This window comes from Bacteroides cellulolyticus (genome assembly GCF_025567135.1).
GTDB lineage: Bacteria > Bacteroidota > Bacteroidia > Bacteroidales > Bacteroidaceae > Phocaeicola > Phocaeicola cellulolyticus.
On the sequence record NZ_JAOQJJ010000019.1, the window covers coordinates 1 to 57,423 of the forward strand.

Here is a 57,423-nt window from a genome sequence, read left to right on the forward strand (position 1 = left end):
CTTCTGCCATAACTGATACATTTAGGGTTACACTATACAAAGGTAACTTCAGCTTGACTATTTACATTCTCTTTGGCGTGATTTTTTTATCTCATGGGAATTTCATTGTATATTATAATCAATGTAATTATTTAAGACTAGGCATCTTATCTCTCGTTATAACATTTTCATTCTGCATTGCTGTTCTCCACCAATCAGCATTTGCATGTTCATGCTCATCTTTATTAAACTCAGAAGACGTAGGATCATTAGTCCTATTATAATCATACCAAGTGACAAACCATGACCATTTTGCTCCAGCACTCCATTGACTACCTATATCAGGAATATTTCCACACTCACTTAAAGTTATAAGTTTGTTTGGCCATTCATTTGTCAACTGCTGAAAGATATCATTAGTTTTAGCGATGTCACTTACGTTATACATATCATAACCGATTATATCAACATAATCATCACCAGGATACCATGAGAAACCATCAGGTATTTCTTCATTATACTTTATAGCTAATGTCCATACCCATATAAGATTATTCAATCCTTTCTCTTTAAATCTATTGTACATTATCTGCCATAACTTTATGCAAGCCTGTCTGTCCGTTCCCCACCAAAACCAACTACCACCAGCCTCATGTAACGGTCGCCATATCACAGGGATATTCTTATTTTTTAAAAGAAGAAGATAATCTGCTACTTTATCTATATCTCTCATCATTATCGCATATTCCTCTGATGATTCATCATTTATCTTTGATACATCAAAGGATGTTTCCTTTGCGCCTTGCCCTGGAGTACAAGAATAGTCAACACCATTATTAGCCAACATATTCCAATGCCACATAGCAGCTACTATTCCATTATTATTCCACCAATTCTCCAAGAAGTCGATTTGCGAATAATCAATCCAGCTACCAGTAGATGAAGCATAGAGGTGAATATAATCTATACAGTTTATTGCAGGATATTTCCCTGTTTTGCTATAAACCCATTGTGCCTCATTTTGATTTAAAGAAACATTTGCCATAGTACCGGAAAGCACTTTTTTACCATAATTTTCTTTAAGGAAATTATATAAGTTAGTAGCTTCTTTGCTTAAAGCTAAGGCTTCATGTTCTACACATTTAAAATTAACAGTATAATCTTCTCTGGACACAAATCCATCATGTGTTTTAATTGCACCGGCAGCAAGCATTATCTCATAATCAGTATTAGAAACTGTATTTAAGCTAATAACAATCTCTTTATTTGTTGCTTTCAAATTGTTGGTTGTTTCACCATTTACAGTTATCTTGTTTTTGTCCAAAATCCAAACATCTGTATTAAAACTAAAAGTTACAACCATATTTCCTGGATATACAGTTTCATTATCCTGAGGTGAAATATTTAAAAGTTGTAACTCCGTTCCTGTAAAACTATCATCTGTATTATTTTTGCAGGAACCCGTTAACAGGGTTCCTACAATTAAAATAATATAACTAATTACCATTCTCATCATATTCAAATTATTCTATAGGGTCCAATCGTAAATTATCTATGTTAATACCTGCCGGAATACCACTACCATACATTCCCGTTGTTTTAGTTCCGAATGTAAAATCACCAGTAAGATCGGCATTAAGATCTGAGACCTTGTATGAAACAGTTATCCACTTACCATTAGTGGTTTCAGGGAAGAAACCTTGTCCAACCCACAACCAATTATCTGCCAGAATCAATTGCATAGCAGCCTGTGAAGCACCTGTTACACCTTCCTCAATCATCAAATCAAACTTAACTACATAATTCTCAATATTATTTACAGTACCTCTATCAACATGATTACAATTTAGCAGCCATATTTCACCTTCTACCGTTGTCTTCAGTCTTGCATATATATTTCCATTATTTTCTGTAGGAAATTCAAGTTCAACACCTGTAGTCCAGCTATTATCCCAACTTGCGTTATGCTCCTCTGTTGTTTCAAAGTCCATAAGTATAATTGTCTTGTCAGTAATAGGCTCTCTAGCATCATCAGTATCTTCAACAAATACAGAAGTAAATACACTAACTTTATTTATAGTATAATTCTGACCTGAAACGATCAAATCATTTCCGCTCAAATTAGCTATTGCATTTTCTGTTAATGTACACATATAATATCCTGCATCAATATCCTGTTGCGTAATCTCAAAGTATTCGAAATCAGTATCAATTCCAGGCCATCCTGCTGCCGTACATTTTAATGATCCCTGTGCTCCACTTTGAACATCGGAAATATATACCCTAATAACATCACCAGCTTTTAGTTCTGGCAATTTTGCATTTGCAATCTGAGCTGAAGCCGCCCAACCACCGGTCACAACAGGTTCACCTTCATACAACACAACCTCCTGCTCAACCCATGTACCTCCACCTGAGCCTTCAATGATATTAACATTCGGGAGACTCAAGGAAGAGCCATTTTTAAATACAAGAGCAACATTTACATTTTCACCAATAGGTGAATCTTCCGGCAACGTGAATTTGATAGCATCATTTGATTTGCGAATCATCTCTATAGATGAAATTTCAATTGTTTTATTTTCATCAAAGATTCTAATTTTATCAACTAATAGAAGATCTGAACCAGAAACTGTTAATTCAGTGCCTGTTACAGCGCCCTCATTATCCGAATACACATAAGATGTAAATAATGGATTTGCCTTTTTTATTGTTTGACGACTTGACACCTCACTGTCTGTTGTTCTTAAAACAAGAGGAGCAGCAGTTTCGCTGACATCTGTAGGAGCAATCACCTTCAATAATTTATCATCAACAACAGTTATATCCGTTGATGATTTCCCATCAGGGAATACCACCTCTGTTACATTATTAAGCGAAGTACCTGTTACTGTTACTTCAGTTCCATCCATTACTATAGTTGGGTAAAAAGATGAAATAGACAACTCCGAAGAAAGCATATCTTCATTCTCGTCAGAACATGATAAGAAATTGAAGCATGCGAATAATGCTACAAAATAATATATTTTCCTTTTCATTATTTCATCATTTAATTAGTTAATATTGTTTTCCCATCCTGGATTCTGTACCAAATTATGGTTCTTATTAATTTCCGAGAAAGAAATCGGGAAGAAATAATATTTATCGTCCCATATACGTTCTTTCTGATTTCTAGTTAAAATGATATCACCATTTGAATCCTTTGTAATATTTACAATCTTAATTGTCTTTAATTTGTCGCCTTGTTTCCAGCGCCTAATATCCCAGAAACGATGGTCTTCAAAAGCCAATTCTACAAATCTTTCACGCTCATACCTTTCCAACCAATTATCAGGAGTTCCACTCCAATGAGGCATCTGAACATCTTGGCGATCTCTAAGTATATTAATTGCGCCATTAGCTGTAAGATCAAATTCTCCAGGAGTATCCGCATTGTTATAATAATTATACATAGCTTCTGCATAATTCAAATAGAACTCACCTAAACGCATTATAATCCAGGCGTGAGATGTAGTTGTTGCATCATTTGTAGATATATTTACATTACCATCACAATACTTTTTCAGATAATATCCTGTTTCTGTAGCATTCAGTAACGGGCTTGCATTAATACCTCCCTCAAAAGTTTCTATAGGAGTAGGATTGTAATTCGGCCACAGGTCACCGTTTTTAACAACCGTCATACCGAATCTAGGATCAAGATTGGCATAAGGATTTACCTGGGTAACATTAATGGTCTGTTCTGAATATTTTTCTCCAAATGAAAGACCACTTCCATCATTAATTTCATATGCGTCAACAAGAGTCTGGGTAGGACACATTCCACCTTGACCATTTTCTACTCCAATCGGATAATTATACTGTTCCCATATACTCATCATTCCTTGTTTTGAAGCCATTATAACCTCAGAACCGTCACCATTCTCAGCGCCCCAAATATTAGCGTAATTACCTAAAGTTATTCCCCACTCTGCCGCATATTTAATAACATCATGATTTGCTCTGGCTGCGTCTAACCACCACTGAGTGTTATTTTCTGTATTAAACAGAGGTGAAGCTTTATAAAGTAAAACTCGAGCTTTCAATGCCAGACACATTGGACGTGTTGCTCTACCTATATCTTGATTAAGTTCATTCTTATAAGTAATAGGCAGATATTCAGCAATGCCATCAAGTTCTTCCACAATCCAGTCCATGATTTCAATCTTAGATTTCTGTTTCATTTGATTAGCTTCTGTCTCTGATAAAGTCTTTAATGTAAAAGGAACATCACCATATGCACGGACTAATTCAAAATAGAAGAATGCTCTAAGATATCTCACCTCATATTCAAATAATTCAAACTTAGTCTTCATTGCCTCATAATCATTATTATTCTCATATGCGCTGAGATCAATCTTATCTAATTTTTCAAGAAAATTATTTGCCTCAGCAATTGCCTTGTATGAGTTATCCCAAGTAAAGGAAAATGGATTCTGAGGATTCCATCCACCATTATAAAATATACGTACACTGGATGTTGATATTGAGCAATCAGCTTCATCTGATGCAGCAGCCAATGTAGAGCCGCTTGTTCCTTCATAATTTTTATCAAACCCATTAGGTACACGTGCATATACACTTGTAACAAGCTGCTGGATACCATAAACAGGGCTTTGATAAATCCATTCTTCATCGTTAGTAGTAACCTCTGTATAATTAAGGTCAACACAACTAATATTACTTACAGATAGTAATGCTAAAACCGAAATATATTTTGTTAGTTTCATGTTACATCTATTTTTAATGTTAAAATTTCACAGAGAATCCAACATTCACTCCCATTAAAGTAGGATAATTTGTTCCAATATTCTCAGGATCCATAACTTTTAAATTAGACAAAGTCATAAGATTTTCACCTTTAACAAAGAGTTTACACTGTGACATTTTTATTTTAGATATAAGATTCTCCGGCAAATAATAATAAATCTCACAATTCCTTAATTTAAAGAAGTTTATATTCTGATACCAAACATCGTTTGCACGATAATTATTATTATTTGTTCTTGATGTCAATCTAGGATATTTAGGGTTTTCACTATTGTCCCAGCAATTATCATAATATTCTTGAGACAAGTTGGCACCTCCAACCAAAGGTTGCCAAACGCCTGTAGTTCCTAGATAAGCAGTGTATAATGCCGCCCCCTGGAATAATGCGTTAAATCCAAAATCTTTAAATCTGAAACCTAAATTCAAAGAATAGTTCAATTCAGGAACACTAGTATCATATCCCAATTTAACGACATCGTTCTCATTTATAATTTTATCGCCATTTTGATCTTTATATTTAAAATCACCAGGTCTTACTATATCAAAATTCTGAGAAGGTGATGATGAAATCTCATTCTCATCTTTAAAGAAGCCATCAACTTCTAGCCCCCAAGCCTGATTAACACGACCACCTACAGCAGACATATAGTCATAAGCGACATTTTCTATAGTTCTCAATATTTTATTTCTTCCATAAGTAAAGTCAGCACCCACATTAAATGACAAGTCATTATTTACCTTCTTCACCCAATTGACACCAAATTCAGCGCCATAATTCGCGACTCTACCATAATTAATGTAAGAAGCTGGAATACCCATTACACTTGAAATCAATCCATCACCTGATAACAAGATATTATCCCTGTAATTATAATATGCATCAAGTGTAATATCCAATTGCTTTGCCAAACGCAAATCAGCTCCAATATTAAACTTATAAGCAGTTTCAAGCTTAAAGTCTTTGGTAGGCAAATATCCTATAAATGTACCCCAATTTTGAGAACCTGTTCCAGAACCAAAATAATAATCACCACCGCCGCCATTATAGTTCTCAAGCCATAGACCATTAACCGGAACATAATCAATATGTTGAATTCCAGCCGACAATCTCAGTTTTGCCAAGTTCATAAACGAAGCGTTTTCATCGTTCTTTATAATATAACCTAATGATAAAACAGGTGAGAACGACCATTTCTGAGGATATGATCTATTGGATCCATTCATTGCTAAAACTAAATCAGCAATATATTTCTGCTTCAAATCATAATGTAAATAAGCCATCACATTCATACGGTTATACGTCAAATACCTGTCTGTAACACCAACAGGTTTTGTGGTTGAATGTTTCTGATGCCAAATTAATGAAGCGTTAAAATTATCATCATCAGTAAAAGAAGTCTTATAATCGGCAGACAATGATAAATATGAAGAACTGTTATGCTGGTTAATATAGTAATTATAGTCCAAATTACTTGTTTTATTTCCTGCAGAATATGTAGTCAAACCAGAAGGAATACCATTTGCATCAAATGTATATCTCTGATATCCATACATATATCCCAAAGAGTTTGACTCATAAATTTCTGAGAAATTATTATATCCTACCCTACCGTTCACACTAAGTCCTTCTAACAACATTCCTAAATCCTGTGTCAAAGAAACATCCCCCTGAAACATTCTTGCATGCGACTTAAGAAAACCTGATGCTTGAATTTGAGCCACCGGATTGTTCATTCCGTATGTAGTATTACCTCCCCATACGTCAGCCAATGTACCCTCCGGATCGTTTTTTACAGGAAATGCAGAAGCTGGTGTCTGATAAAGCATCCAAGTTATACCAGCAGCATCAGCTCCATTAGGACGATTTGTTTCTATAAATGTTCCCAATGCATTTACTGACATCTTTGTTGTGGAAGTAAGTTGCATATCAAGATTGGCACGTACATTAGCCTTGGAAAACTTAAGCTGAGAAGAATACATTTCCTGATCTGTTCCTTCAAGCAAACCGCGGCTGTCAGTATAATCCAACATTGCAAAGAACTGCAGTTTTTCATTACCACCTTTCATAGATAGGTTTAACTGATCCTCAGAACCCATGTTTTTAAAGACCTCATCTTTCCAATCCACATTAGGGTAATAATATGGTGAAAGGTTTGTAGCGAAAGCATTCAATTCATAATCATTATACATAGGTGATAAGCCATCATTGATTCTACCTTTATTTATGGCCTGAGCATATGTATATGCATCTACAAAATCCGCGACTTTAGGATTAAAAGTAAATTTGTGATCATATCCTACCGAAATGTGCAATTTACCATCCTTTGTACCTCTTTTAGTCTTAACGAGCAAAGCACCGTTAACACCCTGGTAACCATATAATGCTGTAGCAGCAGCATCCTTAAGTATAGTTACGGACTCTACTTCATCTACAGTCAGATAATCTATAGAACGTTCAATACCATCTACAAGAATCAATAAATTATTCTCACTAGTTGTTTGATTTCCGCGTATATTCATCGTAGCACCATATCCAGACTCACCTGCGAATTTTCCATTTTTTAAAGCAGTTAATCCTAAAAGTCTTCCATATAGTGCATCTTTCAAAGATATAGCCGCAGTTTTTTCTAATTCTTCAGCGTATATCGTCTCTGTTGAAGCTGTTGATAATAATTGGCTTTGCTCAATATTCATTCCCAAATCAACCTTACCGTCTTTATAATCAATTAATGAACTTTGAGCATTAATATTATTAGCTACGGCCGCACATACTGCAGCAAGCCAAATTTTTGAGTTTATATAGTTTTTTTTCATTGTCTTCGAAATTATAAAAGATTAATACCAACCAGGATTTTGTGTCAGCCCATAATTCTTATTAATTTCATCAGGTGGAAGTGGAGCAAGTATCCATTTATTTGACCATCTTTCAGGGTTACTCCATACAAATCTTGGATTAGCGCCTTGTATCTCGAAAGGCACATACTCAAATTTTGTAGGGAAAGGTTCACCACTATCAGCCGACCATGGTTTTTCAACACGTTCGTTATTATCGTTCAAACGATAAATATTCATTCCTCTTAAATGTTTCTTAAAATCATTGACAAGAAGACGACGATTCATATCATGGAAACGACTTTCACATTCAAATCCCAATTCACATGCTCTTTCACGCATGATTTCGTTTATAAGATTTTCCTTGTTAGATATAAGATTAAGTTCAGGATTTTTTACTTCTATATCACCCAATCCAACACGACGTCTTACAATATTAATCTGTTCAATAGCTTCTCTATTTCTTCCACATTCCGCAAGAGCTTCAGCATAAATCAAGTATATTTCAGACAATCGCAAATAAGCTATCTGCATTGGTTCATTATCAATTATACCTTGACCACCCTGATCGTCTGAACCTAAATCAAGCACATATTTATAAGTCGGGAATCCCCAAGGCTTACAAGCCCAATCGCTACCGCAAACCTTAAACTCACCACCGACCCACATCTGTACAGGATTATCCGATCCATAATACTGATATTGGTAATCACGTTTTTGTACTACCATTGTTTCATATAAGCGAGGATCTCTATTTGCAAAAATATCCACTTCTGCAGGTGCCTGATTATAATATTTCTGACCATCAAAATTCTTTCCATCACTCCATGGGAACATTTCCATCCAATCCAAAGTCGCGGCACAGGCTCCAGTATGCCAAACATTTCCTGGGCATTGATCCCAGTCTGTAAGATATACTCTATCGTGAACTTCTATAATAGTCTCCTTATTTCCTCTTGCACGATAAGCTTTACGATACGCTTCTCTATAACCTTGTTCGGTTTGTGACGTAGCTTCAACTAATTTAAAGTAATTTCCATTCTCAGCATTCATTCTGAAAAACTCCTCACAAGCATCTACCACATCTTTCCAACGCTGTTGGTCGTAGTTTCCATACCATACCTGCAAAGCTTCTACAGCATCCTGAGGTTCTTCTGTACAATATGGAGTGTCACTATTAAAAATAGGACTAGCTACAAAACATAGCAATTTTGCTTTTAAACCAACAGCAGAAGCTTTTGTCATTCTACCTGCCCAAGTAGCCAAATCAGAGTCCGGTAAATTCCAAGGTAAATTAGGCTCTGCAATTGCTTCTTCAAGCAAACCTAATGCAAACTTTACTGTTTTATCAATTGACGAACGTCCTTCTTCCATTTGATCTTCACCTTTGAAAGCATGATCTACTATTGGAAGTCCTCCGAAATGACGTATTCCGTCAAAATATTTACATGCCAATATTATTTTTGCTTCAGCTGTATAACGTGCTTTCTCAGCATCAGTCATATCCGGAACTCTGTGTATATTATCTATAAGCAGTTCACAATCTCTGACACAATTCCATATAGATCTTTTACTCTGATTGGACATATTTTGGATGCCTCCTTGTGATATAAAGGCAAAACGACTTTGTACCCATCCCGGATTTGCATTTGCTGCAGTAAGATTTCCTGTATAAAACATACGACCAAGCTCATCCCAACCTAGCTCTGAATGCATTATATCAGACAAAGCTTCCATTACACCCGAGTTTAATGTATAACAACCCTTAAAAGGAGAATATAATCCTTCATAACATTGCCATAATAGATATTCAGTATAGACTTTTTTTGAGAATATAAGATCTTCATTAACATCTTCGCCTTCAGCCTTCTCAAGAAAAGAGTCACCAACTCTTATTTGATCAACACACGATGTCATTCCACAAAAGGTAGAAATCGTAAATGCAGTTCCTAATATATATTTTATTATTTTCATCTTTATTTCATTTAAAAGTTTACTTTCAAACCTAAATTAAACACTCTCATCAAAGGATACTTAATAAAGCTTCCATATCCACCACCAGTATTTTCAGGGTCATTTGCATCAAGTGGAGTAAATGTCAATAAGTTTGTTCCATTTGCAAAGACACGCAAATTTGTACCTTTAGGCAGCCAAGAGACATTATTAATGTTATATCCTATCTCAACGTTCTTTAATCTCAAATATTTTGAATCATAATACCAAATATTAGAATTAGCCTGATTCTGTTTTTCATTAGCAAAAGTAATACGTGGTATTTTTGCATTCTCCGCATTTTCTTCAGTCCAAGCGTTATCTACTACCCATTGCAACAAAGCTGAATTATATTGCTGACCAAATGGTTGTCTATAGACTCCATCTAAGTTTCTGGAAACATGTGCAGCACCAGACCATAGCATTGAGAAGTCAAAGTTCTTATACTGCAAACTGAAATTTAAAGCAAATGTAAATTCCGGATTGTCTGTATATCCCATATACATTTGGTCATACTCTTCAGTGATTACTCCATCACCATCCAAATCAACATATACAGCATCACCATTCATCAAATTAGATACCAACTGTTGTGGTATATCTTGACCAAATTTTTCTCTATAACGTTCTTCTGTGACTCCCTTTTCATAAAACTCAAAGAATAAGTATCCTTTTCTTGCACCTATTGAATGTCCTGTTGCATATGTCCAATCTGGAGAAACTTCTGTATCTTCGGTCAATCCAAGTTTCTTACCCATATAACTATTTGCTTTAACCAACTTATCAGGCCTTGTAATTTCAGCTTGTTCAATTATCTTATTTTTTGCATAAGATACTGTTGGAGAAATTGTAAATGAGAAATCCTTTCCTATTTTATCAGAATAACTCAAGGTTATTTCATAACCATGATTTTTCACTCTACCATAATTTATATATGAAGGTCTCAACGCAGTAGGAGCCTGTATCATATTTTCATTATTTATCAATATATTCTTACGATCTTCTGTAAAATAATCAAACCCTAAACTGATTTTATCATTCCAGAATTTTGCATCAAAACCGTAATTATACTTAACAGCAGTTTCCCAAGTTACATCTGGAGAAGCTGATGAATATTCACGTGCCACATTTAGGAATGTTGTATTAGTCGTTCCGAAGTTATAACCGGCGTAGTCACCAATGTTATTATAATAACCATTTGTGATAGTCCAGGCAGCAGGCAAATACAAGAATCTGTATCCCTGGCAGTTATCATTACCTACAGTACCTACAGATGCACGTAATTTCAAATATGAGAACACAGGCTTAATTGGTTTCCAGAAGTTTTCTTCTGATACAGTCCAACCAACTGACGCTGACGGGAAAATACCATAACGATGTCCTTTTGCAAAGTTTTCAGAACCGTTGTATCCCATATTAACATCAATCATATAACGATGATTATAATCATAAGTAACACGACCTACAAGACCTACATATCCTTTAGGAACTGATATATAAGCACTATTATTGGCATCCCATGAATAATATGATTTAGATTGGTTATACAACAACAATCCTGAGAAGTTATGATTTCCGAAGCTTCTAGAATAGTTAAAACTTGCCTCCGCATACCAGTTACGTTCAGGCCAAGAACTATCTGCATAACCAAGATTCCAATAATCACCTGTGCGCTGATAAACTATATTTCCGCTTTCATCTAGATAAGGCATATATTTTGCTGGCTGTCCACAAGTACGGTCTTTAACATTATAGTATGTAGAGTTATAAGAACCTTTCAACCTAAAATCCAAACCTTTTGTTATAAAGTCCAATTTCAGCTTATATATCAAGTCTAGATTTAAAACATTTGTAATTGTTTTTTTGTAACCCTGTCCATAAAATGTATCCAATCCGTCTCTTTGGCTTACTGCACTTTCATTACTTATCAATGCAGGGTTGGTTTTTATCCATTTACCATCAACTATTCCAGCACCAGAGAAAGGCTGCGCATCCATCAAATAACGGAATATATACTCTTCTCCGTTATCACCGCCATTATTACCGATACTATTTTTATTTTCAACTCGTCCTCCCAGGTTTATTGACAACTCTTGAAGTTTTCCTAAATTCAAATCCAAGTTTGCACGATAATTATATCTACGATATGAAAAGTTAGAATTCGGATCTTCTCCAAATGTCTTAAACATACCATCCTGATCAAGCATACCTAATGAAACGAAATACCTTGCTACCTGATTACCACCATTTATAGATATATTATGCTGACTTTGTAATGCCATATCATTCATTGCATAATCAACCCAATCAATATCAGGATACAATATAGGTTGGTCATGAGTTCTAAAATGCTCTATTACATCTTCAGAGAATCGTAATGTATTATTTCCATCAGACAATCTTGCGTTATTAAATGTAGTTGCATATGTATATGAGTCTGCCATATCCAAGAACTGTGTAACAGTTTGTATTCCCCATGATGTTGAAGCAGATATCTGAGTTTTTCCGGATGTACCGCGCTTAGTTGTAACCAAAATAACTCCATTAGCACCTCTCACACCATAAACGGCTGTAGCCGAAGCATCCTTCAATATTGTTATATCAGCAACTTCATTTGGATCTATCTGTGTAAATGAACGTTCGACACCATCAACCAATACCAATGGATTTGAACCATTTAGAGAAGCTTGACCACGAATAAATATTGTTGGATCATCTGCACCAGGGACACCAGAATATTGTACAGTAGAAAGGCCAGGCAATTTACCCGATATAGCGTTACCCAAAGATGCAGAAGGTGATTTCAACAACTCTTTACTACTTACATTAGAAACAGAACCTGTTACTGTTACTTTTTTCTGAGAACCATAAGCAATAACCACCACTTCCTCCAAAGCTTGAGTATCTGGAATCATTGTAATCCTCAAAGGCTTATCATTCTTTACGATAATCTGCTGTTCCTTATAACCAACATACGAAATTACCAATGTACTGTTTTTAGAGGTGTTTAAAATAAAATTACCATCAAAATCCGAAACAGTACCGGTACCAGTTCCTTGAACCAACACAGAGACACCGATTAATGGCTCGCCATTTTCATCGATGATGTTCCCTTGCACTTGTATTTCTTGTGCAAATGCCAACAATGGTATAAATGATATCACTAACATCATATACCATTTTCTAAAATCGATTAGCTTCTTCATTTCTATATAACTTGTTTATTATTAATGAATTATAATCTTATTCTTGTAATTTTACATTCGTATCTCTTACTAAGGACAAAGTACTTACATCAGAAGCGAACACAGAATTAAGTCCCTGCTGTTCTTGCGCCGGATCTCCTGTATAATCATCTCCTGGTTTCCAATACTCATATTCCGTAGAAGGATTGGCAAGACCTCCCCACCCCCAGAAGTTACATCCGGCAAACAATGTCTTTGCTTGAGCATTCTCATTTACCATATCAAATATAAAATTATAATATGCATCTCTGGCATTCACGGAAGAAGATTTAATGAACTGGAATCCGTCTCTAGGATAACCGAATTCCTCAAGCACCAAAGGCTTTTTATATTTTTCAGCTATAGCCAAATGTTCTTCAATATAAGATTTAGAATACTGTTTTGCTCTTTCAAGATTTTCCTGCAGACTATCTTTCTTAGCCCAGCCCCAATTGTAAGGCCAAATATGTATATTCATATAATCAACATTAGAATCGGAATGAATTTTTTCAAACAAATCCATATCACCCTCACATCCCCACTTGCCTTCACTTCCTGTAGAAACAAGATGATTTGGATCAAGTGATTTAATAAGCGCTGCGGCTTCGCTCATCCATTCAGCAAAATAATCTTTATTCTCCTGAAGAAAAGCACGAGGCTCATTACCAATCTGCCATGACATAATAGTAGGATCATCAATGTAACGGACTCCTGTATAACGATTAGTACGTGAAACAACATCTTTCACATAATTGGCATAAAGAGCCTGAGCGCTGTCTGAGCGAACAAACTCTCCAACGTAATTCATATATGCAGGATATCCATCTACAGCAGGAACAGGAGCTTTTCCATATCCTGCCCATTCTAGATACTGACCATATCCACCACTCCATTCCCATGAATTGTTCAAATACAACACTGCAAGCATATCTCTCTTACCCATCTCTTGCAAAAGAAAATCAAGTCCGGCAAATATTGTATCATTATATACACCTGGAGAAACTTGTAAAGTAGGCTCCACTTTTGCCGGAACCCCTCTTTTACCATCAGAACCAACCAAAATACGCAAGTTGTCTATACCAATATTTCTTAAAGAATCCAATTCACGACAAAGACGTTCACGATTTCCACCTTCACCTTCAGACGCCAAGATGGCACCATACCAGAAATTAGTACCTACATAATAATAAGGTCTGCCATTGCGAATAAACTGACCTTGTTCAACTCTAACAAAACTTTGTTTTTTTTGATTCTTAGAACCGGTAGTACAAGAAACTAAAACAGTCAAAACCAATAATAAAATTAAATTACGTTTCTGCATATCTATTAGATTTTATTTACATTGCAAATGTATTACAAACAGTAAAATAATTATAATATTATTTTATCCAAGAATTATCACTATAATAATTACTTTACTTTTTTAAAAATAAGACTACGTTATAAATCATACATATACACAAGTAAGGCAGCTTCACAAACTTAAAGCTGTACATAATTACAATATCATCTATCTATTCAAACACCTATTTCAGTTAACATCCTAGAATAAGCATCCACTATAAAAGCATTAATAGCCATGAAAAACAATTGATTTACAGTCCATTATAGCAAACAGTCAAAAAAACAATCATCAGTCATTATCCATATATCTTGATTTAGATAGAATATTGACAATAACAATTACATTACAACTTATGTAATTAAGTGTTTAAACTACGACACAATTCCCTATAAATAAAAAAAGTATTATAATATTCTTTATATGATAAAAATCTACTTAATATTTAAACTTGCATAAAATAATTAGAACATCTTGTTTAATATTTTACAGTCAATACATTCTTATTATGGAAAACATCAACAATATGGCTGGAATGATTCTGCTCATACAATAAATCGCCCCAACCCATAAATAATGCCCATGGAGCATCTTGCAAAAAACATTTATCAGGGTCAGGTAACGGCCCGTTTTCTGTCATTGCTATAATTTTTTTACCTCCTGTAAGATTATATAATTCATTAAACATATAATTCTGAACTCCGACATTAAAATCTCCAGGATACGAATCATATCCAACAATATCAACTTTATCATTGCCAGGATACCATTCTTCCTCATTAGACGACCATACCCAAATCAAATTATTAATTTCATGTACATTGGTTAAACGGTCATATAATAAATTCCATAGTTTCTTGCATGGTTCTGCTCCTTTTGCTCCCCACCAAAACCAACCGCCGCCGGCTTCATGTAGCGGACGGAACAATACCGGTACACCAGCCTCCTGCAATTTCTTCAATTTAGAAGCTACAGCATCAATATCCCTTAATATTAATTTATTTTCTTCTGTTCCATCCTCAACAGCTTTTGAAACGTCGAAATCAGTAAATTCAGTATAAAACGTATTTGTACCCGGTTTACCACCAGTAGGAGAACACCAATGCCAATGCAAAGTAACAATGCCCTGACTTTGTGTGGTTTTATACCATTCCAAAGCAGATTCAATAACTTTACTATCTACCGACCCAAAGACATGACCTCCCTGACCATTATTTGCCTCATTAGACCAATTATAAGGATAGCCTTCTGTATATGATGTCAGATCCCAACCATAAAGCATTGGCCTACAATCAGTAACATTAGCGACTGTTCTGCCTTCCAAATATCCTGATATAATCTTTTTACCGAAATTATTCAATAAATAAGCATACAGACTACGGGCGGATTCATCTGCATTTGGGTTTACCAATGTTTCTGATATACTATACTCATTCCTTAATGCTGTATATATTATGAACTTATCAATATATACGTCACCCCATCCTGCCTTAAAAGTTATAGAGTTTTCTCCTTTTTCAAGAATATATTTTCCCATATCACGCAGTTCAAAGCCTTCAGATACAGGAAAAGCCAACTGACATAATTCTGACAGTTGATCATTTACAATAAGATTATGAGAATTTCCTCCAACTGTAGAATATCTTATATACAAACGATACAAAGCTCTTTCAGGAACATTGAACTTCACTGTTATTGAAGCTTCTGAATTCCATAATCCAGCTACATATCCGGTTCCTGAATAACCATTAATAGATTTCTCTGATATTGCATTCTGCAGAAGACCATCTTCAGCCTCAAGTTCAGTCACTAATTTTTCATTATCCCATTCATGCAAAGTATCTTCCTGGTCATCAGCATCCGGTGGTGTAACAACTTCCTCTTCCTCCTCTTTACTATCATCAGGGAAACTCTCAAATGGAGTTTCAGCACATGATGCAATAAAAAACATACTGCATAAAACCATAACCAACAAATAATGTCTCTTCATATTTATATCACTTAATAAAGGGTTAATCAGATAAATTACATTAAATAGAAATTGAATGAAAAATTAGCTCATTCAAAAGAGTAGTGATTTTAGTAAAAAACAACACTACCACAAGGTATGTACATAACCATACGCATTAATAATACACACAAAATTTATACCTTATTTCTGAACATAAAACTTATAAGTCTTTGATTTTAAGCCTTTAGCCTTTACTTCCAACTTAGCTTCTCCTTCATCATAAGTACTCTGCAGTAAAATCTGGGCTAATCCATTAAATGCCTTTACACTAAAAGAACGTGCCCCAATTTCTGTCGGACGTTCTATATCTTGCCATGCCGGATCTCCATTTCCTACACCCAAAATTCGCACCGGACCTGTTACAGTGAACTCAAGACTATCACAGGCAGTAGGAACAAAACGTTTTTTACAATCCTGAAGCTCTACACGAAATACCATTACATCACGATTATCAGCCTTGAGATTTGTTCTATCGGCTGTCAATTCTATACGGTCAGGATTTCCTGTTGTTTCCAATTTCTCTTCCATTACGCGCTTACCTTTTTTGTATCCTATCGCCTTTACATATCCCGGATTATAAACAGTACGCCATGATAAATATCCATTTTCCGGCATTTTCTTGCGTCCCTGACTTTTACCATTTACTATTAATTCCACTTCATCACAATTACTATAAGCCCAAACATCAACACTATCACCCTCATGACCAGAAAGATTCCAATGAGGGAAAATATGCAATACAGGCTTATCTGTCCACCAGGATTTTAAATAATATGCCTCATCTTTGGGAAAACCGCAATAATCAAGAATACCAAATTGAGAACCGGTTGCAGGAAAAGACAAAGGATTTGGTTCACCTCTATAATCAAATCCAGTCCAATAAAATAGTCCGGCCAGATAAGGACGGGCCGAATAGAATTTCCACCCACGCTCAATACAATTCAGAAGACTATCCGGACCATTCGGCTTCCGGTTCAACGACATCATGTGACCTCTTTCCACGTCATCAAAATATATTCCTCTTGTGCCACAACCAGATGTCTCTTCCGAACCTAAAGCACGACGTTTTGGATAATCTTTACGGTGTTTTTCTACCGGATTCTGTAGTATATAATTATACCCGGCAACATCTGCTGGAATTAAAATAGCAGGTCCGCTACTAGAAGCCACAGTCATGTTTCGAGTCGGATCAAAAAGATGACAAAAATCACGCATAGTAGCCGCTATACGGGTACCACTTTCTTTCCATTCTATACCCCATTCCTCATTGCCGACACTCCAAAGTATTATAGACGGATGATTGCGGTCACGTTCTATCATACGACGCAATAAATCGATATGTTCTTTATTTATTCCAGTAAGTCGGTTTTCCTCTATTACAAGTATTCCTTCCCTATCACAGACATCAAGCATCTCCGGAGTCATAGGATTATGTGAAGCACGATAAGCATTGCAACCTAATTTTTTTAATTCTCTTATTCTATAAACCTGCAAAGCATCAGGAATTGCTGTTCCAACTCCCGGATGATCCTGGTGCATATTAACACCTTTAATTTTTATTTGTTTACCATTAAGTATAAATCCTTTATTCTCATCAAACTCTATGTGACGGATACCCATATTTGTGATATATGAATCAACCAACATCCCATCATTATATACTTCTGTCTCTACTTTATATATATAAGGATTATCTGTACTCCACAAATTCGGATTATTAATGCTTATCTTGCCGATAGAATGTCCATTTTCGCGTGGCAACAAAGTTTCTTTATCTGTTTTACATTCAGCAATCTGATTACCATCAGAATCTCGCAACACATGACGTAAAGTGTAAGAAACCGAATGTTGATAAAAATTCTCGACATCGGCTTCGATAGTAATTTCCGCTTTATCAAATGGAGCTTCAAGCTTGCTGTGAACAAATGTTCCGAATGGTGCGACATGTAACTTATCCATCTTATTTAACCATACATGCCTGTATATACCCGCACCTTCATAAAACCAGCCTTCCTCAAGTGTCGCATCTACACGAACACAAATCAAATTCTCTCCACCATAATTCAGATAATCGGTGATATCATACTCTTGTGTCGCATAGCCGCTTGGCTCATGCCCTAAATAAAAACCGTTCACCCATATTCGGGCATCACGGAATATACCGTCGAAACGAACGGATATGTGTCGTCCCAAATCTTCTTCTGATATAGAAAATGTCTTACGATACCAACCTACACTTGTTTCCGGATAACGATAGCCCACTGTCTTATATCCATGACTATGACTGGCCTTCTTATCAAAAGGCAAATCAACCACCCAATCGTGCGGCAAATCAACAGGCTTCCATCCATAAGCATCAAATTTTTCACTATAAGGACCTTTATTATGTATTGAAGCTGCCTTAGTCAAATAATTAAAATACTCTGTTCCGCAGCCAAAATCTTTCTCTGGGGAAGAAGCATTTCCAAATGCGAAATACCAGTTTTCATCAAAAAGAATACGTTCACGCTGTAAAGCCTGTGCCTTAAACGATAAAGTACAGACAAATGATAACAACAAAAACAAATAAGCCCTCTTCATAATTTTAAATTATAATGATTAAAGAAAAAAATAGTATCACATCACAACCATTTACCACAAAATAATAATATTATTAATATAAGACAAGCACTACAAAGCTCTACTTATCCATATATAAACACAAACAAAATGATACAATAAAACAAGAATACGATCACTAATAAAATCAAAAGACGTGTTAACATATCTATTAGATTTTACTTCAATTACAAATTTATTATAAATGAAAGCACAAACATAATATTATTTTATCCAAGAATTATCATTCTAAAAAAATAATACCACATATTAATACCATCATAAACAATAAAAGCTGCCCTTCAATATCAAGGACAGCTTTATACATACTAATTCTTGTATTTATTCTAATACCTATTTATAATCATTTTCTTAACAGTTCATCCCGAACTATAATTCCCCATTCTTTTATATCTTTATCCTTCCAGTCATAGTCAGGAGCCGACGGATAAAACATTGAACATGTTTCATCCTTATCTGATACTGACCAGGCCGCCCAACTGATTTTGTTCTTTTTCATCCACGACTGCCATTTATTCCATTCAACAATATCTATAGGCCCGTCTCCACTGGCTTCCATGCCTGCACACTCTGAAACAAATATCGGAAGTCCTTTCTTCAATGCATAATCGGCACGCTCGCGCAGTGACTCACGATGGGTTGCGGCATAAAAGTGTAATGTGTACATAATATTGTCAACATTTCTTATAGGATTGTCTGTAGCCAGATGTACATCCTGGTCCCAATGTGGAGTACCTACAAGAATTAAAGCTTCCTTATCCACTTCTCTTATAACCTTTATGACCTCTTCAGCGTATTTTTTCACATCATCCCAAGAGTCTTCTACCGGTTCATTGAAAATTTCGTATATTACATTTGGAACTCCTTTATAACGGAGTGCTATATCATGGAAAAACGATTTTGCCTCATCTGTATGTATTCCATGACTATGCCAGTCTATGATGACATACATATTGTTTTCTATAGCGGCATCGGCTACTTCTGTTATACATCTTACAGCTTTTTCAGATTCTGACATATAGGCCCCTTCAGGTTCTACTCCCATTGCGGCACGAACCAGAGTACAATTCCATTCGTTCTTTAAAGTTTTTATGGCAGAGGTATTATAAAAACGAGGCCACCAATTATGCCAACCCAAGCTTACCCCTCTTAACACCACATTCTCTCCACTCTTATTTACCAGAGAAGTACCTTTGACCATGAGTCGTTCAACTTTATCACCAGAAACGGCAGGAATAACACTGCATAAGGCCAAACAAATAAAAGCTATAATACGCAATCTAAAATCTAATCTAATCATGTCATTACCTATGTATAAGTCTTAATCAAAAAAAATTATTTTACTTCCTCCAGATAAAGGACTCTACTTGAATAGTCATTCTGCTTATGATAGTCAACCTTATGATTATAAGGTATTTCCAAGCCGTTGGCCATCAGATATGCACCACTGAATATTTTTCCTTCGAATTCCAACGGAACATTGTCTATACGGTTAAGTTCCATAACCTTGTATTTCTTTTCAGGATCAAGTCCTGCCATTGTGACTCTAGGCAAATGCTGATTTACAAAGTGCTCGGTTTTCCACCAATAGAACACAGCCTTATCTTTTACGTGACTAACATACATCAAAGATGCCACTCCAAGTTTATCGTACGGAGACATCAAACGATATATATCACCAAACTGTACAACAGGACGTATCCTCTTATAGTCGGCTATTGCCTTACGGCACAAATTCTTTTCTTCGTCAGTCATATTCTTAGGCTGGATTTCCATTCCCAATCTTCCGCTCATGGCAACATCTATACGATATTTCAATGGAATAGTACGGAATGTCTGGTGATTTGGAGCCGCACTTATATGAGACGCCATAGCGATGGCAGGGAAGAAATATGATGTACCCCACTGCATGTATATTCTCTGCAAGGCATCTGTATTGTCGCTCACCCAAAACTCGTCAAAATACGGGAGATAGCCATAATTTGCACGTCCGCCACCACTTGCACAGGCCTGGATAACCAAATCCGGATATTTTTCTCTGATTCTCTGGCATATTTTTTCAAATCCCCTGTGATATTCTATATACATGTGGCTCTGATTGTCCTTTGTCAGATAATTTGAGCCATGATTCATTATAGCCATATTGGCATCCCATTTAATATATGCTATCTTAGGGTGCTCTATCATCAGATTGTCAACTATATCAAACGCGAAGTCCTGTACCTCAGGATTGGCCAGATCAAGCACTACCTGTGTTCCTCCACGTCCCAACACCGGGTCACGCTGTGGGGATTTAATAATCCATTCGGGATGTTTTTCATAAAGTTCGCTTGTGGTATTTGCCATTTCTGGTTCTATCCATATACCAAACTTTATGCCGTGCTTCTTGGCATCACGGATAAGCCCATCTATTCCTTCAGGAAGTTTTTTCTCATCAACCACCCAGTCGCCAAGCGAGGAGCTGTCGTTGTTACGAGGATATTTGTCGCCGAACCATCCGTCATCCATCACGAAAAGCTCGCCTCCCATTGAAGATATATCTTCCATCATCTGGTCCATTCCTTTCTGGTTTATATCGAAATATACACCTTCCCAGCTGTTCAGAAGGATATCGCGTTCCTTGTCTCCATGAGCCAGTTTATATATTCTTCCCCACTTATGGAAGTTTCTGCTTGCTCCACTTAATCCCTCATTACTATATGTAAGAGCCAGCACAGGAGTTCTGAATACCTCTTTCTTATCCAGGCTATACGATGAATTCTCTTCGTTGATACCGGCATAGAACTGATGATAATCGCTGTCGTCTGTATCTATTCTTAATTTATAGTTACCTGTATAACAAAGGGCTGCTCCGATAACTCTCCCCTCGTTTTCCTGCGGTTTACCGTCGAGCGAAAACATAACTTCCGCATGCGATGTATGTGAATTTCTTACTCCGTCCTTATTCTTTATTACAGTCATACCCGGTTCCAGAGGTTCCTGCACCAGCTGACCTTCGTTAGCCCATGAGCCGCTGAGATGAGAAAGCCATACATTTCCTCTACGTATAGGAAGATATGCTGATGAATATTGAGTAAGCAAAACAGGTTTCTTTTCCGTATGACTTATTTCGGTCCATGTTTCTATCATATCCACATCCGAATAGGCCTTATAATACACATCAACATAGAACGGATAGACATTATCCTTCAATTTCACACTGGTAACTGTAGTCTGTTCATCCTTATATGTGTCAACATCCACAACACTCATTTGTGTTGACATATTTCCATCGGCATGTTTGACAGACAGTGCCACTTCTCCCGGACAATACATACCATATACCGGATATGCATTATGATTGCAGTTACTGCCTTGCTCTATATTCTCCAGATCTGTTCCACTAAGTTTATTTCCATAATAAAGGTATTTCAATTCTCCACCTTTTTGCGCTTTCAGAACTAAAGATGTATTAGGAGTGGAAATACAAATATTTTGTGCAAATAACGTGTTTGTTGCAAGTATAGATGCACCCGCCAAAAGAAGAAATTGTTTCATTTTCATGCTTTTCATCGTTTTTTAGTAACAAAATTATTTTATTTACCGCAAAAATAAGCCTTACTTTTGATTTTGAATAATACTGTTTTATCATATTTTGATAGAAAACTTATTTCAAGTTTTGTTATTATATTTTATTACGTATATTTGTACGGACTGAAAAAATTAAATATTATGGAGAAACAAAACAGCGAAAGTTTTATACGCGAAATAACACCACTATCCGATAAAGACTGCTTTTATATAGCAGACCGCCACAAAGAAGGATTCACATATCCGATGCATTCACATAAGGAGTTCGAACTGAACTTTGTGGAACATGCTCCGGGAGTACGTCGTATTGTTGGAGATTCCTCCGAAGAGATTGGAGATTATGATTTGGTCTTGATAACAAATCCCGATCTGGAGCATGTGTGGGAACAGGGCAAATGCACATCAAAGAATATCAGGGAAATAACAATCCAGTTTGTCCCTACCTTTATCAATGGTCTTATAGACAAGAACCAGTTTGACTCCATTCATAAAATGCTGGAGAAAGCCAAGAACGGAATAAGCTTTCCTATTGATGCCATAATGAAAACTTACTCATTAATAGACAAGCTTCCAGAGATGAAAGGTTTTTATGCGGTTATTAACTTTCTGACCCTGCTATACGAACTGTCTCAGTTTACGGAGCAGGCCCGCACATTATCAAGTTCCTCGTTCGCAAGAATAGAGGTACATTCGGACAGCAGAAGAGTACAGAAAGTCCAGAGTTATATAAACAAACATTATCGTGAAGAAATCAGGCTGGAACAACTGGCAGATATGGTAGGAATGACAGAAGTTTCTTTCAGCCGCTTTTTCAAACTTCGTACCGGCAAAAACCTGTCTGAATATATAATAGACTTACGTTTGGGACATGCCACACGTCTTCTGGTGGATTCAACCATGAATATAGCTGAGATTTGCTATGAATGCGGTTTCAATAATTTATCAAACTTCAACCGTATATTCAAGAAGAAAAAGAATTGCTCTCCTAAAGAATTCAGAGACAATTATCGCAAAAAACGTACTGTAATCTAAGCGTGCGCACATTCGATTCAAAGCGTGCGTCCATTCGATTCAAAACGTGCGTACGTTTCAAGTAAAATGTGCGCACATTTTTTTCGGACAATAAAAATGCTTAAATACTGACATAAACGGTCATTCCAAGTTCGGAATTAAGCTAATAGACTTTTGTTTACCAGTTCATAAGTTTTCTCAAATATTCCGTCAATTCGGAAGCCATCTTCTGATGTTGCCTCATCGAAGGATAAATCAATATTCAAACGTGATACCAATGGTAGGAAGCAGGGTTCCACTTTCCATCTTGATATTTTTCATTATATAGTGTCCTGGACGCTCTGGATCCTCTACTCCCGTACTCATAAGAGCATCAGGCTGACGTAATTTGCTTGCAGTGATGTTCTGTATGTCGAGATAAAAGCCTAGCATACATTTCTTCAGATAGAATGTCTTGTCAACTCTGACATCAAGCTGACCGAAAGCCGGAAGACGCTCCATGTTATAACGGCTGTAGTCATAGTAAGCACGTCCCTGCACATTCCATGCTTCTATAAGAGAAGATTTTTCCTTATCGTATGGGGTATAAGGAGAACCGCCTATGGCACATACACGCATACCTACACTCCAGTTCTTAGGCAAATTGTATGTACCGCTCATATTGAAGATAAACCTATTGTCCCATGCCGATGCTACATATTTATCATCTGCACCCGATTTGAACTCACTTCTGAAAAGTGTCAATGATGAAGAAAGATTAAGTTTCTTTGCCAACAGCCATTTGAACATTATTTCGACACCATAAGAACGTCCTTCCGCTTCAGACACAAGTGGTTCATTACCGATAACGCCGTAATCGTTTCCTTTGCACGACAAAGGTATATTGTCGGCAACAGAAAGAGGCATGTTGTTATATTTCTTGTAGAAACCTTCTGCCGATACTTCCATTGTTTCGGTAGGATTCCATGTCAGTCCCAAACTTTCCTGAGTGACAGATGTATAGTCCAGGTCCTTATTCACATATACGTCTTCATTATTCTTATATCCCAAGGCTGTATATGCAGGCAGCTGATAATAAAGCCCCATGTGACCGCTCAGGTAAAGACCGTCTATAAGACGATAAGATACGGAAAGACGTGGCGACAGCTGTCTCCAGAGTTCCTTCATCTTGTCGCTATAGTTATTTCCGTCGGTACGTACTCCTAAAGAAGCTGTAAACCTGTCATCGAATGAGGTATAATCGGCTGATGCATATATTCCCCATCGCAACATATTGAGACGGGTATCGTAATTGAACTCACGCAGTACATCGGTAAAAATCTTCTGATATGTATCATTAGTATAATGTGTATAATTCAGTTCGAAACCTGCATTCATTTTCCATGAATCCCATTCGGATGTATTCTCCACTCTAAGTTTTGTTTCCTGCTCCACCGAGCCCAGATCCAGATTCAGATTATCGGGATTGCTGTCATCATTGTCCTGATACTTGTAATTACGGTTATGCAGATAGCTGTGACTCAAAGTCACCGACTGTACATGATTTCCCGCATAATGACGGTAAACACCTCCAAGAGTGAATGTTTCCTGCTCTATGGTAGGAAGATAGCTCAACAGATATTCAGCATAGTCGCCGTCAATATCCATATTAAGCTTCATGCGGTCAAGACCTCCAAGCCCAAGAACGGTAAGCTCGTTCTTATCATTAAATCTTGTCTTTATCTTGAACGAAGCATCTGTATATGCCGGAAGAAAAGGAAGGCCCAAAACCTTGAACAACATCTGAAGATATGACTGGCGCACTGATACAAGATAAGAAGTCTTATCGCCTATGTGGCCGTTCGAACTGAGAGAAACTTCGGAAGCTCCCAAAGTGGCTTTCAATGAATTGCGCTCCATGCTTCCATCACGAAGGCTGAAGTCGAGCACAGAACTAAGCGCGTTTCCTCTGTGTGCAGGGAAAGCGCCGCTATAAAATTTCACATTACGTATCAGGTCTGCATCAATCAGTCCTACAGGACCGCCGGATGCGCCCTGAGTACTAAAATGGTTTATGTTAGGTATTTCCACTCCATCCAGATAAAACCTGTTTTCAGAAGGGCCTCCACCACGCACTATGAGGTCATTTCTATATCCTATAGGCGAGAACGCCACTCCCGGATAGTTCTGAACCACGCGAGATATATCACGGTTTGCTCCTGGAGCCTTTTCTATCTCCTGAAGACCTATAACTCTAAGGCTGACAGGGCTTTCTGCCACTCTTCTGAAAGGTGAGGCCGTAACAGTAACTTCCGATATGGAAGTACTTTCCTCCTCCATCTCTATATTTATGTGCGGTGTAATATGATTGACTCTGTATTCTTCGGTAAAAACAGTTTTATAACCGATGGTGGAAGCTCTGAGCTGATATATTCCAGGAGGAACTGAATTAATGGTAAAATTTCCGTTGACATCTGTCGATGCACCTATATTAAGGCCTACTACAAGTACATTCACAAATTCCAATGGTTCGTGAGTGGTCTTGCTGATTACCGTTCCTTTTATCTGATAGTTCTGGGCCATGACAGTCACTGCAATAAACAGCAATAATATTCCACTGAAGATTCTTTTATTCATAAAAACAGGTTTTCCACATTAACAGATTACAAATTTAATGATAACAAATAAAAAAAGCCATCTATTCGGATGGCTTTTAATGCTTATATATTAGGAAAATTATTTCTGAGCTTCAGTCCATGCCTTGTTTATTGCATTTGCGATAGACACAAACTCTTCTGAAGTAAGCGACAGTTTAGGATTTGAGAAAAGCATATCCGATTCCTTTTGTATAGGAATAAGGTGAATGTGTGCATGTGGCACTTCCAAACCGATAACTGCCTCTCCAACCTTCTTGCACGGGAATGCCTTCTGTATTGCCAACGCCACCTTCTTGGCAAAGACATGCATTTCAGCCAATTCGCTGTCTTCAAGGTCGAATATATAATCAACTTCTCTCTTAGGGACAACCAATGTATGTCCTTTGACTAACGGATTGATGTCAAGAAAAGCATAAAATTTTTCATCCTCTGCTACTTTGTAACTTGGAATCTCTCCTGCAATGATTTTACTGAATATTGTTGCCATATATTATTGGATATTAAATAAGGCAAGCCTGCACAAAACAGACCTGCCTTAACTATTAAAATGATATACTTAAAATTTCAAGACTGATTTTACCCTGAGGTATAGTAATTTCCGCTATATCACCAACTTTCTTGCCCAACAAGCCCTGTGCAATAGGTGTAGTAACAGAAATCTTTCCTTCTTTAAGGTTTGCTTCGCTCTCCGATACAATTGTATAGGCCATCTTCATGTTGTTCTTGACATTCTTCAGCTCAACACGTGTAAGAATCTGGACTGTATCAGCTTTCATCTTTGATGTATCGATAATCTTGGCATCACCGATAGTCGCTTTAAGCTGGTTGATTTTCATTTCCAACAATCCCTGAGCTTCTTTGGCTGCATCATATTCTGCATTTTCCGACAAGTCACCCTTATCACGTGCTTCAGCGATAGCTGCAACAATTCTCGGACGCTCAACAGCCTCCAGATGTTTTAGTTCGGCCAAAAGTTTCTGATAGCCTTCTTCTGACATATAAGCCATAATAATTTTCCTCCTAAAATATTTCGTTATTAATAATTATCTCATTTGACATAAAACAAAAAAGAATTCCGACATGTTCAACTATGCCGGAACCCTTTGTCTTATATTCTGTGTGCAAAGATAAGCTTTTTTCTTATAAGTCAAGCAAATAAGTATTCTATTTTTACATGCTATTAAACATGTTAGAGCAATTTCTTGATTTCGGCTTCAATATCCGATTTTTCATTCAGCCTAAGCACCAGTTCATTGTTTCTGTTGACAAGGAATGCTGTAGGCAATGCCGTTACACCATATATGCTGACATAAGTTGAATAAGGTCCTTGCGGATCGCGTACGCATACCCATGGAAGGTTGTCGCATGCCGTTTTCCAGAAATGCTCGTCCGTATCAAGCGAAACCTGATATATCACCAGACCTTGTGAAGAATATTTATTATACAATTCTCTAAGCGCCAAAGTTCTTGCTCCAGAACTTGGAGTGCCGTATGCCGTGAAATCTATAAGCACGACCTTACCTTTATAGTCTGTAAGATGTTTTGTCTCGCCGTTTATATCTTTCAAAGGAATATCTATTATTGATGTCTCATTTATCATATCCTCAGATATTTCCAAAGGTTTTGTCTGAGGAGCGCGAGTATTCTTCATACCCTTGATAACCATATTATAAAGATTTCTTGAACGGTCGGCGTGCGGATAGTTATGGTTCAGGCTTGTAGCCACAGCAGCAAAACATTTCACATCTTCCTTATTTGACAGCGGATTGAATATCATAAATCCATTCAACTGCTGGAAAAGAGCAAAATAAGATGAAGCCTTGTCCGGTTCCTTATAGATGTAATTACGTTTTACATCATTCTTGTAGCTTTCAATCATACGGAACAGACTGTCCTGAGCAAGTCCGGCAGGCATTCCGGATTTATTAAGTTCATTTACCTTAGCCTGAAGTTCTGCCTGAAGCAATGAAAGTTCCTTTATCTTTACATTACTTTCAGAACCGGTTACAGAATATCCCGAAGAAAAAGTGTTATAATCCGAACTGATGTTTACCGTCTCTGTTGAATCTACAACAAAATTTATAATTCTGTCGTCAACTCTCAAACGATAGAAATCCGGAGCTTCAGGTCTGGCTTCTGAAAAATGGTATCGGCCATCGCCGCTTAATTTTGTAGAATCCAATCCTACAACGCCTTCTATCGAAGAATGTTCAATATACAACATCTTACCTTCTGCGCCCGAAATTTCACCCTCAACATTAAAAACGGGACCACGATTACATGCTGCAAATCCTGCAGAAATAAGGACGGCAGCAATATAGCTTTTTTTGCTCATATTGTTTATTTCAAAAAATGTTTAATCTTTATTTTTGCGATGCAAAGTTACTGTTTTAAACGATTTGACAAAGTTTTTTTACTTCTTCTTAGTAATAAGCTACAAAAAAATAGTATTTTATGAAAGTTTCACCTCAGTTTCACCTGTTTACTGCGATAAAATGTATATCTTTGCGCATATTTTGACGAAAAAACTATATTAAATCAATTTTTATGATCAATCCAATTGTTAAGACGATCGAGCTTGGAGATGGCAGAACCATCACACTCGAAACGGGAAAGCTAGCAAAACAGGCAGATGGTGCTGTTATGCTACGCATGGGTAACACCATGTTGCTAGCTACTGTTTGTGCAGCAAAAGATGCAGTTCCCGGAACAGATTTTATGCCTTTACAGGTAGAGTACAAAGAAAAATATTCAGCATTCGGACGTTTCCCTGGCGGTTTCACTAAACGCGAAGGCAAGGCATCTGACTATGAAATTTTGACTTGCCGTCTTGTTGACCGCGCATTACGTCCTCTTTTCCCTGATAATTATCATGCAGAGGTATATGTAAACATCACACTCTTTTCTGCAGATGGTGTTGATATGCCTGATGCACTTGCAGGACTTGCAGCTTCGGCAGCACTTGCTGTTTCAGACATACCTTTCGGTGGTCCTATTTCAGAAGTTCGTGTAGCACGTATTGACGGTAAGTTTGTTATCAATCCTACATTCGAAGCACTTGAAAAGGCTGATATGGATCTTATGGTAGCAGCTACTTACGAAAATATCATGATGGTGGAAGGCGAAATGGAAGAAGTTTCAGAACAAGACCTTCTTGAAGCAATGAAATTCGCACACGAAGCTATCAAGGTTCACTGCAAAGCTCAGATGGAGCTTATGGAAGAAGTAGGCACTACAGTTAAACGTGAATATTGCCACGAAGAAAACGACGAAGAACTCCGTAAAGCAGTTCACGACGCATGCTACGAAAAAGCTTACGCTATAGCAGCTTCAGGCAACAGAAACAAGCACGAACGTGGTGATGCATTCGATGCTGTTTGCGAAGAATTCAAAGCACAGTTCACAGAAGAAGAACTTGAAGAAAAAGGTGCAATGATAGACCGTTACTATCACGACGTAGAAAAAGAAGCTATGCGCCGTTGCATCCTTGACGAAGGCAAACGTCTTGACGGACGTACTACTACAGAAATCCGTCCTATCTGGTGCGAAGTTAGCCCACTGCCTGGTCCTCACGGTTCATCAATCTTCACACGTGGTGAAACTCAGTCTTTGAGTACTGTAACTCTCGGTACAAAACTTGACGAAAAAGTAGTTGACGACGTACTTGACCAGCACAAGGAACGTTTCCTTCTTCATTATAACTTCCCTCCATTCTCTACAGGTGAGGCTAAGGCACAGCGCGGTGTAGGACGTCGTGAAATCGGTCACGGCCACTTGGCATGGCGTGCTTTGAAAGGACAGATACCAGCAGATTATCCATACTGCGTACGTGTAGTTTCAGATATACTTGAATCAAACGGTTCATCTTCAATGGCAACAGTATGTGCCGGAACATTGGCTCTTATGGATGCCGGTGTACCTATCAAGAATCCGGTATCAGGTATTGCAATGGGATTGATCAAAAATGCCGGCGAAGACAAATATGCTGTTCTTTCAGATATTCTTGGTGACGAAGACCACTTGGGAGATATGGACTTCAAGGTTACAGGTACTTGCAAGGGTATCACTGCTACACAGATGGATATCAAGTGTGACGGTCTTACATACGACATCCTTGAGAAAGCGCTTCTTCAGGCAAAACAGGGTCGCGAATATATCCTTGGCAAACTGACAGAATGTATCGCAGAACCTCGCGCTGAATTGAAGCCACACGCTCCACGTATCGAAACAATGACAATTCCTAAAGAATTCATCGGTGCTGTAATCGGCCCTGGAGGTAAGATTATCCAAGGAATGCAGGAAGAAACAGGTGCAACTATCACTATCGAAGAAGTTGACAACGCAGGACGTATCGAAATCTCAGGTACAAACAAGAAGTCTATCGATGATGCTATTCGCCTGATAAAAGGCATAGTAGCAATCCCTGAAGTAGGTGAAGTTTACACAGGTAAAGTTCGTTCTATAATGCCATACGGTGCATTCGTAGAATTCCTTCCAGGAAAGGACGGTCTGCTCCACATCTCAGAAATCGACTGGAAACGCCTTGAGACTATCGAAGAATCAGGATTGAAAGAAGGTGACGACATCGAAGTAAAACTTCTTGAAATTGATCCTAAGACAGGTAAATTCAAACTTTCACACAAGGTTTTATTACCAAAGCCTGAAGGTTTGGAAGAAAACAACAAGAAACGCGATAGAAAACCTCAACAGAAATAAATCTAAAGAAAGGTGATCACAATGATCACCTTTTTTTATCTATAAACTCCAATAAGGAAGATAAATAAATATAAGAAACAAGTTAACTTAAAAAAGAATATACCATGACAAGGCATCTACAAACAGCAAAAAAATTTGTTCTAAATGCATTTGCAGCATTTATCACACTGACAATATTCTCATGTTCGTCTGTAAAAGACAATCCATCTGAAATAACCTATGCTACATTTAATATCAGGCTTGACCATTCAGGCGACAGTCTGAACAACTGGAAATACCGCAAAGACACTGTCGCAAGCTTTATACATGCTCAGGACTTGGATATTATAGGTATGCAGGAAGTATTGCACAATCAATTGGAAGACTTGAAAGCTAGACTACCTGAATATGCAGAAGTTGGTGTAGGACGAGAAGATGGCAAGACCAAAGGCGAATATGCCCCTATATTCTTCAAAAAAGACAGATTTGAGATACTGGACAATAATACATTCTGGCTGTCACAATATCCTGACAGTGTAGGATTCATAGGATGGGATGGAGCATGTACCCGTATAGCCACATGGGCAAAAATCAAAGACAAGAAAAACGGAAAGATTTTCATGGCTGTAAACACTCATTTTGACCATGTCGGAACAGAAGCACGTCGCAAAGGTGCGCTGCTTATTATTGAAAAAATAAAAGAAATAGTAGGCGACAGACCTGCAATCCTTACCGGAGATTTCAATGTAAACGAGCTTTCTGAAGCATACAAGACTTTAACAACAAACAGTTTTGTACTGAAAGATACACACAAAGAAGCTGAAAATACAAGTGGAGTAAATTATTCATACCACAATTTCGGCCGTTTAAATCCAGACTCCAGAGATAAAATAGACTTTATTTTCATCACTCCACAAATCAAGGTTAAAAGCAGCTATATACCTAAAGAGGGTACAAAAAGTGACAAACACCTTTCCGACCATAATCCTGTGATAGTAAAATTATCATTCTAAAAGTTGATATCAAATACTGATCATTGTTTTACATAAGTCATATGTCGCAAATAATTTATGTTTTGCGACAAAAATAAAGTTTTGTTACTTTAAAAAGTTTTACATACAAATCATAAAATGAAGTCATATGTTGATGATATAATCAATTATTTATTATAAAAACACTCTTTTTTAATGTATTCTATCGTGGCTCTAATATATTATTTGTACTTTTACATTGAAAGGGATGTCTTTTTATGGGAAAAAAGATGATTAATAGGCTAAGGAATATACTTGCCGAAGAGCCAAAAACATATAAGCGGTTGGCTGAACAATTATGAAAAGACAAAGGTACAGTTTCCAAATATGTGACGAATACCATGCAGCCAAATATAAGAAACCTTCTAAGTATAACAGAGGCGTTGAATATTGATGCAGGTTTGCTTAACCAAAAACATTTGAACAATGAAGGAAATAGATATTATCCAACAGATAAAACTTGGAGAGGTCAGTAAAGTGCAGTTCAAAGAGCGTCTTCTTGATAACTATGATATTGGTTGCGAACTGGTTGCGTTCAGCAATGCACGTGGCGGTATACTAGTTGTTGGCGTTAAAGACAAAACTGGTAGCATCAATCCTTTGTCGTATCAGGAAGTACAGGAAACCACTAATACACTTAGCAATATCGCTTCAGAGAATGTTGTTCCTGCCATCCTTGTTGATGTAGAAACTATTTCCGTGGATGGCGGAAGCCTTGTTGTGGTTCATATTAAAGAAGGGGTGAATAAGCCTTACCACGACAATCGGGGTATTGTGTGGGTGAAGAACGGTGCCGACAAGCGCAAGGTGTTCGATAATGCCGAACTTGCCGAGATGATGACCGACTGCGGCAGTTTCTCGCCTGATGAAGCTGGGGTTCGGGATGCTACGATTAAGGACTTGGACGAGAATACCATCAAAATCTTTTTAAGCAACAAGTTTGAAAAAGTATTGGTGAGAAAAGGTTTGGTGGGTGATGCATTCCGCGAGACCTCTTTAGATGCAGTCTGTTCTGCTATCGCTAGTGGGCACGATGGGGAGAAGCTACTGCGTAACCTACGTTTCATCCGACCCGATGGAAAAATCACAGTGGCTGCAATGTTGCTGTTTGGCAAGTACACTCAGCGTTGGCTTCCTGCAATGACAGCAAAGTGCATTTGTTTTGTGGGCAACAATCTTGGAGGTACACAATTTCGCGATAAGGTGAATGATGCCGACATTGAAGGAAATCTGCTTCATCAGTTTGAAACTATTATGGATTTCTTCACCCGGAACTTGCGCCATATACAAGTTGGAAAAGAGTTTAACTCGCAAGGAGTATTGGAGATTTCATACATCAGCCTTGTTGAGTTCACCGTAAATGCTTTGGTACATCGCTCGCTGAATGCGACTGCTCCTATCCGTATATTCATCTTTGATGACAGGGTGGAGATACACAGCCCCGGAATTCTCCCTAATGGGCTTAGCGTGGATGATATTGTTGTAGGTACATCCATGCCACGCAATATGTTCCTCTTCACAAATGCCATCCATTTGCTCCCCTACACAGGAGCAGGTAGTGGTATGCTTCGTGCCTTATCTGAGGATATGAAAGTTTCATTCACCAACAATGACAGAACTAACGAGTTTGTAATTACTATAAATAGACCGAAGGGTAGCCAAGTCAATGGTAACTTAGATACTAAACTTGGACACTCTGATACCGACTTAGGCATCAACTCTGACACTTTCAATGCTGACTCTGACACTAAGCTTAGACACTCTGACACTGGTTTAGATTCCGACTCTGACACTTTCAATGCTGACTCTGACACTAAACGTCCTAAAATAACAAACAAACAGAGGGATATAGTAAATTTCTGTAGTGTGCCACGTAGCAGCAAAGAAATCCTTGAGAGGGCTGGTGTAACATACCATAGCAAAAATATCCAAACATACATCATGTCACTTATCGAGGCTGGCTATCTCGAAATGACCAATCCAGAGCACCCCAATGCCAGTAATCAAAAATATAGGAGAAGTAATAAATGAACTCACATATATTCACCAACAAGAACGATAACACTGATGTACAAATTTGAAAGAGTTCTTGATTTCATTACAAACAACGACAAACCGTACAATAATCTCTAATTTCTAAAAAAACGATATGGAATACGGAATAGTTTATCTTCTAACAAACCCTGTAATGCCAGGACTTGTAAAAATAGGCATGACCACACAGGAAGACATTGATAAACGGATGAAGGAACTATATACCACAGGAGTTCCTGTTCCGTTTGAGTGTAAATTTGCGTGCAAGGTTAAGAAAAGTGATTGTCTCAAAATTGAAAAAGCCCTACATAAAGCCTTTGACCCTCAGCGCATCAATCAGAATCGTGAGTTCTTCCGTATTAACGTGGATCAGGCACAAGCAATCCTCGAACTTTTCCATCATGAAGATGTAACGGAAGAAGTGACTGATGAGATACAAAACGATCTCACTGATGAAGACAAAGCAGCCAGCACAAAAGCACATGCAAAACGTCCACCGCTCAATTTCTATGAGATGGGATTGCAGAAAGGCGATATTCTCATCTGGAAAGATGACCCATCAATTTCTGTCACCATTTTTTCAGAGCGCAAAGTGTGTTATCAAGGAGAAGAAACTTCTATTAGTGCACTTTCTGCTAAGCTAAAAGGCTACAAAGTCAAACATATACAGCCGACGCCACACTGGCTTTTCAACGATCGTCTTCTAAGTGAAGTCTATGACGAAACATATCCATTTGAAGAATAAAGGCATACTATAGGCTACTTCTAAACCCATATTACGATAATATTTATAGTAAACAAATGCTGCAAATGAAGTGTAATTCTATTGATTTCTGTTTAGATTATTGAAAATTTATGCTTAATTTCAGAATCCCTCAGGTTTTTACGTTGATCCATAAAATATATAGGAGCAACAGCTTGTAATCTGGAGGTTGGACACGAAAAAAGGCTCTATTTCGTTAGAAATGAGCCTTTTATTTGTGGACCAGCCAGGGCTTGAACCTGGGACCTCCAGATTATGAGTCTGTTGCTCTAACCAACTGAGCTACAAGTCCGATAATCGTTTTATTTTCGATTGCGATGCAAAGGTAGTGTTTATTTTTTATTCTGCAAACATTTGAAGAAAAAAAAATGGAACTTTTTATTTTAGACAGTCATTTTATAATCTTAAAACAGCGTAATATGGCACAAGGATATGAATATTTTTAAACGTGTGCATGTTTTTTAAAAGGCATAAAAAAGCGAAAAGCAATAATTTCCATCTAAGCATACGTAATTTATATAAATGAAAATAGTTCATATATACTCTATTAAGAAGTTTTACATCCCATGACACCGTAACTTCGGAGATATTGTTGTATTTTTGCACCGATTAATCGATTAAAAATTAAAGACATGTCACAGAAAATGAATGAAAATCATCTGAACGGACTGACTGACCAGGAGGTTATTGCAAGCCGTCAGAAATATGGGGAAAACTTGCTTACTCCTCCAAAACGTCCATCTATCTGGAAACTTTATCTCGAAAAATTCCAGGACCCTGTCATCAGAGTTCTGCTGGTGGCTGCCGTTTTTTCACTTATTATTTCAATTATCGAGAATGAATATGCCGAAACTATAGGCATCTTCTTCGCTATCTTTCTGGCTACAGGTATAGGATTTTATTTTGAATATGACGCCAACAAGAAGTTCGACCTTCTGAATGCCGTAGGCGAGGAAACTCCTGTTACCGTTATTCGAAACGGAAAGGTAAAAGAGATTCCAAGAAAGGAAATCGTAGTCGGAGATATCGTGATTCTGAACACAGGTGACGAGATTCCTGCCGACGGAACATTGGTGGAAGCTGTTTCACTGCAAGTGAACGAGGCTAACCTTACAGGTGAGCTTATGGTGAACAAGACCACCGACCCTGAACATTTTGATGACGAGGCTACCTATCCGTCGAATGCCGTAATGCGCGGTACTACAGTTACAGACGGACACGGAACAATGAAGGTTGACCGCGTGGGTGACGCTACAGAAATCGGTAAGGTTGCTCGTCAGTCAACAGAACAGAGCGACGAAAAGACTCCTCTAAACATACAGCTGGAGAAACTTGCCAACCTGATTGGTAAGGTAGGTTTCACTATCGCCATACTTACTTTCGTGATTTTCACAGGTAAGGACCTTTATGCATATTTCACAGCCAATACAGTAGAGACTTGGGAGCAGTGGCTTGAAGTGGCTCAGATTGTACTGAAATACTTCATGATGGCTGTAACGCTGATTGTTGTGGCTGTGCCTGAAGGACTTCCTATGAGTGTGACACTGAGCCTTGCGCTGAATATGCGCCGAATGCTGAAGACCAACAACCTTGTGCGCAAGATGCATGCATGCGAAACTATGGGTGCCATCACTGTGATTTGTACAGATAAGACAGGTACTCTGACTCAGAATCTGATGCAGGTACACGAAGCTCAGGTAGATGAGTCAAATCCTGAACTCGTGGCAGAAAGCATTGCCGTAAACTCTACTGCTTTCCTTGAAGAGAAGGCTGAAGGAGAAAAGCCGTCGGGTGTGGGTAATCCTACAGAAGTTGCCCTGCTCTTGTGGCTCAACGGAAAGGGTGCCAACTATATCTCACTGCGTGAAAATGCCCATACAATAAACCAGCTTACTTTCTCTACAGAGAGAAAATATATGGCCACACTCGTTGATTCGCCTGTAATGAACAAACGTGTTCTGTATATAAAAGGTGCTCCTGAAATTGTAATGTCGAAATGTTCATTGAGCGACGATAAAATCAAGGCATACAACGAGCAACTCCTTGCATACCAAAACAAGGCTATGCGTACTCTGGGACTTGCATACAGAATCATCCCTGAAGGAAAATCGGAAGATTGTGCTGAGCTTGTGGCTGAAGGCGGCATGACATTCCTCGGAATATTCGCAATAAGCGACCCTATACGTCCTGACGTGCCTGACGCTGTCAAGAAATGCCAGTCGGCAGGTATCGGTGTGAAGATTGTAACCGGTGATACTCCGGGAACAGCTACCGAAATTGCACGTCAGATTGGTTTGTGGACTGAGAACGACACCGAACGCAACCGTATCACAGGTACCGACTTTGCCGCATTAAGCGATGAAGAAGCTCTTGAAAGAGTTCTTGACATAAAGGTGATGAGCCGTGCGCGTCCTATGGACAAACAGCGCCTGGTACAGTTGCTACAGCAGAAAGGTGCGGTAGTGGCAGTTACAGGCGACGGTACAAATGATGCTCCTGCCCTCAACCATGCCCAGGTTGGTCTGTCAATGGGTACAGGTACATCCGTAGCTAAAGAGGCCAGCGACATCACTCTGCTCGACGATTCGTTCCACAGTATAGCTACAGCCGTGATGTGGGGACGTTCGCTCTACAAGAATATACAGCGTTTCATCGTGTTCCAGCTTACTATCAACGTAGTAGCATTGCTGAGTGTCCTCCTCGGAGCATTCTTCGGTTCTGCCCTTCCGCTCACCGTTACACAGATGCTTTGGGTGAACCTGATTATGGATACATTCGCTGCCATGGCTTTGGCATCAATCTCTCCAAGCATGGACGTGATGAACGAAAAGCCTCGCAAGCGTACCGACTTCATCATCAGCAAGGCAATGCAGAGCAATATTTTCATAACCGGAGCATGTTTCCTTGCCGTATTATTGGGTATAATGGCTTATATGAACAATTCTGCCGCAGGTATGGATGTTCATAACCTGACAATATTCTTCACCGTGTTCGTGATGCTTCAGTTCTGGAATCTGTTCAATGCCAGTGTATTCGGGACAAACCATTCTATCTTCAAGGATGCAGGTCATGCACTAGGTATGCTTAGTGTGGCACTGATAATTCTTGTAGGTCAGTTCATTATCGTTACCTTCGGTGGCAAAGTGTTCCGTACCGAGGCTCTTCCGCTGATGGATTGGGTTTATATTATAGGCGGAACTTCTATTGTACTTTGGATTGGCGAAATCTGGAGAGGTATCAAGAGAATGAGCTCTAAAGGATAGCTGAGAAGGTTTCAGTTAACAAGTTGACAAGTTAACAAGGTTTTAAAATATGAATTCAAAAATCAAAAATATAATATTTGACTGGGGTGGCGTTCTTATCGACGTCACCTTGGACAGATTTCTAGCCGAATGCAAAGCAGCCGGAATCTGTTTCGAGGATAAAGAAATAACCGGCACTCACAAGACAGGATTCTTCCTTGAATACGAACTTGGCAATATATCTGATGACGATGCGCGCAATGAGTTGCGCCGTAGAGCAGGCAAAGATATATCAGATGAGGAAATCGACCGTATATGGAACACAATGATAGACAGTATTCCGGAAGAGAAACTTGAACTGCTTTACAGACTGAAGGATAAATACAATCTGTATATACTTAGCAACACTAATGCAATTCATTGGGATAATGTAGCACCGAAAGTATTCAGCTACAAAGGATTGGGTATTGATGATTTCTTCAAGAAAGTATTTCTCTCGCATGAAATGCACCTTGCCAAACCGGACACTGCAATTTATCTGAAAGCACTGTCAGAAGCAGGACTCAAGGCAGAAGAAACCATGTTTATAGACGACTCAAAACTGAACTGCGACGCAGCACAATCGGTAGGTATAAATACCGTACATTACATTCCGGGAGATGATCTCTCACTGATTTTCAAATAATAAAAATGAAGTTTATAGAAGAATACGATAAAACTGACATAAAGCCATGCGCGGCAACAATAGGATGCTTCGACGGAGTACACACCGGACACCGCTATCTGGTAAAACAGGTTCGCGACATAGCCGATGAAAAAGGTCTGAAAAGTGCCCTTATCACCTTTCCTATACATCCACGCCAGGTTATGCAGGCAGACTATATGCCGGAACTCTTATCGTGTCCTGCACAAAAAACTTCACTTATCAGTTCTCTTGATTCCGATTACTGCATAGTCCTCCCTTTCACTAAAGAACTTTCGCAACTTACGGCACGCGAGTTCATGGAGCTACTGCACAACAGATACAATGTACGTGCACTGGTTATAGGCTATGACCACCGTTTCGGACACAACCGCACAGAGACTTTCGAGGATTATTGCCGCTACGGACAGGAACTTGGTATGTCTGTAATAAAAGCCGAACCTCTGAAATGTGACATCACAGATACTTTCATCAGTTCATCTGCCATAAGAAAACTACTTAAATGTGGCGATGTGGTTACGGCAAACCGCTTCCTGGGATATAACTATTATATTGACGGCACAGTGACAGACGGGCATAAGATAGGACGGAAAATCGGCTTCCCTACTGCAAATATCATTCCTTCATGTCCGGAAAAACTAATACCGGAGAACGGAGTTTATGCAGTACGCGTACCAATAGACAATACAGTTTACAAAGGGATGCTGAACATAGGCAACCGCCCTACCCTGAACAATGGCAGTAACGTAAGCATCGAAGTACATATAATCGACTTCAGCGGTGATATATATCATCATCCTTTAAGGATTGAGTTTATCAGCAGAATAAGACAGGAGATAAAGTTTGCCTCAATGGAAGAGTTGATAGAACAACTTGAAAAAGACAAGACGATAATATCAGAAATAGAATAATTTTAATAACAACAAATGAAGACATTCGAAGAATTAGGCGTTTCCGAAGAAATACGCAGGGCGATAGAAGAAATGGGATATGAGTATCCTATGCCCGTACAGGAAGAAGTTATACCGTATTTATTAGGAAACGGAAATGACGTAGTGGCTCTGGCACAAACCGGAACCGGAAAAACAGCCGCATTTGGTCTGCCGCTGATACAGAAAATTAATCTTGATGAATGTGTACCGCAAGCACTGGTGCTCTGCCCTACACGAGAACTGTGCCTGCAGATAGCAGGTGACCTTACTGACTATTCAAAATATATTTCAGATCTTAAGATATTACCTGTCTATGGAGGTTCATCCATAGAAAGCCAAATCAGAAGCCTAAAAAAAGGTGTGCATATCATAGTAGCTACTCCGGGACGACTCATCGACCTTATGGAGCGCAAAGTGGCCCGCCTTGAAACTATCAGAGACGTAGTGATGGACGAAGCCGACGAGATGCTCAACATGGGATTCACCGAAAGTATCAATGCCATACTGGAAAAAGTGCCTGAAGACCGTAACACTCTGATGTTCTCTGCCACAATGAGTCCTGAAATCTCGCGCATTGCGAAGACTTACCTGCATAACGCAAAAGAAATAACCATAGGAACAAAGAACGAAGGCAGCAAGAACGTAAACCATATAGCATATATCGTACACGCAAAGGACAAGTATCTCGCGCTGAAACGTATCGTGGACTACTATCCTCAGATATACGGTATCATCTTCTGCCGTACACGAATAGAGACTCAAGAGATAGCCGACAAGCTGATACAGGACGGATACAGTGCCGACTCTCTTCACGGCGAACTGAGTCAGGCCCAACGTGACCTCGTGATGCAGAAATTCCGCCAGCGTCATCTGCAGCTTCTTGTAGCTACTGACGTGGCAGCACGCGGACTTGACGTGAACGACCTTACTCACGTTATCAACTATGCCCTGCCTGACGATACAGAAAGCTATACACACCGAAGCGGACGTACAGGACGTGCAGGAAAGACAGGTATCTCTATCGCCATAATCAATATGCGCGAGAAGGGAAAGATGCGTGAAATAGAACGTATCATCAACAAGAAATTCACGATAGGAACACTCCCAGCCGGAAAGGAGATTTGCGAACAGCAGCTCATCAAGGTTATAGACGATATAGAAAAGGTTAAGGTGAACGAGGAAGATATCGAAGCATTCCTCCCTGGCATCTACCGTAAGTTCGAATGGCTGAGCAAGGAAGACCTTATCAAGCGCGTAGTATCAATGGAGTTCAACCGCTTCCTGGAATACTACCGCAATGCACCTGAAATCGAACAGCCTAAGGCAAACGAGAAAGATAAGTCGGACAAGCCCCGCAAGGATCGCGGAAGCGACAAGGAAAAGACAGCCCGCAAAGCAGAAAAGGGATATGCACGTCTATTCCTCAACATGGGTAAAACTGACGGTTTCTATGCAAATCAGGTCATAGAACTGATTAACCGCAACACAAAGAAAGAGCGCATACAGATAGGACGCATTGACCTGATGCAGAACTTCTCATTCTTCGAAGTGGCAGAACAGCAGGCTGACATCGTTATGAAAGCTCTTAACAAAGTTGTTTTAAAAGGTAAGAGAATTATAGTGGAAATAGCCGGAGAGAACAACGGCAAAAGTGATAAGAGCGGCAAGAAGCGCAATTCCGGTTCTTCAAAAGAGAAAACCACAAAGGAAACTCCTGCAAAAGAAAAGAAGGCTTCAAAGAAGGATAAGCCAAGCCGCGAGGAACGCGGATATACTTCAGCTCGCGGACCAAAGCATAAGGATGACTGGAAACAGTTCTTCGTGCATGACAATAACTCTTCAAATCCGGGATTTGATGATGCCGGAATGGGAAAGAAGAAAAAGAAGAAATAAATCACATACTAGTAAAAAAACGAAATGCGCAGCCTTGAAAGTTGCGCATTTCGTTTTTTATTTATTTTTCCATTACAATAAGTTCAAGCTTCTTTGCATTGGTACGTGTCTTGAGCCAGTCTGCCATACGTTTCTTATCAGCAGCAGATGGTTTCTTGGCACATTGCAATATAGCAAATGTAAGAGTGTCAGGCTTGAGACTGTCAAGTTCCAAACGGATACTGCGCGACAGTGCAACGGACTTGATACCTCCACCGAACAAAGCTTTCATCTCTCCTGCCAATCTGCTGTCAGCCTGTCCGCTACGGGTATAGAGCTCCAACTGTGTTTTCAGGGAATCTATTTCATGCTGTTGTGCAGCAAGCTTCTGTTCACTCTTCTTGTAGAAGTCCTCCATCACCATCGACTTGATATTGCTTATGTCCATCTCGCCATTATTCACTCCCTGGAATACTACAAGCTTGGTTTTTCCGAGGTTGTACTTTTCAAGCTTCTGCTCGGCAGCGGCTATCTGGCTTTCGGACACCTCATTGCCGACCATCACCACCTTAATCTCACGTTTGGAATAAGATATTTCCCTACTGAGGATTTGTGAATTAGGGAACTGGAGTTCCTCAGATATGTAATTGTTTGCAGCACTGTGATAGAATGTTTCCTTAACGATACCGTATGTAAGATATATCGCAGGACACATGGTCACCAAAGTTATGGCTATGATATACTTACGTACCAGTTTCTCACGGTTTTTATCCACAAACTCCTTGTGCTTGAACTTCATAAACCGTACTCCCAGGAAAGTGGCAAGGCTTATGAACACGGAGTTGATGAAATAGAGATAGAAAGCTCCCAAAAAATAAAGCAAATTGCCGGTTGCCAATCCGAATCCGGCAGTACAGAGTGGCGGCATCAAAGCTGTAGCGATAGCCACACCCGGTATTACGTTACCTTTCTCCTTTGTAGCCACAGCCACTATACCTGCCAGACCACCGACCAGGGCTATGAATACGTCATAGATGGTAGGCGAAGTACGTGCCAACAATTCCGATTGCACTTCATCAAGCGGAGTGAATGCAAAATATATTGTGGCGGTAGTGACACTGAACACAGTAGCTATGAAATAACTCTTCAGAGAGCGTTTCATAAGTTCGAAATCGTTGATACCGATAGCAAGTCCCACACCCATGATAGGTCCCATAAGCGGAGAAATCAACATGGCACCGATGATTACGGCAGTAGAATTGACATTCAGTCCGAGAGAGGCAATAAAAGTGGCAAACACAAGGATCCACAGGTTTGCTCCACGGAATTCCACTCCATTGCGGATGCTTTCAACTGTGAGTTGCTCATCCTCCATACTTTTGTTCAAGTCCAGATAGTCATCGTAAAACTTTCTTATCAGGTACTTCTTTCTGTTGTTAAGTTCCATAATTATTTCTTTATAAATCGGTTAATAACAGGGATACTTCTCAAAGGTAAGTCTTTTTTTATGATATATGCAACAAACAGCACAAGTAATAATGTACGGAAAGCAATACGCAACACTGTATTTTCAGGATAAATGTATATTGATGCTACATAAAGCACAGCCGCAAAAACCAGATAGACGAACATATCCTTTATAGGATAAGCCACAGGATATTTCTTCTGACCTATGAAATACGACAGAACAGTGATAAGTCCGTAGCCTGCCACCGATGCCCATGCCGAAGCCAGATATCCGTACTTAGGAACCAGCCAGATATTGAGTATAAGTATCACAGCACATCCTATAAGAGAGAAATATGCTCCCCAGCGTGTCTCGTCAATCAGCTTATACCAAAAAGAAAGATTGAAATAAATACCTTTCAATATTTCAGCTCCCATTACTATGGCAACCACACTAAGGCCTTCCCAATAGTCCGGAGCTACCATATATTTCAGAATATCCATATAGAACATCACAGCCAGAAATGCCAAAAGAGAGAAGATAAAGAAATACTTCATAGCTCCTGCGTAGGATGATGTGCTGTCCTTCTTATTGCTGTTGCCAAACACGAAAGGCTCGTATGCATATCTGAAAGCCTGGGTAAACATAGCCATAATCATTGCTACCTTACTTGTGGCACTATATATACCCAGTTGTACAAGTCCCTCCTGACGGTCGTCATAAAGGAAAGGATATATCATCTTGTCAACAGTCTGGTTCAATATTCCCACTACACCAAATATAAGTATCGGGAACGAATAGCTTAACATACGTTTCTGAAGTTCAAAATCAGGTTTGAAAGTCAGCTGTCTCAGTTCCGGAATAAAGAAGAGCATCTGTGCCGCCGACATTATCAGATTCGACACGAATATGTAGCCCACCAGATAATCAGGATTATAGAACCATGAGACCAATGAAGGTACATGTTCGTTCAGCCATGGACAGAGAAGAAGGAAGAAAAGGTTCAGCACAATATTGCCAATGATATTGAAAAGCTTGATTGATGCAAACTTTATAGGCCGTTTCTTATATCTGAGCCATGCAAAAGGAATACAAAGAAACGAATCGAGAGCCACTACCACCATCATCATCCCTACATAATCCTTGTGGTCGGGATATTCAAGGAATTGCGATATAGGCTCCAGAAATATCAAGCCAAGAATGACAAAAAGCAACGAAAGTCCTCCCACGAAAAGGGATGTATTGGAGAATACCTTTACAGGATCCTCTTCCGACTTGTTTGCAAAACGAAAAAAACCTGTCTCCATACCGAAAGTAAGGAACACAAGTATAAGTGCCGTATAAGCATAAACATTCGACACTACTCCGTAGCCCCCAGACTCTGCCGAAAGGACTGCCGTATATAACGGAACGAGCAGATAGTTGAGGAAACGTCCTACTATACTGCTCAGTCCGTAAATTGCTGTATCTTTAACTAGTGACACGTTGGGAATTAATAATTAAGAATTAAAAATTAAGAGCTAATCAAAAAGCGTTTTCTCCTGCTGCCAGATGCTCCTTCCAAGATGTTTGTATGCCAATTCTGTAACTTCACGACCACGCGGAGTACGTTTCAGGAAACCTTCCTTTATAAGGAAAGGCTCATATACTTCCTCCAGTGTACCCGGGTCCTCTCCCAAAGCAGTGGCAATGGTAGTAAGCCCAACAGGACCACCCTTGAACTTGTCGATAATAGTACAAAGAATCTTGTTGTCTATCTCATCGAGTCCATAGCGGTCGATATTCAGAGCCTCAAGAGCATATTTGGCTATTTTCAAATCAATATGCCCGTCACCTTTCACCTGGGCAAAATCGCGTATTCGTCGGAGCAAGGCATTTGCTATACGTGGAGTTCCACGGCTTCTTGATGCAATCTCACCTGCAGCCTCAACATCGCATGTCACCCCGAGAATACCGGCCGAACGCATAACTATGCGCGACAGAACATTCTCATCATAATACTCCAAATGAAGATTTATACCGAATCTGGCTCTGAGCGGTGCAGTAAGCAATCCGCTGCGTGTAGTAGCACCTACAAGAGTAAAAGGATTCAAATCAAGCTGTATGCTTCGTGCCGACGGTCCTTTGTCTATCATAATGTCTATACGATAGTCTTCCATAGCGGAATACAGGAACTCCTCGACTACCGGACTCAGACGGTGTATCTCGTCGATAAACAACACATCGTTGGGTTCCAAACTAGTCAGCACACCGGCCAAATCACCCGGTTTGTCAAGTACAGGCCCTGAAGTAACCTTGAAACCTACTCCAAGCTCGTTTGCTATGATATTACTCAATGTTGTCTTTCCCAATCCCGGAGGTCCGTGAAGCAACACATGGTCCAGAGCCTCAGCCCTGAGCCTTGCAGCCTTCACGAAGATACGCAGATTATCAACAACCTTGTCCTGCCCGCTGAAATCCTCGAACTGTAGCGGACGGAGGGCGTTCTCAAAATCACGTTCCTTTCCCGTAGGCTTATAATCTCTTATATCAAACTGATCTTCCATATAATATTGTAAAATACAAATGCAAAATTACAAAAGAAAATCATGAAAAGAACATATTTAAGCCAAAATAGGATAAACAGAAAGTGCATCATTGCTTTATAATGGCAGCGTTATCTTAAAGTATTCACTGTCTCTATGCTCTTTCTTGATTATATCAATCATCTTCTGTACAATATCAGGATGATTTGCAGAAATATCATTATCCTCATGAATATCACTTGATAAATCATATAGATGAGGTTTGCCTTTCTTTACGACCATCTTCCAGTCGCCCATACGTACAGCCATCTGGTCTGTTTCATGAAATTCCCAATACAGATAGTCATGTTTCTTCTGCATTTCATCATTTCCCATCAATGTAGGAGCAAACGATATACCGTCGAAACAGTCACCTTCAAGTTTCTTGTTCAAATACTTTTTAGGGAATTTCTTATCGCCAACCAGTTCGCAGAAAGTAGGCGTAATATCATAGAAAGCCAACTGATGATTGTTCACTGTTCCAGCCTCAACTTTACCCGGCCAACGCACAATAAAAGGAACTCTTATTCCACCTTCATAGCACTGACGCTTCAAGCCACGCAATTTCCCGTCACGGCCGAAAAATTCCGGGTCTGCACCACCCTCTTCATGAGGACCGTTATCGCTACTGAATATTACTATGGTATTTTCATCAAAACCTTTCTCTTTCAGCTTCGCCAATATCTCACCCACGTATTCATCCAAACGGGTTATCATTCCGGCAAACTCAGCATGAGTATGTACTGCAGGATTGTATCTGCTGCCTTCCGAGCCTCCCCAAGTTTTGTCATGGAAAAACTTTTTCTTATATGACTTCAAAATGGAATCATTTGGCTGAGCCAACTCTGCATGAGGTAATGTGTATGTAAAGAAACCATAGAAAGGAGTACTTCCGTCTTGCGAATCAATCCACTTAAGAGCCTCACGATGAATCATATCTGCAGAATACTGTGGACGTTTCTTATAGTCGTCGCCATACATCGGATATTTAATGTTTTCATCCATTGTAATACGTACTGTGGCCGTATCTCCCATCGACTTACTGTAACGGTTTAAGAAATTAGGATAATAAAGATGTGCCTGGAACTGACAGATGAATCCATAATATTCATCTATTCCACGCTTGTCTGGAGTAGAACACGAACCTTCGTATCCTCCTGCCCATTTACCGAACATTCCCGTGGTATATCCGTTATTTTTCATTATCTCCGGAAGAATTATATGACTGGGATCATAAGGTTCCTGACCTACGACTGTATATTCATCGTTGTCGCCATACTTCATCATAGGGACATTCTTCCAATACTCCTTGTTTCCACGCACGTGTGTATGTCCGGAATGCTGACCTGTCATTATCGTTGCACGCGACGGCGCACTCACAGGACTACCGGCATAGGCCTGCGTAAAGCGCATTCCTTCCTGAGCCATACGGTCAATATTAGGTGTATTGATATATTTCTGGCCATAACATCCCAAATCGCCATATCCCATATCGTCACACAAGATAAAAATGATATTAGGCTTCTCCGTTTTTTTAGCGGCTTGAATTTGGCATGCTCCGCTAGCCAATACTCCTGCACAAATCATTATGTTCTTAATCATAATACTTTGAATTTTGAGGTTAAAATCTTTAATAAAAAATAAATTACAGTCTAGCTTATCTAATTATAATCTGCTTACGAATATAAGGATATTTTTTCGGGATTAAATATTTCAGGACAAAACAAACTGAAAAATTTAATATTTAAGAAGTTGTTTACATACTTATCAATAAAAAAAAGCGATCCTCATTAGAGGACCGCTTTCTATATTATGTTGTAGTATTAAATTACAACTTTGGACCAGCAGCAACAAGAGCTTTACCAGCTTCGTTTCCTGTGAACTTAGCGAAGTTCTTGATGAAACGTCCAGCCAAGTCTTTAGCTTTTTCTTCCCACTGACAAGCGCATTCGTAAGTATCGCGTGGGTCAAGGATCTTAGGATCTACACCTGGCAATTCTGTTGGAACTACGAAGTCGAAGAATGGGATAACCTTTGTAGGAGCCTTGTCGATAGAACCGTCAAGGATAGCGTCGATAATACCACGAGTATCGCGGATAGAGATACGCTTACCTGTACCGTTCCAACCAGTGTTAACCAAGTATGCTTTAGCACCAGTCATTTCCATCTTCTTAACAAGTTCTTCAGCATATTTAGTTGGGTGCAAGCTCAAGAATGCAGCGCCGAAACATGCAGAGAATGTTGGAGTTGGTTCAGTGATACCACGTTCTGTACCAGCCAACTTAGCAGTAAATCCTGACAAGAAGTAGTACTGAGCCTGAGCTGGGTTAAGGATAGATACAGGAGGCAATACACCGAATGCGTCAGCTGACAAGAAGATTACCTGCTTAGCGTGAGGACCCTTAGAAACTGGCTTAACGATGTTTTCGATGTGGTTGATTGGGTAAGAAACACGAGTGTTTTCAGTTACGCTCTTATCAGCGAAGTTAATCTTACCGTTAGCATCAACTGTAACGTTTTCAAGAAGAGCGTTACGCTTGATAGCGTTGTAGATATCTGGTTCTGATTCCTTGTCAAGGTTGATAACCTTAGCGTAGCAACCACCTTCATAGTTGAATACACCTTCGTTGTCCCATCCGTGTTCGTCGTCACCGATAAGTTTACGTTTTGGGTCAGTAGAAAGAGTAGTCTTACCTGTACCAGACAATCCGAAGAAGATAGCTGATTCAGTTTCGTCCATGTTAGTGTTAGCAGAACAGTGCATAGAAGCAACACCACGAAGTGGGTTGAAGTAGTTCATCATAGAGAACATACCTTTCTTCATTTCACCACCGTACCAAGTGTTAAGGATAACCTGTTCCTTAGTAGTCAAGTTGAATACAACAGCTGTTTCAGAGTTCAAGCCAAGTTCTTTGTAGTTTTCAACTTTAGCCTTAGAAGCGTTGTAAACGATGAAGTCAGGTTCGAATGATTCAAGTTCTTCAGCTGTTGGGCGGATGAACATGTTAGTTACGAAGTGAGCCTGCCATGCAACTTCCATGATGAAACGAACTTTCAAACGAGTACCTTCGTTAGCACCGCAGAAACCATCAACAACATAAAGTTTCTTGTTTGACAATTCTTTAGCAGCAAGTTCTTTCAATACATTCCAAGCTTCTGTAGTTACAGGCTTGTTGTCGTTTTTATATTCTTCTGAAGTCCACCATACAGTGTTTTCACTTGTAGCGTCTTTTACCAAGAATTTATCTTTAGGAGAACGACCAGTGTAGATACCAGTCATAACGTTCACTGCACCAAGTTCAGTTACCTGACCTTTTTCATAGCCTTCCAAACCAGCTTTTGTTTCTTCAGCGAACAATACTTCGTATGAAGGATTGTGCAAGATTTCTACGGTACCCTGGATACCGTATTTGGTAAGATCTAAATTTGCCATTGTTCTAATGAATTAAATTGGTTATTATTTTAGATATATTTATTTCCTTTTTGGCGACACAAAAATACAACATTTTATTTGAATGCAATTAATAATTAGAGAAAAAAATCCGTAATAATGAAATATTTATACTTGTGTAACACATTTGCAAGGTATATGTTGCAAAACATAGTTTAAGGACTAGAATTCAGGCATTAAGAAGCCTTCGCAAAACGCCTTGGCATTTGATTTAAAACGATTTGGCTTTTTCTGCAATACATCTCATACAAAAAGAAGACTGCCCGAAGATCACTCCCCAGGCAGCCCAAATCATCTAATTATCACACTAGATAATGATAACAGTTAATTTTATATGAAATGATTGTGTGTGTTTCCGGAATTTCATTATCCCCTTCCTCCTCCTAGAGCCTGGTAGAGACTTATCACACTCTGTATCTCCATAAAGCGGTTAGATACTTGTGTGAGTTGTGCATTGAGCAATGACTGACGTGCAGTCAATACCTCAAGATAGTTTGTTGTTCCGTATTCCATAAGCAGCGAGGTGCTCATTACAGTCTTTTCCAAAGCCTTTACCTGTTTCTGATAAAGCTCGGTTTTCGACTTGCATGACTGATATGCTGTAAGTGCATCGTTCACCTCGGCTCCGGCATTCAACAATGTCTGCTGGAAATTCAGACTGGCCTCTTCCTGCTGAGCCTTTGCTATACGGAGTTGTGCTATATTCTGTCCACGGTTGAACAGAGGTAAAGTGAGCTGTCCCACAGCATTGGCAATAAACTTGGCAGGATTAACAATAATCGATCCTGCAAGATTTGTCCATCCGGCAGTTCCGCTAAGCACTATTGAAGGATAGAAAGCCGAACGTGCCTGGTTGGTAACATAGAATGCAGCCTCAAGAGAACGTTCCGCCGAACGGACGTCAGGACGGTTTGACAACATTTGCAATGGCACACCAACAGACAAATCCTCAGGCATCTTCTGATCCGCTAATTTTCCACGTTCATAATCGCGTGGAGTTTCTGCCAGAAGCAGTGCCATACTGTTCAATGTCTGGTTAATCTGTTCTTTCAGGTCAATTACAGATGTCTGCACACTATAATATGTAGCTTCCATCTGTGAAACACCTGCTTCATTATATTGTCCGGCATCCATAAGCGCACGTGCAGCATCCACAGTTTCTTTCCATGCAGTTTCTGTCTCCTGCGACAACGCCAATTGTTCGTCAAGCATAAGAAGTGTATAATATGTATTGGCTACACTTGCTATCAGTTGCGAACGTACAGCCTGCTTATAATCAATGCTTTGTGCATATAATGCCTGAGCCTGTTTCTTGGAATTGCGCATACGTCCGAAGATATCAAGTTCCCAACTTGCTGTGACAGGAAGCTGATATGATTTTGTAGCTTTCTGACCATCAAAGCTGCTGATTGTTCCCTGCGGAGCCAAAGCGAATGACGGCAGGAAAGCAAGCTTAGAAGCAAGGAGAGTAGCTTTCGACTCTTCTATTCTCAATTGCGCAGACTGATAATCGGTATTATTCTGCAATGCCTGCTCTATCAAGGTCTGCAGATGAGGATCTGTGAAAACCTCTTTCCAGTCGGAATTGCCGAAATTCAGCGTATCCGCAACCTCCACCTTTTCTCCGTACAGGCTGTCAGGAACTGTTTCTGCAGGTTTATATTTTGTATATATACCACAGCTGCTTAACATTGCAGCTGTAGTAGCGATTATTATAAATTTCTTCATGTGTGTAATTCGTTTAATGATTATTACTTATCATTGTTACTGAAAGCACTTCTTTCTTCAAGACTGCGCTGTTTCTCCATCTGGAACTGTGCATCTCCTTCCACCTGCATAGGTTTGCGGATTTTCTCCTGAAGATACTCGAACGTGATATAGAACACCGGAACCACAAAAAGAAGAGCCAAAGTACCTATAAGCATACCACCTACAACACCTGTACCCAATGAACTGTTACCGTTTGCTCCGGCACCTGTTGCAAACATAAGTGGAAGCATACCGAAAATCATTGTCAACACGGTCATCAGGATAGGACGCAGACGTGCCTGAGCTGCGGAATATGCAGACTCGATAATTCCCATACCTCTACGACGGCGTTCTACGGCAAACTCTGTAATCAGGATGGCTGTCTTGGCAAGCAAACCAATCAACATGATAACACCTGTCTGAAGATAGATATTGTTTTCCAGTCCGAAGAGTTTCGCAAACAGGAAGCTACCCATCAATCCGAACGGTACAGAAAGGATAACCGCCAACGGGATAAGGAAGCTTTCATACAGACATGAAAGAATCAGATAGATAAGCACGACGCATATTAAATATATAAATACTGTCTGCGAACCACCACTCTGTGATTCCTCACGAGCGATACCACCATACTCATATCCGTAACCTGTAGGCAATGTCTGTGCAGCTACTTCCTTGATGGCATTCTGAACTTCACCAGAAGAATATCCCATCTGGGCATTTACGTTTACATTGATTGAACTGTAAAGATTGAATCGTTTTGCGACTTCAGCGCCCAATACACTCTTCAATGTAACGAATTGTCCCAACGGAGCCATCTCCGAGCCGTTTCGTACATACATATTATTAAGAGACTGCTCATCAAGACGATATTCAGGCGATGCCTGAAGCATTACACGATATACTTTACCGAACTCGTTATAGTTTGATACGTATGCACCACCACAGTAGCTACCCAAAGCAGAAAGTACATCTGATGGAGAAATTCCGGCACGTTTACACTTGGCAGCATCTACATCAACTGCTATCTGAGGGAAGTTCATTGCGTATGAAGTATATGCCATTGCTACCTCAGGACGCTGGTTCAAAGCTCCAAGGAAATTCATGACATGTCCGAAGAATACAGACATATCGCCACCGGTCTTGTCCTGCATGTTAAGCTCTATAGAGTTACCCATACCGTAACCAGGAATCATACCTGTCTGGAAACAGAATATCTGTGCTTCCTTTATCTGTGCGAACTGTGCATTCAGGCGTCCAAGAACAGCTTCCGCTGTGTGTTCTGCTCCTTTTCGTTCATCCCACTGTTTAAGGTCAATGATACATGAAGCATACGAAGTACCCTGACCGGAGATAAGTCCGTAACCGGAAGTGGCACTGTAGTTCTCTATCTCAGGAGTGTTCTTCAGAATTTCCTTTACCTTATCCATAACCTTGGTAGTCTCAACAAGTGTACTACCAGGAGCTGTACTTACGTTCACCATCAATGTACCCTGGTCTTCCTGCGGCACCAGACCTGTCTTGGTTGTCTTCATGAAGAATACAAGGAGAATAACAGATATAATAAGTGAAGCCCAAACCATCCATCTGTGATGTATGGCAAACATTACACCTTTCTTATATTTGTTCATGGTAGCGTTGAAAGAGGCATTGTATGCTGCTCTTACACGACCATTGAAGCTTTTCGGACTCTTGTTTCCGTCGGACGGTTTCATCATGATGGCACAAAGTGCAGGACAAAGAACAAGGGCACAAATCATTGAAAGACCTACTGATGTAGCCATAGTGATACCGAACTGAGTATAGAAGATACCTGAAGTACCACCCATGAATGTTACAGGGATAAACACAGCCATGAACACACATGTACATGAGATAACGGCCATGGTTACATCGCTCAACGCATCTTTTGTAGCAAGATATGGTGATGTATAACCGGAGTCAAACTTTTCCTGAACCGCTTCCACCACAACGATGGCATCGTCCACCACAGTACCGATGGCAAGCACGAGGGCAAACAGAGTAAGGATGTTTATACTGAAACCTGCTGCCACAAGACATGCGAATGTACCTACCAGTGATACGATAATCGCAATAGACGGAATAAGTGTACTCTTGAAATCCTGCAAGAAGAAGTAAACCACAAGGATAACCAGTATGATGGCTACGATAAGGGTTTCAACCACATTATATATAGATGCATAAAGGAAGTCGTTCGAACTCATCATCTGTACAAATTCCACACCCGGAGGAAGAAGTTCCGACATCTCTTCAAGACGTTTTGTTATAGCTTCGTTCACCTCTGTAGCATTGGCTCCTGCAACCTGGAATGTAAGGAAAGTCACACCTGGACGGTCGTTTACCTCACCGTGGAAACCGTATGACAGACGTCCCAACTCTACTTTTGCGATATCCTTAAGTCTCAATACAGAACCGTCGGCATTTGAACGGATAACGATATTATCGAATTCATTTACATCTTTCAGACGTCCTCTGTATTTCATTGCATACTGGAATACGTTTGGCGAGTTTTCACCAAGTGTACCTGCAGGAGCTTCAATATTCTGTTCGCCAAGGGCTGCAGTAACATCTGCCGGTACAAGACCATATTGTGCCATAAGTTCCGGATTCAACCATATACGCATACTGTATGTATCACCAAGCAATGTAGCGTCACCCACACCAGGAATACGCTTGATTTCAGGTATTACGTTTATATCCAGATAGTTGGCAAGGAATGTTTCGTCATATTTTCCGTCAGTACTTACCAATGTGTTAATCTGAAGAAAGCTGGTCTGTCGTTTTGCTGTAGAGACACCGATTTTTGTTACTTCCGAAGGCAAAAGACCCTGAGCCTTTGATACACGGTTCTGTACGTTTACAGCCGCCATATCCGGGTCTGTTCCCTGATTGAAAAACACCTGAATCTGTGCAGTACCGGAGTTTGTAGCTGTAGAGGTGATGTACATCATGTTTTCCACACCATTTATACTCTCTTCTAGAGGCATGATAACACTGTTCATCACAGCATCAGCACTGGCACCTGTATATGTAGCCTCTACCACCACTGTAGGAGGCGCTATGTCAGGATACTGTTCTACCGGCAACGATATAAGTGAGATAAATCCCACCAGCAGGATTACGATGGAGATGGAAATAGCCATCACCGGTCGTTTGATAAATATATTTCCTTTCATTGTTGTTCTATCTTTATTAAAGTCACTCTAAATCAACTTTGTCGTCTTTAATTATTTCACCTGAGTACCTTCGCGAAGAAGTCCTGCACCCTTGGCTACTATTTCGTCGCCTACGTTAAGACCTTCGAGCACGATATATTCGCGTCCGTCGTTGTAAGCGGCAACCTTAATAAGAGTTGTCACAGCCTTGCCGTCAACTACCTTAAATACAGAAATCTTATCCTGCTGTTTTACTGTAGCTTCCTGTGGAACAATGATATAGTCATTATATGTACTTGGGATAGAAACCTTACCTGAAGCACCGCTCAGAAGAAGACCATTCTCGTTAGGGAATACGGCACGTACACCTACAGAACCTGTCTGGGTGTCAATCACACCGCTGATAGACTCTATCTTTCCTTTTTCTCCGTACGTAGTTCCGTCATTGAGTACTAGTGATATCTCAGGCATTTTAGTAAGCGCATCGTCAATAGAACCATACTCGCGAACCATACCAAGAACCTGATTTTCAGTCATTGAGAAATAGACGTACATCTCTGAGTTGTCAGAAACTGTAGTCAGAGGTTCAACCATAGAAGGACTAACCAAAGTACCCACACGATAAGGCAACATACCTACAACACCGTTGCTTGGGCTCTTCACCTCAGTATAAGAAAGATTGTTTCTTGCATTTACTTCCTGAGCCTCCGCCTGTGCCAACTGTGCTTTTGCAGTGAGATACTGGTTTTCAGATGTTCTTAATGTAAACTCAGATACAACCTTCTTTGCAAAAAGCTCCTTATTACTATTATAAGTAAGTTCAGCAGTAGCTAAAGCAGCCTGAGCCGACTTTACATTTGCAACAGCTGTATTGAGTGCAGCCTTGTAAGGAACCTGATCAATAATGAAAAGTACCTGGTCTTTTCTCACCTTCTCACCTTCTGTTACACATAATTTCTGTATTGTACCTGATACCTGCGGCATGATATTGATATCCTGGCGTCCGCGAATTGTAGCAGAATAATTTGTTTCTACAACTTTGTCAGCTTTTGCCACAACCATTGTTTCATAACCACCGGTTTGCATTTCTCCTTTTTGAGTTTGTCCACACGAAGCGAACCCGATTGCGCAACCAACTATCCCCATCAGTTGCAACCATTTTTTGTTTACTGTTACCATATAAATCTTTTTACTTTAAAATTCGTGGCAAAATTAAGTTAATTGCGAAGAACGTTAATTTTCTTTTTTACAGCACAATTGTTCAAAAACGGAACTCACTGTCCTCTTTATAAATTATTAAGACCTTAAATATTTTTTATTTAACGAAGAATAAATAATAAAAAAAACAACGCAATATATTACAGAATTGCAATTTTAGATACTATTTTTACTATGTATTTTTATTGATATAAATTGTTATTAACAAAATTGAAACTATATGCATATATTTCAACTGCCAGATGATGAAATTTTCAAAGCAGGAGCAGACAAGAATGAATGGCTACCTCAGGGTAAAACCATGAAAGTAGATGTGGACACAATTATCTTTTGCAGAAAAGGTACTGCCCACATAGAAATAGACCTTATCCCATACGAACTGGTAGCCAATACACAGCTAATAATAATAGCCGGGAGCATAGTCCACAATATCAGCAATAGTGACGATTTCAAAATCTCATATATAACATTCAAACACGAAGTTTACGACGAAGCGACAGCACAACTGGAACCTTCGTTCACTTTTTTCCTGAAAGAATATCCCTGCGTACAATTAGGAGAAAAAAGAATAAACAAGATGAACTATCTGATAGAAGCTATGGAAGATTTCTATAATGAAAAGACTAACTGTTTCAGAGTAAAAATCTTCAAAAACAATATCCAAAGTTTCCTACTTGATGTATATGACAAGACAAGAACCCTATTTAAAATAGACAAATCGGAGGAAGTGGGAAGAAGAGAAGAGCTGTTTATAAAGTTCATTCATCTGATACACAAGTATTGTCCACAACAAAGAGAAGTAGGGTTTTACGCAGAGAAATTATACATAACATCACGCTACTTATCGTCAATAACACAAAATGTTGCAGATAAATCAGCCAAATACATTATCGACAAACATGCAATACAGAGAATAAAGATAATGCTTAAATACTCGAATATGTCCATACAGGATATCTCGTATGAATTAAACTTCCCTGATCAATCATTCTTCTCAAGATATTTTAAAAAACACACAGGCATGAGCCCATTAGAGTATAGGGCAAAACCTTAACAAGTGTATAATATACGGCAACAACACTAAATAATGTTATAAAACACATGTTTTCGCGCACAAAACTTGCAGATAACAGAAAAGTCCGTACCTTTGTACTGTGTTTTTCATAGTATTAGATTTTAAGGTTAACAAAGGTTGGAGTACAGCGGTACTCCTTTTTTTATGCCCTTACGTCAAGCTATCACTTTCAAGAAGACAGAATTATGAAAGAAAACAATAAAGTATTATTAGGAATGAGTGGAGGTACAGACAGTTCTGTAGCAGCTATGTTGCTTTTGGATGCAGGATACGAAGTTACAGGAACAACATTCCGCTTCTTTGAAAAAGATAACAATACAGAATATCTGGACGACGCACGAGAGCTTTGCTCCAGACTTGGCATTCCGCACATTACTTACGACCTCAGAGACAGATTCAAAAAATACATCATAGACTATTTTATAAAGGAATATATGACAGGGAGAACCCCTGTTCCATGCACGCAGTGCAATAACTATCTGAAATGGCCTATACTTAAAGAAATAGCCGACAGGGAAGGAATATACCATATTGCCACAGGACATTACGTACAAAAAACATTATGCGACGGATATTGGCATATCAAGAGTGGTACAGACCCAGACAAAGACCAGTCTTTCTTTCTATGGGGACTTCCACAGGATATTATGAAGCGGATGGTACTGCCATTGGGAAATATAACAAAAACAAGAGTTAGAGAAATAGCAGCAGAAAGAGGCTTCATGAAAGCTTCCGTAAAGAAAGACAGTCTTGGAGTATGCTTCTGCCCTATGGATTACAGAAGTTTTTTAGGAAAAAATGTAAATCCTGACTTAATCAAACCCGGCATATTCTGTGATGAAGAAGGCAATAACATTGGGAAACATGAAGGATATCCCTTTTATACAATAGGACAACGCAGAGGATTGGGGATATATATGAACAAGGCATTGTTCGTAAAAGAAATAATTCCTGAAGAAAACAAAGTTGTAATAAGTGACAAACTGTCTTCGCTTGAACACAGCGAAATGTGGCTCACGGACTGGAATATAATAAATCCGGAATCCCTGTTGGGTAAGGATGATGTAATAGTAAAAATAAGATATCGGAAGCAGGCGAACAGATGTACCGTTACAATGACCGGTGACGGACTGTTACACGTAAAACTTCATGAACCGTTGGCAGCAATTGCTCCCGGACAAGCGGCTGCATTCTACAGGAACGATATTATTCTCGGTGGAGGGATCATAAACAAGTAAAAAGATTTCTAGCGGAAAGAAAACTCCATAGCGTGCTTTTATCTTCTATAAATATAATCTATGTTTATAAAAATACAACTTGTATTCTTATAAATATAAGTTATAAGTAACTATTCAAAATTAATTTTATACATATGAGTAATTCACAAATAAGTTCGTACCTACAGATGCCAGTGCCCTGTTTGTACAATAGAAAAGCGAGTCCTTA

At 39.1% G+C, this 57,423-nt stretch carries 34 protein-coding genes and 1 tRNA gene; 11 read left to right on the forward strand and 24 right to left on the reverse strand.

From position 1 onward, the window contains the following. Window positions 1-127 precede the first annotated feature (127 nt). The 11 genes from OCV82_RS13070 to OCV82_RS13120 form a co-directional block, all read right to left on the reverse strand. On the reverse strand, window positions 128-1,495 hold the full coding sequence (locus tag OCV82_RS13070; RefSeq protein WP_154044807.1) for a glycosyl hydrolase: 1,368 nt from the start codon (window positions 1,493-1,495) through the stop codon (window positions 128-130). Between the two features lie 7 nt (window positions 1,496-1,502). After that, the gene (locus tag OCV82_RS13075; RefSeq protein ID WP_154044808.1) at window positions 1,503-3,017 is read right to left on the reverse strand and encodes a glycan-binding surface protein; all 1,515 of its coding nucleotides are present in this window, start codon (window positions 3,015-3,017) and stop codon (window positions 1,503-1,505) included. A 15-nt stretch (window positions 3,018-3,032) separates the two neighbouring features. After that, complete coding sequence (locus OCV82_RS13080) at window positions 3,033-4,748, reverse strand: RagB/SusD family nutrient uptake outer membrane protein (protein WP_154044809.1); 1,716 nt, start codon at window positions 4,746-4,748, stop codon at window positions 3,033-3,035. A 19-nt stretch (window positions 4,749-4,767) separates the two neighbouring features. Beyond that, window positions 4,768-7,602, reverse strand: a complete 2,835-nt coding sequence (locus OCV82_RS13085; protein WP_154044810.1) for a SusC/RagA family TonB-linked outer membrane protein — start codon at window positions 7,600-7,602, stop codon at window positions 4,768-4,770. Window positions 7,603-7,623: 21 nt separating this feature from the next. Then, complete coding sequence (locus OCV82_RS13090) at window positions 7,624-9,594, reverse strand: RagB/SusD family nutrient uptake outer membrane protein (RefSeq protein ID WP_154044811.1); 1,971 nt, start codon at window positions 9,592-9,594, stop codon at window positions 7,624-7,626. 11 nt (window positions 9,595-9,605) lie between these two features. Continuing rightward, a complete protein-coding gene (locus tag OCV82_RS13095) occupies window positions 9,606-12,818 on the reverse strand; it encodes a SusC/RagA family TonB-linked outer membrane protein (protein ID WP_154044812.1) in 3,213 nt (1,070 codons plus the stop codon). A gap of 37 nt (window positions 12,819-12,855) precedes the next feature. Next, the gene (locus OCV82_RS13100) at window positions 12,856-14,157 is read right to left on the reverse strand and encodes a glycoside hydrolase 5 family protein (protein WP_154044813.1); all 1,302 of its coding nucleotides are present in this window, start codon (window positions 14,155-14,157) and stop codon (window positions 12,856-12,858) included. 499 nt (window positions 14,158-14,656) lie between these two features. Continuing rightward, the gene (locus OCV82_RS13105) at window positions 14,657-16,168 is read right to left on the reverse strand and encodes a glycosyl hydrolase (protein WP_154044814.1); all 1,512 of its coding nucleotides are present in this window, start codon (window positions 16,166-16,168) and stop codon (window positions 14,657-14,659) included. Between the two features lie 162 nt (window positions 16,169-16,330). Then, window positions 16,331-18,769, reverse strand: coding sequence for a beta-galactosidase GalA (galA, locus tag OCV82_RS13110; RefSeq protein WP_154044815.1), 2,439 nt, complete (start codon window positions 18,767-18,769; stop codon window positions 16,331-16,333). A 382-nt stretch (window positions 18,770-19,151) separates the two neighbouring features. After that, the gene (locus tag OCV82_RS13115; protein ID WP_154044816.1) at window positions 19,152-20,108 is read right to left on the reverse strand and encodes a glycoside hydrolase family 5 protein; all 957 of its coding nucleotides are present in this window, start codon (window positions 20,106-20,108) and stop codon (window positions 19,152-19,154) included. Window positions 20,109-20,143: 35 nt separating this feature from the next. Continuing rightward, entirely contained in the window at window positions 20,144-22,351 is a 2,208-nt protein-coding gene (locus tag OCV82_RS13120) for an alpha-galactosidase (RefSeq protein ID WP_154044817.1), read from the reverse strand. 168 nt (window positions 22,352-22,519) lie between these two features. Between OCV82_RS13120 and OCV82_RS13125 the strand changes: the two genes are divergently transcribed. Next, window positions 22,520-23,410, forward strand: a complete 891-nt coding sequence (locus tag OCV82_RS13125; protein ID WP_154044818.1) for an AraC family transcriptional regulator — start codon at window positions 22,520-22,522, stop codon at window positions 23,408-23,410. Between the two features lie 234 nt (window positions 23,411-23,644). On the opposite strand, the gene OCV82_RS13130 is transcribed toward OCV82_RS13125, so the two are convergent. From OCV82_RS13130 to OCV82_RS13145, 4 genes are all read right to left on the reverse strand, one after another. Beyond that, window positions 23,645-26,005: a TonB-dependent receptor gene (locus OCV82_RS13130; RefSeq protein WP_154044819.1), complete on the reverse strand. Its 2,361-nt coding sequence runs from the start codon at window positions 26,003-26,005 to the stop codon at window positions 23,645-23,647. Between the two features lie 99 nt (window positions 26,006-26,104). Next, window positions 26,105-26,512 carry an HIT family protein gene (locus OCV82_RS13135; protein ID WP_154044820.1) on the reverse strand — a complete coding sequence of 136 codons (408 nt, stop codon included), beginning with the start codon at window positions 26,510-26,512 and terminating at the stop codon, window positions 26,105-26,107. A 55-nt stretch (window positions 26,513-26,567) separates the two neighbouring features. Beyond that, window positions 26,568-27,032: a transcription elongation factor GreA gene (gene greA, locus OCV82_RS13140; RefSeq protein WP_154044821.1), complete on the reverse strand. Its 465-nt coding sequence runs from the start codon at window positions 27,030-27,032 to the stop codon at window positions 26,568-26,570. A 182-nt stretch (window positions 27,033-27,214) separates the two neighbouring features. Then, window positions 27,215-28,360 carry a TlpA disulfide reductase family protein gene (locus tag OCV82_RS13145; RefSeq protein WP_154044822.1) on the reverse strand — a complete coding sequence of 382 codons (1,146 nt, stop codon included), beginning with the start codon at window positions 28,358-28,360 and terminating at the stop codon, window positions 27,215-27,217. 212 nt (window positions 28,361-28,572) lie between these two features. Here OCV82_RS13145 and pnp point away from each other — a divergent pair, with 212 nt between their 5' ends. The 4 genes from pnp to OCV82_RS13170 all read left to right on the forward strand — a co-directional run bounded on the left by pnp (window position 28,573) and on the right by OCV82_RS13170 (window position 34,530). Then, complete coding sequence (pnp, locus tag OCV82_RS13150; protein WP_154044823.1) at window positions 28,573-30,741, forward strand: polyribonucleotide nucleotidyltransferase; 2,169 nt, start codon at window positions 28,573-28,575, stop codon at window positions 30,739-30,741. A gap of 104 nt (window positions 30,742-30,845) precedes the next feature. Then, on the forward strand, window positions 30,846-31,733 hold the full coding sequence (locus OCV82_RS13155; protein ID WP_154044824.1) for an endonuclease/exonuclease/phosphatase family protein: 888 nt from the start codon (window positions 30,846-30,848) through the stop codon (window positions 31,731-31,733). A 444-nt stretch (window positions 31,734-32,177) separates the two neighbouring features. Further along, window positions 32,178-33,782, forward strand: coding sequence for an RNA-binding domain-containing protein (locus OCV82_RS13165; RefSeq protein WP_154044825.1), 1,605 nt, complete (start codon window positions 32,178-32,180; stop codon window positions 33,780-33,782). Window positions 33,783-33,900: 118 nt separating this feature from the next. Continuing rightward, window positions 33,901-34,530, forward strand: coding sequence for a GIY-YIG nuclease family protein (locus OCV82_RS13170; protein WP_154044826.1), 630 nt, complete (start codon window positions 33,901-33,903; stop codon window positions 34,528-34,530). Between the two features lie 236 nt (window positions 34,531-34,766). Here OCV82_RS13170 and OCV82_RS13175 read toward each other — a convergent pair. Beyond that, a tRNA-Ile gene (locus OCV82_RS13175) sits at window positions 34,767-34,840 on the reverse strand. Window positions 34,841-35,180: 340 nt separating this feature from the next. Between OCV82_RS13175 and OCV82_RS13180 the strand changes: the two genes are divergently transcribed. From OCV82_RS13180 to OCV82_RS13195, 4 genes are read left to right on the forward strand one after another with little or no spacing between them, the layout of a single operon-like run. After that, window positions 35,181-37,811 carry a calcium-translocating P-type ATPase, PMCA-type gene (locus tag OCV82_RS13180; RefSeq protein ID WP_154044827.1) on the forward strand — a complete coding sequence of 877 codons (2,631 nt, stop codon included), beginning with the start codon at window positions 35,181-35,183 and terminating at the stop codon, window positions 37,809-37,811. A 49-nt stretch (window positions 37,812-37,860) separates the two neighbouring features. Then, a complete protein-coding gene (locus tag OCV82_RS13185) occupies window positions 37,861-38,475 on the forward strand; it encodes an HAD family hydrolase (protein ID WP_154044828.1) in 615 nt (204 codons plus the stop codon). A 5-nt stretch (window positions 38,476-38,480) separates the two neighbouring features. Then, the gene (locus OCV82_RS13190) at window positions 38,481-39,404 is read left to right on the forward strand and encodes a bifunctional riboflavin kinase/FAD synthetase (protein ID WP_154044829.1); all 924 of its coding nucleotides are present in this window, start codon (window positions 38,481-38,483) and stop codon (window positions 39,402-39,404) included. 15 nt (window positions 39,405-39,419) lie between these two features. Beyond that, entirely contained in the window at window positions 39,420-41,318 is a 1,899-nt protein-coding gene (locus OCV82_RS13195) for a DEAD/DEAH box helicase (RefSeq protein WP_154044830.1), read from the forward strand. Between the two features lie 61 nt (window positions 41,319-41,379). Here OCV82_RS13195 and OCV82_RS13200 read toward each other — a convergent pair whose 3' ends face one another. The 8 genes from OCV82_RS13200 to OCV82_RS13235 form a co-directional block, all read right to left on the reverse strand. Beyond that, window positions 41,380-42,744 carry a TIGR00341 family protein gene (locus OCV82_RS13200; RefSeq protein ID WP_154044831.1) on the reverse strand — a complete coding sequence of 455 codons (1,365 nt, stop codon included), beginning with the start codon at window positions 42,742-42,744 and terminating at the stop codon, window positions 41,380-41,382. A 2-nt stretch (window positions 42,745-42,746) separates the two neighbouring features. Beyond that, window positions 42,747-44,228 carry an oligosaccharide flippase family protein gene (locus OCV82_RS13205; RefSeq protein ID WP_262543708.1) on the reverse strand — a complete coding sequence of 494 codons (1,482 nt, stop codon included), beginning with the start codon at window positions 44,226-44,228 and terminating at the stop codon, window positions 42,747-42,749. A gap of 36 nt (window positions 44,229-44,264) precedes the next feature. Continuing rightward, the gene (ruvB, locus tag OCV82_RS13210) at window positions 44,265-45,290 is read right to left on the reverse strand and encodes a Holliday junction branch migration DNA helicase RuvB (protein ID WP_154044833.1); all 1,026 of its coding nucleotides are present in this window, start codon (window positions 45,288-45,290) and stop codon (window positions 44,265-44,267) included. 96 nt (window positions 45,291-45,386) lie between these two features. Continuing rightward, window positions 45,387-46,895 (reverse strand): arylsulfatase, encoded by a 1,509-nt coding sequence (locus tag OCV82_RS13215; RefSeq protein WP_262543713.1) that lies wholly within the window; start codon window positions 46,893-46,895, stop codon window positions 45,387-45,389. 241 nt (window positions 46,896-47,136) lie between these two features. Next, window positions 47,137-48,741, reverse strand: a complete 1,605-nt coding sequence (gene pckA, locus OCV82_RS13220) for a phosphoenolpyruvate carboxykinase (ATP) (RefSeq protein ID WP_154044835.1) — start codon at window positions 48,739-48,741, stop codon at window positions 47,137-47,139. Between the two features lie 384 nt (window positions 48,742-49,125). Next, window positions 49,126-50,487, reverse strand: coding sequence for a TolC family protein (locus OCV82_RS13225; RefSeq protein ID WP_154044836.1), 1,362 nt, complete (start codon window positions 50,485-50,487; stop codon window positions 49,126-49,128). Window positions 50,488-50,510: 23 nt separating this feature from the next. Continuing rightward, on the reverse strand, window positions 50,511-53,705 hold the full coding sequence (locus tag OCV82_RS13230) for an efflux RND transporter permease subunit (protein ID WP_154044837.1): 3,195 nt from the start codon (window positions 53,703-53,705) through the stop codon (window positions 50,511-50,513). Window positions 53,706-53,756: 51 nt separating this feature from the next. Next, entirely contained in the window at window positions 53,757-54,863 is a 1,107-nt protein-coding gene (locus tag OCV82_RS13235) for an efflux RND transporter periplasmic adaptor subunit (protein WP_154044838.1), read from the reverse strand. A 259-nt stretch (window positions 54,864-55,122) separates the two neighbouring features. Between OCV82_RS13235 and OCV82_RS13240 the strand changes: the two genes are divergently transcribed. Beyond that, the gene (locus OCV82_RS13240; protein WP_154044839.1) at window positions 55,123-55,956 is read left to right on the forward strand and encodes a helix-turn-helix domain-containing protein; all 834 of its coding nucleotides are present in this window, start codon (window positions 55,123-55,125) and stop codon (window positions 55,954-55,956) included. Window positions 55,957-56,162: 206 nt separating this feature from the next. After that, the gene (mnmA, locus tag OCV82_RS13245) at window positions 56,163-57,215 is read left to right on the forward strand and encodes a tRNA 2-thiouridine(34) synthase MnmA (RefSeq protein ID WP_154044840.1); all 1,053 of its coding nucleotides are present in this window, start codon (window positions 56,163-56,165) and stop codon (window positions 57,213-57,215) included. The last annotated feature ends 208 nt before the right edge of the window (window positions 57,216-57,423 follow it).

Bases quoted from the DNA above. Each gene is read 5' to 3' on its own strand.
- OCV82_RS13215 (WP_262543713.1), bottom strand. From the start codon at position 46,895: ATGATTTGTGCAGGAGTATTGGCTAGCGGAGCATGCCAAATTCAAGCC.
- pnp (WP_154044823.1), top strand. From the start codon at position 28,573: ATGATCAATCCAATTGTTAAGACGATCGAGCTTGGAGATGGCAGAACC.
- OCV82_RS13120 (WP_154044817.1), bottom strand. From the start codon at position 22,351: ATGAAAATGAAACAATTTCTTCTTTTGGCGGGTGCATCTATACTTGCA.
- OCV82_RS13075 (WP_154044808.1), bottom strand. From the start codon at position 3,017: ATGAAAAGGAAAATATATTATTTTGTAGCATTATTCGCATGCTTCAAT.
- OCV82_RS13190 (WP_154044829.1), top strand. From the start codon at position 38,481: ATGAAGTTTATAGAAGAATACGATAAAACTGACATAAAGCCATGCGCG.
- OCV82_RS13135 (WP_154044820.1), bottom strand. From the start codon at position 26,512: ATGGCAACAATATTCAGTAAAATCATTGCAGGAGAGATTCCAAGTTAC.
- ruvB (WP_154044833.1), bottom strand. From the start codon at position 45,290: ATGGAAGATCAGTTTGATATAAGAGATTATAAGCCTACGGGAAAGGAA.
- OCV82_RS13130 (WP_154044819.1), bottom strand. From the start codon at position 26,005: ATGAATAAAAGAATCTTCAGTGGAATATTATTGCTGTTTATTGCAGTG.
- OCV82_RS13195 (WP_154044830.1), top strand. From the start codon at position 39,420: ATGAAGACATTCGAAGAATTAGGCGTTTCCGAAGAAATACGCAGGGCG.
- OCV82_RS13090 (WP_154044811.1), bottom strand. From the start codon at position 9,594: ATGAAAATAATAAAATATATATTAGGAACTGCATTTACGATTTCTACC.
- galA (WP_154044815.1), bottom strand. From the start codon at position 18,769: ATGAAGAGGGCTTATTTGTTTTTGTTGTTATCATTTGTCTGTACTTTA.
- OCV82_RS13165 (WP_154044825.1), top strand. From the start codon at position 32,178: ATGAAGGAAATAGATATTATCCAACAGATAAAACTTGGAGAGGTCAGT.
- OCV82_RS13070 (WP_154044807.1), bottom strand. From the start codon at position 1,495: ATGATGAGAATGGTAATTAGTTATATTATTTTAATTGTAGGAACCCTG.
- OCV82_RS13105 (WP_154044814.1), bottom strand. From the start codon at position 16,168: ATGAAGAGACATTATTTGTTGGTTATGGTTTTATGCAGTATGTTTTTT.
- OCV82_RS13170 (WP_154044826.1), top strand. From the start codon at position 33,901: ATGGAATACGGAATAGTTTATCTTCTAACAAACCCTGTAATGCCAGGA.
- OCV82_RS13100 (WP_154044813.1), bottom strand. From the start codon at position 14,157: ATGCAGAAACGTAATTTAATTTTATTATTGGTTTTGACTGTTTTAGTT.
- OCV82_RS13115 (WP_154044816.1), bottom strand. From the start codon at position 20,108: ATGATTAGATTAGATTTTAGATTGCGTATTATAGCTTTTATTTGTTTG.
- OCV82_RS13230 (WP_154044837.1), bottom strand. From the start codon at position 53,705: ATGAAAGGAAATATATTTATCAAACGACCGGTGATGGCTATTTCCATC.
- OCV82_RS13080 (WP_154044809.1), bottom strand. From the start codon at position 4,748: ATGAAACTAACAAAATATATTTCGGTTTTAGCATTACTATCTGTAAGT.
- pckA (WP_154044835.1), bottom strand. From the start codon at position 48,741: ATGGCAAATTTAGATCTTACCAAATACGGTATCCAGGGTACCGTAGAA.
- mnmA (WP_154044840.1), top strand. From the start codon at position 56,163: ATGAAAGAAAACAATAAAGTATTATTAGGAATGAGTGGAGGTACAGAC.
- OCV82_RS13185 (WP_154044828.1), top strand. From the start codon at position 37,861: ATGAATTCAAAAATCAAAAATATAATATTTGACTGGGGTGGCGTTCTT.
- OCV82_RS13200 (WP_154044831.1), bottom strand. From the start codon at position 42,744: ATGGAACTTAACAACAGAAAGAAGTACCTGATAAGAAAGTTTTACGAT.
- OCV82_RS13085 (WP_154044810.1), bottom strand. From the start codon at position 7,602: ATGAAAAAAAACTATATAAACTCAAAAATTTGGCTTGCTGCAGTATGT.
- OCV82_RS13180 (WP_154044827.1), top strand. From the start codon at position 35,181: ATGTCACAGAAAATGAATGAAAATCATCTGAACGGACTGACTGACCAG.
- OCV82_RS13240 (WP_154044839.1), top strand. From the start codon at position 55,123: ATGCATATATTTCAACTGCCAGATGATGAAATTTTCAAAGCAGGAGCA.
- OCV82_RS13095 (WP_154044812.1), bottom strand. From the start codon at position 12,818: ATGAAGAAGCTAATCGATTTTAGAAAATGGTATATGATGTTAGTGATA.
- OCV82_RS13155 (WP_154044824.1), top strand. From the start codon at position 30,846: ATGACAAGGCATCTACAAACAGCAAAAAAATTTGTTCTAAATGCATTT.
- OCV82_RS13125 (WP_154044818.1), top strand. From the start codon at position 22,520: ATGGAGAAACAAAACAGCGAAAGTTTTATACGCGAAATAACACCACTA.
- OCV82_RS13235 (WP_154044838.1), bottom strand. From the start codon at position 54,863: ATGGTAACAGTAAACAAAAAATGGTTGCAACTGATGGGGATAGTTGGT.
- greA (WP_154044821.1), bottom strand. From the start codon at position 27,032: ATGGCTTATATGTCAGAAGAAGGCTATCAGAAACTTTTGGCCGAACTA.
- OCV82_RS13225 (WP_154044836.1), bottom strand. From the start codon at position 50,487: ATGAAGAAATTTATAATAATCGCTACTACAGCTGCAATGTTAAGCAGC.
- OCV82_RS13145 (WP_154044822.1), bottom strand. From the start codon at position 28,360: ATGAGCAAAAAAAGCTATATTGCTGCCGTCCTTATTTCTGCAGGATTT.